Annotated in this window: 57 protein-coding genes (1 of these 57 cut by a window edge); 24 read left to right on the forward strand and 33 right to left on the reverse strand. The window is 61.6% G+C overall.

What is annotated here, in order from left to right; translation table 11 throughout:
• Positions 1-684: AlgP family protein (locus tag AC3WP7_RS11245; protein WP_492599326.1), on the reverse strand; the 684-nt coding region annotated here is incomplete at its 3' end.
• 192 nt (positions 685-876) lie between these two features.
• Here AC3WP7_RS11245 and AC3WP7_RS11250 point away from each other — a divergent pair.
• Positions 877-1554, forward strand: coding sequence for an FKBP-type peptidyl-prolyl cis-trans isomerase (locus AC3WP7_RS11250; RefSeq protein ID WP_092241732.1), 678 nt, complete (start codon positions 877-879; stop codon positions 1552-1554).
• A 56-nt stretch (positions 1555-1610) separates the two neighbouring features.
• Here the strand turns inward: AC3WP7_RS11250 and rsd are convergent, their stop codons facing one another.
• The 7 genes from rsd to AC3WP7_RS11285 form a co-directional block, all read right to left on the reverse strand.
• Positions 1611-2069 carry a sigma D regulator gene (gene rsd / locus AC3WP7_RS11255; RefSeq protein WP_092241730.1) on the reverse strand — a complete coding sequence of 153 codons (459 nt, stop codon included), beginning with the start codon at positions 2067-2069 and terminating at the stop codon, positions 1611-1613.
• Between the two features lie 210 nt (positions 2070-2279).
• Positions 2280-2801 (reverse strand): disulfide bond formation protein B, encoded by a 522-nt coding sequence (locus AC3WP7_RS11260; protein WP_071488036.1) that lies wholly within the window; start codon positions 2799-2801, stop codon positions 2280-2282.
• Between the two features lie 236 nt (positions 2802-3037).
• Positions 3038-4279 (reverse strand): heme biosynthesis protein HemY, encoded by a 1242-nt coding sequence (locus AC3WP7_RS11265; RefSeq protein ID WP_071488037.1) that lies wholly within the window; start codon positions 4277-4279, stop codon positions 3038-3040.
• Between the two features lie 5 nt (positions 4280-4284).
• Positions 4285-5397 carry a uroporphyrinogen-III C-methyltransferase gene (locus tag AC3WP7_RS11270; protein WP_093527184.1) on the reverse strand — a complete coding sequence of 371 codons (1113 nt, stop codon included), beginning with the start codon at positions 5395-5397 and terminating at the stop codon, positions 4285-4287.
• A gap of 18 nt (positions 5398-5415) precedes the next feature.
• Positions 5416-6174, reverse strand: coding sequence for a uroporphyrinogen-III synthase (locus tag AC3WP7_RS11275; RefSeq protein ID WP_102592398.1), 759 nt, complete (start codon positions 6172-6174; stop codon positions 5416-5418).
• Positions 6171-7112 carry a hydroxymethylbilane synthase gene (hemC, locus tag AC3WP7_RS11280; RefSeq protein ID WP_093120456.1) on the reverse strand — a complete coding sequence of 314 codons (942 nt, stop codon included), beginning with the start codon at positions 7110-7112 and terminating at the stop codon, positions 6171-6173. Before hemC ends, AC3WP7_RS11275 begins: the two co-directional genes overlap by 4 nt.
• Positions 7113-7250: 138 nt before the next feature.
• Positions 7251-7997, reverse strand: a complete 747-nt coding sequence (locus AC3WP7_RS11285) for a LytR/AlgR family response regulator transcription factor (RefSeq protein WP_071488041.1) — start codon at positions 7995-7997, stop codon at positions 7251-7253.
• Positions 7998-8501: 504 nt separating this feature from the next.
• Between AC3WP7_RS11285 and argH the strand changes: the two genes are divergently transcribed.
• On the forward strand, positions 8502-9896 hold the full coding sequence (argH, locus tag AC3WP7_RS11290) for an argininosuccinate lyase (protein WP_071488042.1): 1395 nt from the start codon (positions 8502-8504) through the stop codon (positions 9894-9896).
• A gap of 28 nt (positions 9897-9924) precedes the next feature.
• Here argH and AC3WP7_RS11295 read toward each other — a convergent pair whose 3' ends face one another.
• Positions 9925-10584: a glutathione S-transferase family protein gene (locus tag AC3WP7_RS11295; RefSeq protein WP_093514193.1), complete on the reverse strand. Its 660-nt coding sequence runs from the start codon at positions 10582-10584 to the stop codon at positions 9925-9927.
• A gap of 126 nt (positions 10585-10710) precedes the next feature.
• Between AC3WP7_RS11295 and AC3WP7_RS11300 the strand changes: the two genes are divergently transcribed.
• The 3 genes from AC3WP7_RS11300 (at position 10711) to AC3WP7_RS11310 (ending at position 14355) form a co-directional block, all read left to right on the forward strand.
• On the forward strand, positions 10711-10995 hold the full coding sequence (locus AC3WP7_RS11300; protein WP_102592397.1) for a hypothetical protein: 285 nt from the start codon (positions 10711-10713) through the stop codon (positions 10993-10995).
• Positions 10996-11091: 96 nt separating this feature from the next.
• A complete protein-coding gene (locus AC3WP7_RS11305; protein ID WP_010207442.1) occupies positions 11092-11346 on the forward strand; it encodes a TIGR02647 family protein in 255 nt (84 codons plus the stop codon).
• 168 nt (positions 11347-11514) lie between these two features.
• On the forward strand, positions 11515-14355 hold the full coding sequence (locus AC3WP7_RS11310; RefSeq protein WP_102592396.1) for a class I adenylate cyclase: 2841 nt from the start codon (positions 11515-11517) through the stop codon (positions 14353-14355).
• On the opposite strand, the gene rnk is transcribed toward AC3WP7_RS11310, so the two are convergent.
• The 3 genes from rnk to cyaY all read right to left on the reverse strand — a co-directional run bounded on the left by rnk (position 14352) and on the right by cyaY (position 15449).
• Positions 14352-14765: a nucleoside diphosphate kinase regulator gene (gene rnk / locus AC3WP7_RS11315; protein ID WP_058424215.1), complete on the reverse strand. Its 414-nt coding sequence runs from the start codon at positions 14763-14765 to the stop codon at positions 14352-14354. The genes AC3WP7_RS11310 and rnk overlap by 4 nt on opposite strands.
• Positions 14766-14895: 130 nt before the next feature.
• Positions 14896-15114 carry a DUF1289 domain-containing protein gene (locus tag AC3WP7_RS11320; RefSeq protein WP_092242377.1) on the reverse strand — a complete coding sequence of 73 codons (219 nt, stop codon included), beginning with the start codon at positions 15112-15114 and terminating at the stop codon, positions 14896-14898.
• A 2-nt stretch (positions 15115-15116) separates the two neighbouring features.
• Positions 15117-15449, reverse strand: coding sequence for an iron donor protein CyaY (cyaY, locus tag AC3WP7_RS11325; protein WP_092241718.1), 333 nt, complete (start codon positions 15447-15449; stop codon positions 15117-15119).
• Between the two features lie 238 nt (positions 15450-15687).
• Here cyaY and lptM point away from each other — a divergent pair, with 238 nt between their 5' ends.
• Genes lptM through AC3WP7_RS11355 form a run of 6 tightly spaced genes read left to right on the forward strand, consistent with a single transcriptional unit; the run spans position 15688 to position 20273 of the window.
• Positions 15688-15858, forward strand: a complete 171-nt coding sequence (lptM, locus tag AC3WP7_RS11330) for an LPS translocon maturation chaperone LptM (protein ID WP_010207449.1) — start codon at positions 15688-15690, stop codon at positions 15856-15858.
• 9 nt (positions 15859-15867) lie between these two features.
• Positions 15868-17115: a diaminopimelate decarboxylase gene (lysA, locus tag AC3WP7_RS11335; protein WP_092241716.1), complete on the forward strand. Its 1248-nt coding sequence runs from the start codon at positions 15868-15870 to the stop codon at positions 17113-17115.
• A gap of 3 nt (positions 17116-17118) precedes the next feature.
• The gene (dapF, locus tag AC3WP7_RS11340) at positions 17119-17949 is read left to right on the forward strand and encodes a diaminopimelate epimerase (protein ID WP_093120442.1); all 831 of its coding nucleotides are present in this window, start codon (positions 17119-17121) and stop codon (positions 17947-17949) included.
• 13 nt (positions 17950-17962) lie between these two features.
• On the forward strand, positions 17963-18679 hold the full coding sequence (locus tag AC3WP7_RS11345; protein ID WP_071488047.1) for a DUF484 family protein: 717 nt from the start codon (positions 17963-17965) through the stop codon (positions 18677-18679).
• A gap of 2 nt (positions 18680-18681) precedes the next feature.
• Positions 18682-19581, forward strand: a complete 900-nt coding sequence (gene xerC / locus AC3WP7_RS11350; protein WP_102592395.1) for a tyrosine recombinase XerC — start codon at positions 18682-18684, stop codon at positions 19579-19581.
• On the forward strand, positions 19578-20273 hold the full coding sequence (locus tag AC3WP7_RS11355) for an HAD family hydrolase (RefSeq protein WP_092241710.1): 696 nt from the start codon (positions 19578-19580) through the stop codon (positions 20271-20273). The genes xerC and AC3WP7_RS11355 overlap by 4 nt, the downstream gene beginning before the upstream one ends.
• 183 nt (positions 20274-20456) lie before the next feature.
• Here the strand turns inward: AC3WP7_RS11355 and sutA are convergent, their stop codons facing one another.
• From sutA to glnK, 4 genes are all read right to left on the reverse strand, one after another.
• A complete protein-coding gene (sutA, locus tag AC3WP7_RS11360; protein WP_092241708.1) occupies positions 20457-20780 on the reverse strand; it encodes a dormancy-specific transcriptional regulator SutA in 324 nt (107 codons plus the stop codon).
• 103 nt (positions 20781-20883) lie between these two features.
• Positions 20884-21309 carry a secondary thiamine-phosphate synthase enzyme YjbQ gene (locus AC3WP7_RS11365; RefSeq protein ID WP_010567185.1) on the reverse strand — a complete coding sequence of 142 codons (426 nt, stop codon included), beginning with the start codon at positions 21307-21309 and terminating at the stop codon, positions 20884-20886.
• Between the two features lie 211 nt (positions 21310-21520).
• Entirely contained in the window at positions 21521-22858 is a 1338-nt protein-coding gene (locus AC3WP7_RS11370) for an ammonium transporter (protein WP_071488051.1), read from the reverse strand.
• Between the two features lie 34 nt (positions 22859-22892).
• Positions 22893-23231 carry a P-II family nitrogen regulator gene (gene glnK / locus AC3WP7_RS11375; protein ID WP_002555808.1) on the reverse strand — a complete coding sequence of 113 codons (339 nt, stop codon included), beginning with the start codon at positions 23229-23231 and terminating at the stop codon, positions 22893-22895.
• Positions 23232-23653: 422 nt separating this feature from the next.
• Here glnK and AC3WP7_RS11380 point away from each other — a divergent pair, with 422 nt between their 5' ends.
• Positions 23654-23917, forward strand: coding sequence for an accessory factor UbiK family protein (locus AC3WP7_RS11380; RefSeq protein WP_058424222.1), 264 nt, complete (start codon positions 23654-23656; stop codon positions 23915-23917).
• Between the two features lie 213 nt (positions 23918-24130).
• Entirely contained in the window at positions 24131-25627 is a 1497-nt protein-coding gene (locus AC3WP7_RS11385; RefSeq protein ID WP_102592394.1) for a YifB family Mg chelatase-like AAA ATPase, read from the forward strand.
• Here AC3WP7_RS11385 and AC3WP7_RS11390 read toward each other — a convergent pair.
• Positions 25624-26208 (reverse strand): TetR/AcrR family transcriptional regulator, encoded by a 585-nt coding sequence (locus AC3WP7_RS11390; RefSeq protein ID WP_071488054.1) that lies wholly within the window; start codon positions 26206-26208, stop codon positions 25624-25626. The two genes, AC3WP7_RS11385 and AC3WP7_RS11390, sit on opposite strands and share 4 nt — an antisense overlap.
• A gap of 114 nt (positions 26209-26322) precedes the next feature.
• On the opposite strand from AC3WP7_RS11390, the gene AC3WP7_RS11395 reads away from it, so the two are divergent.
• The gene (locus tag AC3WP7_RS11395; protein WP_092241704.1) at positions 26323-27237 is read left to right on the forward strand and encodes an ABC transporter six-transmembrane domain-containing protein; all 915 of its coding nucleotides are present in this window, start codon (positions 26323-26325) and stop codon (positions 27235-27237) included.
• Positions 27238-27240: 3 nt separating this feature from the next.
• Here AC3WP7_RS11395 and AC3WP7_RS11400 read toward each other — a convergent pair whose 3' ends face one another.
• Together AC3WP7_RS11400 and AC3WP7_RS11405 are read right to left on the reverse strand one after the other, a co-directional pair.
• Entirely contained in the window at positions 27241-29217 is a 1977-nt protein-coding gene (locus AC3WP7_RS11400) for a methyl-accepting chemotaxis protein (protein ID WP_092241702.1), read from the reverse strand.
• 177 nt (positions 29218-29394) lie between these two features.
• Positions 29395-30315, reverse strand: coding sequence for a LysR substrate-binding domain-containing protein (locus tag AC3WP7_RS11405; protein ID WP_058424225.1), 921 nt, complete (start codon positions 30313-30315; stop codon positions 29395-29397).
• Positions 30316-30464: 149 nt separating this feature from the next.
• On the opposite strand from AC3WP7_RS11405, the gene AC3WP7_RS11410 reads away from it, so the two are divergent.
• Entirely contained in the window at positions 30465-31868 is a 1404-nt protein-coding gene (locus AC3WP7_RS11410) for a NorM family multidrug efflux MATE transporter (RefSeq protein WP_093120427.1), read from the forward strand.
• A 66-nt stretch (positions 31869-31934) separates the two neighbouring features.
• Here AC3WP7_RS11410 and AC3WP7_RS11415 read toward each other — a convergent pair whose 3' ends face one another.
• The gene (locus AC3WP7_RS11415; protein WP_071488058.1) at positions 31935-33599 is read right to left on the reverse strand and encodes a putative bifunctional diguanylate cyclase/phosphodiesterase; all 1665 of its coding nucleotides are present in this window, start codon (positions 33597-33599) and stop codon (positions 31935-31937) included.
• Positions 33600-33855: 256 nt separating this feature from the next.
• On the opposite strand from AC3WP7_RS11415, the gene rep reads away from it, so the two are divergent.
• Positions 33856-35865 (forward strand): DNA helicase Rep, encoded by a 2010-nt coding sequence (rep, locus tag AC3WP7_RS11420; protein ID WP_102592393.1) that lies wholly within the window; start codon positions 33856-33858, stop codon positions 35863-35865.
• 59 nt (positions 35866-35924) lie between these two features.
• Positions 35925-36497 carry a xanthine phosphoribosyltransferase gene (locus tag AC3WP7_RS11425; RefSeq protein WP_025856334.1) on the forward strand — a complete coding sequence of 191 codons (573 nt, stop codon included), beginning with the start codon at positions 35925-35927 and terminating at the stop codon, positions 36495-36497.
• Between the two features lie 70 nt (positions 36498-36567).
• Here AC3WP7_RS11425 and AC3WP7_RS11430 read toward each other — a convergent pair whose 3' ends face one another.
• The 6 genes from AC3WP7_RS11430 to dadA form a co-directional block, all read right to left on the reverse strand.
• On the reverse strand, positions 36568-38490 hold the full coding sequence (locus AC3WP7_RS11430) for an acetyl-CoA hydrolase/transferase C-terminal domain-containing protein (RefSeq protein WP_102592392.1): 1923 nt from the start codon (positions 38488-38490) through the stop codon (positions 36568-36570).
• 137 nt (positions 38491-38627) lie between these two features.
• Positions 38628-39038, reverse strand: a complete 411-nt coding sequence (locus tag AC3WP7_RS11435) for a c-type cytochrome (RefSeq protein WP_093120421.1) — start codon at positions 39036-39038, stop codon at positions 38628-38630.
• Between the two features lie 181 nt (positions 39039-39219).
• Positions 39220-39768: a cupin domain-containing protein gene (locus tag AC3WP7_RS11440; RefSeq protein ID WP_003176893.1), complete on the reverse strand. Its 549-nt coding sequence runs from the start codon at positions 39766-39768 to the stop codon at positions 39220-39222.
• Positions 39769-39884: 116 nt separating this feature from the next.
• Positions 39885-40958, reverse strand: coding sequence for an alanine racemase (gene alr / locus AC3WP7_RS11445; protein ID WP_093120418.1), 1074 nt, complete (start codon positions 40956-40958; stop codon positions 39885-39887).
• A gap of 79 nt (positions 40959-41037) precedes the next feature.
• Positions 41038-41391 carry a RidA family protein gene (locus AC3WP7_RS11450; RefSeq protein ID WP_092241694.1) on the reverse strand — a complete coding sequence of 118 codons (354 nt, stop codon included), beginning with the start codon at positions 41389-41391 and terminating at the stop codon, positions 41038-41040.
• Positions 41363-42664, reverse strand: coding sequence for a D-amino acid dehydrogenase (gene dadA / locus AC3WP7_RS11455; RefSeq protein WP_092241692.1), 1302 nt, complete (start codon positions 42662-42664; stop codon positions 41363-41365). Before dadA ends, AC3WP7_RS11450 begins: the two co-directional genes overlap by 29 nt.
• A 156-nt stretch (positions 42665-42820) precedes the next feature.
• Here dadA and AC3WP7_RS11460 point away from each other — a divergent pair, with 156 nt between their 5' ends.
• Positions 42821-43309 (forward strand): Lrp/AsnC ligand binding domain-containing protein, encoded by a 489-nt coding sequence (locus AC3WP7_RS11460; protein ID WP_003176896.1) that lies wholly within the window; start codon positions 42821-42823, stop codon positions 43307-43309.
• Between the two features lie 68 nt (positions 43310-43377).
• On the opposite strand, the gene AC3WP7_RS11465 is transcribed toward AC3WP7_RS11460, so the two are convergent.
• Positions 43378-43731, reverse strand: coding sequence for a YkgJ family cysteine cluster protein (locus tag AC3WP7_RS11465; RefSeq protein WP_092241690.1), 354 nt, complete (start codon positions 43729-43731; stop codon positions 43378-43380).
• A 115-nt stretch (positions 43732-43846) separates the two neighbouring features.
• On the opposite strand from AC3WP7_RS11465, the gene AC3WP7_RS11470 reads away from it, so the two are divergent.
• Positions 43847-45139, forward strand: coding sequence for an NAD(P)/FAD-dependent oxidoreductase (locus tag AC3WP7_RS11470; protein WP_092241688.1), 1293 nt, complete (start codon positions 43847-43849; stop codon positions 45137-45139).
• Here the strand turns inward: AC3WP7_RS11470 and AC3WP7_RS11475 are convergent, their stop codons facing one another.
• Entirely contained in the window at positions 45140-45364 is a 225-nt protein-coding gene (locus AC3WP7_RS11475; protein ID WP_102592413.1) for a DUF1127 domain-containing protein, read from the reverse strand. It lies immediately after the preceding gene.
• 166 nt (positions 45365-45530) lie between these two features.
• Here AC3WP7_RS11475 and AC3WP7_RS11480 point away from each other — a divergent pair, with 166 nt between their 5' ends.
• Both AC3WP7_RS11480 and AC3WP7_RS11485 read left to right on the forward strand, forming a co-directional pair.
• A complete protein-coding gene (locus tag AC3WP7_RS11480; protein WP_092241686.1) occupies positions 45531-46955 on the forward strand; it encodes an aminotransferase-like domain-containing protein in 1425 nt (474 codons plus the stop codon).
• A 62-nt stretch (positions 46956-47017) separates the two neighbouring features.
• On the forward strand, positions 47018-48583 hold the full coding sequence (locus AC3WP7_RS11485) for a phospholipase D family protein (protein ID WP_093120408.1): 1566 nt from the start codon (positions 47018-47020) through the stop codon (positions 48581-48583).
• Here AC3WP7_RS11485 and AC3WP7_RS11490 read toward each other — a convergent pair.
• Positions 48580-49722, reverse strand: coding sequence for an MFS transporter (locus AC3WP7_RS11490; RefSeq protein ID WP_092241682.1), 1143 nt, complete (start codon positions 49720-49722; stop codon positions 48580-48582). The two genes, AC3WP7_RS11485 and AC3WP7_RS11490, sit on opposite strands and share 4 nt — an antisense overlap.
• A gap of 150 nt (positions 49723-49872) precedes the next feature.
• Complete coding sequence (locus AC3WP7_RS11495; protein WP_102592391.1) at positions 49873-51366, reverse strand: aldehyde dehydrogenase; 1494 nt, start codon at positions 51364-51366, stop codon at positions 49873-49875.
• Positions 51367-51595: 229 nt separating this feature from the next.
• On the opposite strand from AC3WP7_RS11495, the gene AC3WP7_RS11500 reads away from it, so the two are divergent.
• Entirely contained in the window at positions 51596-51958 is a 363-nt protein-coding gene (locus tag AC3WP7_RS11500) for a cupin domain-containing protein (protein ID WP_092241680.1), read from the forward strand.
• Between the two features lie 72 nt (positions 51959-52030).
• Here AC3WP7_RS11500 and rpmG read toward each other — a convergent pair whose 3' ends face one another.
• Positions 52031-52186 carry a 50S ribosomal protein L33 gene (gene rpmG / locus AC3WP7_RS11505; protein ID WP_003176906.1) on the reverse strand — a complete coding sequence of 52 codons (156 nt, stop codon included), beginning with the start codon at positions 52184-52186 and terminating at the stop codon, positions 52031-52033.
• Between the two features lie 11 nt (positions 52187-52197).
• A complete protein-coding gene (gene rpmB / locus AC3WP7_RS11510) occupies positions 52198-52431 on the reverse strand; it encodes a 50S ribosomal protein L28 (protein ID WP_010207494.1) in 234 nt (77 codons plus the stop codon).
• A 458-nt stretch (positions 52432-52889) separates the two neighbouring features.
• Here rpmB and AC3WP7_RS11515 point away from each other — a divergent pair, with 458 nt between their 5' ends.
• The gene (locus AC3WP7_RS11515; RefSeq protein ID WP_093120404.1) at positions 52890-54482 is read left to right on the forward strand and encodes an ABC transporter substrate-binding protein; all 1593 of its coding nucleotides are present in this window, start codon (positions 52890-52892) and stop codon (positions 54480-54482) included.
• A gap of 44 nt (positions 54483-54526) precedes the next feature.
• Here AC3WP7_RS11515 and radC read toward each other — a convergent pair whose 3' ends face one another.
• The gene (gene radC, locus AC3WP7_RS11520) at positions 54527-55201 is read right to left on the reverse strand and encodes a RadC family protein (protein WP_092241676.1); all 675 of its coding nucleotides are present in this window, start codon (positions 55199-55201) and stop codon (positions 54527-54529) included.
• A gap of 152 nt (positions 55202-55353) precedes the next feature.
• Here radC and coaBC point away from each other — a divergent pair, with 152 nt between their 5' ends.
• A protein-coding gene (gene coaBC / locus AC3WP7_RS11525) for a bifunctional phosphopantothenoylcysteine decarboxylase/phosphopantothenate--cysteine ligase CoaBC (RefSeq protein WP_016970585.1) crosses the window boundary here: on the forward strand, positions 55354-55674 show its 5' portion. It continues 888 nt past the right edge of the window; only the first 321 of its 1209 coding nucleotides appear in the window; it begins with the start codon at positions 55354-55356; the stop codon falls past the right edge of the window.

Here is a 55674-nt window from a genome sequence, read left to right on the forward strand (position 1 = left end):
CTTGGCGGCTGGTTTCGCAGCAGCGGTTTTAGCGGCTGGCTTGGCGGCTGGTTTTGCAGCAGCGGTTTTAGCGGCTGGTTTTGCAGCAGCGGTTTTAGCGGCTGGCTTGGCGGCTGGTTTCGCAGCAGCGGTTTTAGCGGCTGGCTTGGCGGCTGGTTTTGCAGCAGCGGTTTTAGCGGCTGGCTTGGCAGCAGCAGGTTTTGCTACGGCTTTAGCGGGTGCCTTGGCAGCAACAGCTTTGCTCGCCGGCTTCTTCGCGCTCGCTGCAACAGCTTTAGCTGGGGTACGAGCGCCCAGCACCTTAGCCACGGCTTCCTTCACACGACCAACGCCCTGGGCCAGCTTCAGGCTTTCCTGAGCATCTTTTTTAAGTTGGGAAATGTAGGCGCGGGTTTCAGCTTGGCGATCCTTGAGGGCGTCCAGCAGATCCTCAAGTTCTTTGACAGCGTCTTTGGCTTTGGCTTGTGCCTTGGCCTTGCCGGCAGTAGCGGCGTCTTGCAGTTTGGTGCGGGATTTGTGCAGCTTCTCTTGCGCTTTACCGCGTTGTTTTTCCAGCTTGGCGAGCAGTTTTTCTGCATCGGCCAACGCTTGGGAACAAGCGCTTTCCAGATGTTCGAGCAAGCTGCCCGAGAGTTGTTGGAGTAAATGCAACGGGGTATTAACAGGCTTCTGTTTGGCCGACATGGTTTACCTCCTGGCTGACGTGGGTGCGGCTCATACTAGCCCTCTGCTCTTACCGCCGCTAGGGCATGTTGACAGTATCGTTTGCCTGGCGTTGCACCGTGAGAAAATTCTTATCGAGATAACGAAAATACGCGGCACTTTTTACGTCACCACACTGGCATAATCCGTCGCACTTTCGGCGGGAGGATGCCCATGTCGCGTTACTTTTTTCTTGTGCTTGGCCTGGCGATTTCGGTGGCCAATGCGAGCGAACAATCGCCGGTAAAAAACACCGACCAGAACCAGCACGACCTCGCCTACAGCCTGGGCGCCAGCCTCGGCGAACGCCTGCGCCAAGAGGTTCCCGACTTGCAGATCCAGGCGCTGGTCGAAGGCCTCAAACAAGCCTATCAAGGCAAACCCCTGGCGCTGGACAACGCACGCATCGAACAGATTCTTGCCCAGCACGAAGCACAAAGCGAAGCTGACGCGCAGGCACCTCAAAGCGAAAAAGCACTCGCGGCCGAACAACAATTCCTGAGCAAAGAAAAAGCCGCAAAGGGTGTGCGCGAGTTGGCGGATGGAATCCTGCTTACCGAGCTCACCCCAGGCACTGGCGACAAGCCGAAGGCCAGCGATCAGGTTCAAGTGAAGTACGTGGGACGGCTACCCGATGGGACAGTGTTCGACCAGAGCGCGCAACCTCAATGGTTTCGCCTGGACAGTGTGATCAGCGGTTGGAGCAACGCGTTGCAACAGATGCCGGTGGGCGCCAAATGGCGCCTGGTGATTCCATCGTCCCAGGCCTATGGCGCCGACGGTGCCGGCGAATTGATCCCGCCCTATACACCCCTGGTGTTCGAGATCGAATTGCTCGGTACCCGACACTGAGGCAACAAAAAACGGTGCGCCATGCGCACCGTTTTTTGTACCCCTATTATCGAGGATCAAGCCTGGGTAGCAGACTCTTCCTTGTGAGCGTTGTGCAGCACTTCGATCAAGCAGTCTTCCAGCTCGAATCGTTCGTGAAGCAACGCGCCCAATTCTTTGAATTTATCCGCCACACAGTTACCGGCATCGCACAGGTCGGTGAACTCGAGCAGCTTCTCAGTGATGACATCGATGCGCGGGTAGAGGGTCTCCGCCAAATCCAGGCCACGCTGATCGTCAAAGGCCTCCGCCTCCTTGGTCAGTTGCTCGTAGACACCGAAATGGCCGGCTGACACGTAGTCCACCAAGACACCACAAAAGTCCTGCAACGGTTCACGGTTCTCGGCCAGTGCTTCAGGCTTGGCGCCAAGAGCATCAAAGGCCCGAACCAGTTCGTGACGTGCCTTCAGCCAGCTGTCGATCAGCTTGTGCACCCCACCCCAGCGTTCCTGAGCATTCTGACAACTTTCCAGCATGATGATCTCTCTTCCCTAATAGGGGCGCTGCCGCCTGGTGCCCGCGCAACACTTCAAGGATAAAGCAGCAGCCGGACAAGGCCGCATCTGACAAACGGTTTGAACTACACGTGCGGGCCAGATTATGCCCGCATGACTATGGCTTCAAGGTACGCAGGAGAGAAAGTTCATACAAGTGTTTAATCCCGTCCTACAAACTGCGACCCGATATCAGCGCCTCGCCGGGCGCAAACGCTGGCTCAAAAACAGCTGTGAAAATTGCATGACGCCCAGTATCAACATCCCAATGAAGAACAGCAGGCTCCACTCCGGCAGGCTCAAGTCAAACAGCGTCCAGTTGATCTCAACGCAGTCGACGGTGCCTTTGACGGTCAATTGCAGAGCCTGCCAAAACGACAGGTTTTCGATCATGTAATGCAGGCTGGGCCAGCAATCAGCCGACTGTCCCGGTGCGGCGTTTTGCAGCAGTACCTGGCGTACGGCGGTAATGGCACCCAGCAGTGCGAAGCCCATGCTCGCCAGCCCATACAGGCAGATAACCGAGCGCTTGGGGTTATGAAGGGCGGCGACCAGATTGACTAATGTGAAACCGGCCAGGAAACCCCGCTGCATCTGGCACAGGAAGCAAGGACGCAACGAGACCCCGAACTCGAGGTAAAACGAGGCGCCCAATGTCAGCGCACCCGCCAGGAACGCAAGGACATACAAGGAGCGTGAAGGGGCCAAAGACATGCTTTATCCGCATCGCGAAAGATAGGTCGCTACGGTAGAGGAAAGGCCTGACCGCTTTCAATACATGCTGGAGCAGACGATTCCGCGAGAGGGTAAGGAGATCCCGCCAGAAGATGGAAGACTTTAGACAACAGAGGGTCGGACTTTACCTACAATCGCGCTGATAGCTGCTTTCCGAGGTCCTGAGGGATTGGCTGCCAGATATATCCGAGCCAACCCTCGCCTGTCTTCCTACCTCAAACCCGAGCCGGGACGGGTAACGGTGAGGCCAGCAAACGGTTATCCAGCAAACCCAGCCCTTCCTGGAACAATTGGTTACTGCGCTCGGTGTCACCCAGTTGGGCCAACAAGCGCGCCAGCTCGGCGCAGGCCTCAGGGTTACGCTGCACTTGCAGGCTGCTTTCCAGATAGTCTCGTGCCTTGCCCCACAAACTGTTTTGCAGGCACAGACGGCCCAACGTCAGCAGCAGGCTGGCATCGCCAGGATGATCCTTCAGCCAACCTTCGGCAAACTTCAGCTGCCGGGCCGGATCGCTGCCACGCAACAGACCATACAGCCGGATCAGGTGGCTGTCGTAACCACGCTTGATGGCGCCGCGCAATGCTTCCTCAGCCTTGGCGTCGGCGCCCAGTTGACGCAATTGCTCGGCATAGGCCAGGACCAATTGCGGCTCCTGACGCTGAGCGGATGTCAGTTGTTGCCAAGCCCGTTCAAGGGACTGCAAGCCGGCCTCGCCCTGTTCTTCACGTTGGGCTGCGAGGCTGAGGTTCTCGCCCCACGCACGACGCTCAAGCTCGGCCAGTTCACTGGCGGGCAGGACTTTGTCCTTGCGCAATTCCGGCAACAGGCGGATCACCGATGACCAGTCGCCCCGCTGCTGATGCAAGCGCTGCAATTGGCGCAGCACCTGCGCGTTATGGGGATGGCGTTCGTGCATCGCCTGCAAGGTGGTCAGCGCACCCTCCGTATCACCACGGTCCAGTTGCAGTTGGGCATGGCTCAAGGCAACCGCCAGCTCGGCCTGGGGCTGACGCTCCAGGGCACGCTCCAGCAAACCATCGGACTCTTCGTAGCGCCCCTGCTCATTGGCAGCACGGGCCGCGCCGAGGTAGTACAGCAGTGGCTGACGCTCGGCTTCGGCAGCGCGGTGCAGGTGGCGCTCGGCGCTGGCCCAGCGGCCTTCGGCGAGGTCCATCTGGCCTTGTTCGATGGCGATCTGCACGCGGCGGCTGCGGTTGCGCCGCGACCACGGGTTGACCACGCCACCGGAAGTGGTGACCAGGCTCAGGAGCACGCGGATCAGGTAAATCGCCAAACCGATGGCAAACACCGCCACCACGGTCGCCCACAGGCTTGACTCGTAATGCAGCACGTGCGGGTAGGTGACCAGCACGTAACCGGTGTGTTTCGAAATGCCCACCGCCAGCGCCAGCGCGATGGCAATCGCCAGCACCAGGACCACATAGAAACGTTTCATCAGCTCTACTCCTGCTTCGCCGGCGTCGCCGCCGCCTTGGCTTCGTCGGCAGACAGATGACGCCGCTCAAGGTACGCCTGCACAGCCGCCAGGCTCGCAGCCAGGTCCGGCGTCACCACCGACACCGCCTTGGGCTCAAGCTCTGCAATACGCGCCAGCATCGCCTTGCTCTGTGGGTTGTCCTGGTTGAAGTTGTCCTGCAAGACGCTGCGCGCCTCGCCCAGGGAGCGGCTATAGACTGCCGACTCGCCATTGAGAGCGGCCCATTGTGCTTGCTCCAGGGCCAGGCTCAGGGCCAGGCGCACCTGGTTCAAGCCTTGGCCGGCCAGCAGCGGGCGGATGTTGTCATCCGGGTTGAAGTCGATGCGGAAGTAGCGGGAAATCTGCTCCCACCATTGGCTCCAGCGGCTTTCGGTGTCGGTGGTCGGGCGGCCTTGGGAGGCCGGCTCGGTCAACTGATATTCGGGGGCGATGGCCGCCAATTGCACGACCTGGTCGCGCAAGGCCGCCAATTGCAGGTACAGCCCGGTGCGGTCCGGCTGCTCGGTGCTACGCAGCGCGGCAAGGCTCTTGGCCAATTGCTCGCGTGCCGCGTAGGAGCCGGGATCGCTTTGCTCGCGAAGAATCTCGTCGGCACCCTGCACCAGCGCCTGCGCACTGTTGATGTCCTGCAGGGCAGACAGACGCAGGCTCGCCAGGCGAATCAAGTGTTCGGCCTCGGCCAGACGCCAGTCCTTGCGGCTGGCGCCCAGCACGGTTTCCAGGCGCTGGCTCAGACGTTGCTGGTCGCCCTGCAACTGGGCCACCAGACGACGGCGCTCCTCAAGCTCATCCGCACCCGGCAACTGCGCCAGGCGCGCCGCCAGTTGCTGCTGGCTTTGCTTGAGGGACTGGGACTGGTCATCGAGGGTCTGCACCTGGCCCAACTGCTGTAGGCTGCTGGCCTGCAGGGCGCGGACCTGCCAGATCCCCCAACCGCCGGCGGCAACACCGGCGGCGCCGAGCAGCAGGGCGACGATTGCCAGGCCATTGCCACGGCGCGGCGCGGTGACCGGTGACTCAACCGGCGCATCAAGTGCGGGTTGGGTTTCATCTTTAGGCAAGGCTGTTTCGCTCACGTATCCGTCCTTTGCGTTTCAGAGAGTGGGAACGGTATAGCTCCGTATCGCCACTAACAAAGCCGCGGCACTCGCACCACGACAATCCACAACTTTTTCTGCACCGGCGGCCCGCGCCATCTCCTGGACTCGCGGGCTCGGCACGAACAACGGTAGCTGTGCCACTTGCGGCCAATCGGCTCCGGCCAGGGCTTGCAGGTGTAGAAAAACCTGCCCACTGCTGACCACCAGGCCGTTCAAGCGTTCCAACTGGATGCGTTGCATCAGTACCCCGGCGTCGTAGGCCGGCAGGAAACGGCGATACAACTCCAGGTAGTCGACACTAGCACCTTGCTCACGCAAACGCTCCGCCAGCAGCTCACGACCACCCTCGCCTCGCAGGATCAAGACCTGGGCATCAGGGCGTGCGATAGCCTCGCGCAACGCAGGCAATTGAAGCAAGGCCTCGCTGTCGTCGCCAGTGGGGGGATAGTGAACGGTGAGGCCGTGATCAGCCAATACCTGCGCGGTGGCGGCGCCAACACTGAACCATGGCAACTGCGGCCATGCGCGATCCAACTGCGCGACCGCAAGTCGCGCCGCCGGCTTGCTTACCACGATCACCGCGCAGTAGCGGCTCAGGTCATGGAAGACAGCCTGCTGTTCAGGAGTGACCGGCAGCGGCTCAATATCCAGCAACGGCAAGCTGCTGCTGAAAACCCCCGCATCGGACAACGTGGCCGCCAGGGCCATCGATTCCTCGGCAGGCCGCGTCAGCAGCACACGCCATTCGGTCACTGCGGGCCGGCCTCGCCGTAGACTTTTTGCAGAATGGCACCGGCGCCCTTCTCCAGCAGCGCTTCAGCCACCTGGATACCGAGGGCCGTGGCATCACGTTGCGGGCCACGGACCTCGGCAGTCAGCAGGGTGCCACCCTCCGGATCACCCACCAGGCCACGCAACCACAGGTTTTCACCTTCGAGCACGGCGTAGCAGGCGATCGGCACCTGGCAGCCACCGTTGAGGTGCTTGTTCAGGGCGCGCTCGGCCGTGACGCGCACTTCGGTGTCCTGGTGATCAAGAGGTTTGAGCAGGGCGTGGATTTCTCGGTCGGCGGTACGGCATTCGATGCCAACGGCGCCTTGCCCACCGGCGGGAAGGCTGTCCTCGACGCTGATGGCCGAGGTGATGCGGTCTTCAAAACCGAGACGGATCAGGCCGGCGGCGGCGAGGATGATCGCGTCATATTCACCGGCATCCAGCTTCGCCAGGCGGGTGTTGACGTTGCCACGCAGGAAGCGGATCTGCAGGTCCGGACGACGAGTCAGCAGCTGCGCCTGGCGACGCAGGCTCGACGTACCGACGATGCTGCCCAGAGGCAACTCATCCAACGATGCATAAGTATTGGAAACGAAGGCGTCACGCGGGTCTTCACGTTCACAGATGCAAAACAGGCCCAGGCCTTCTGGAAAGTCCATGGGTACGTCTTTCATCGAATGCACGGCGATATCGGCTTCATTTTGCAGCAGCGCGGTTTCCAGTTCCTTGACGAACAGGCCCTTGCCGCCGATCTTCGACAGTGGCGAGTCGAGCAGCTTGTCGCCACGACTGACCATGGGCACCAGGGACACCTTGAGGCCAGGGTGGGCCTGCTCAAGGCGTGCTTTGACGTATTCGGCCTGCCACAAGGCCAGGGCGCTTTTACGAGTGGCGATGCGGATTTCGCGAGAGGACATGGATCAATCCGTACTGAATAGATACGGCAGATAATAACAGCTCAGGCAAATACGCTTTGATTTGAATCAGCAAGTGCGGGGCCTCCCTGGCCACCTCGCACCGGGATATGGAATGCAGGCCTCGCTACAACCCCTGGGCTAAAGCTGCTGCATCATCTTGCGCACACCGGCCACATGCCGCCGGCTGACGATCAACGCATCGCCGTTAAGGCCTTTGAGGAAAAGCTGGAAATGCCCCAGGGGCGTGCGCTGCAAACGTTCGATGCGCTCACGGGCCACCAGCGCGTTGCGGTGGATACGCACGAAGCGGTCGCCGAACTCATCCTCAAGCGCCTTGAGCGGCTCATCGAGCAGCACTTCGCCGCCCTGGTGACGCAGCGTCACGTACTTGTGATCGGCAATAAAATAGACCACTTCACCCAGCGGGATAAGTTCGATGCCTTTACGGGTACGGGCGCTGATATGGCTGCGTGGCCCGTTACCACTCTGGGCGGCAGGCTGAGTCAGGGCGGCAAGCTGGACGCGGGTTGGGCGCTCAGCCTTTTTGAGGGCCTTGAGCAAGGCGTCGCCCACCACCGGTTTGATGAGGAAGCTGACACCGCTGGCTTCCAGCGTTTCCGTGGAAAACTCTTCACCGGTTGCGCAAAACACCACGGCAGGTGGCGACTCTCGCTCGCTCAATCGAGCCGCCACTTGCAAGCCATCGAGGCCCGGCATACGGATATCGAGCAACACCACATCCGGCTTGAGGCTGTCGATCAGCGTCAACGCCTCTTCGCCCGTGGTGGCGCTCGGCTCTAATACTGCGTAACCCTCGAGTTCACTGACCAGACGGCTCAGTCGCTCGCGGGCTTGGGGTTCGTCATCAACGATCAGGACATTCATATTGCGCTGGATTCCTGCGTGAGTCTCGCACAAGGATAGCGTAGACAGGTGCGGTGACTTGCGTCACAGCGATCCACGCTAAGACTAGCGCGAGCGGCAAAAAGTGCCCTGAGAGTGGCACCCATATTTACCCGGACCTGTTCAATAGCGCCCAAGACCTGCTGCCTTCGGGCATCGTCGTAGGGTTTGCTGATACACAATCCGAATACCCCCCTTTTTAATGGATAGTCTGGGCTCTGACCGCATTACCCGACTTTGGTGCATTCACACACTATCAGTCCAACTGTAGACGCTCGCCGAGACGACATTGCTCAATCGTCAAATATCGTTTCAATAAGCCCCTTTCCTCAGTCTCGTCCTGGACGCGGTCGACGGCAAGGCACTTAGCCATCCTTTGCACAAATAAAAATGCCGACGACCCGCAGCACCGCGTCCACGGGCAACCCTGTTATTATCGCCGGCACACTTCCATGCCTCTTTATTAAGCAGATCACGAGCGAATCCATGAGCACCGACAAGACCAACCAGTCCTGGGGCGGCCGCTTCAGTGAACCCGTCGACGCCTTCGTCGCCCGCTTCACCGCCTCCGTCACCTTCGACCAGCGCCTGTACCGCCACGACATCATGGGCTCCATCGCCCACGCGACGATGCTGGCCAAGGTCGGCGTGCTGACCGATGCCGAGCGCGATAGCATCATCGACGGCCTGACCACCATCCGTGGCGAGATCGAAGCCGGCACGTTCGACTGGCGCGTCGACCTGGAAGACGTGCACATGAACATCGAGGCCCGCCTCACCGACCGCATCGGTGTGACTGGCAAGAAGCTGCACACCGGCCGTAGCCGCAACGACCAGGTGGCCACCGATATCCGCCTGTGGCTGCGTGACGAGATCGACCTGATCCTGTCCGAAATCACCCGCCTGCAGAAAGGTTTGCTGGAGCAGGCCGAGCGTGAATCGGACACCATCATGCCGGGCTTCACTCACCTGCAGACCGCGCAACCGGTGACCTTCGGCCACCACTTGCTGGCCTGGTTCGAAATGCTCAGCCGCGACTACGAGCGCCTGGTGGACTGCCGCAAGCGTGCCAACCGCATGCCTCTGGGCAGCGCCGCCCTGGCCGGCACCACTTACCCGATCGACCGCGAGTACACCGCACAATTGCTGGGCTTCGACGCTGTTGGCGGCAACTCGCTGGACGGCGTGTCGGACCGTGACTTCGCCATCGAATTCTGTGCCGCCGCCAGTATTGCGATGATGCACCTGTCGCGCTTCTCCGAAGAGCTGGTGCTGTGGACCAGCGCGCAATTCCAGTTCATCGACCTGCCGGACCGCTTCTGCACCGGCAGCTCGATCATGCCGCAAAAGAAAAACCCCGACGTGCCCGAGCTGGTGCGTGGCAAGAGCGGCCGCGTGTTCGGCGCCTTGATGGGCCTGCTGACCCTGATGAAAGGCCAACCCCTGGCCTACAACAAGGACAACCAGGAAGACAAGGAGCCGCTGTTCGACGCCGCCGACACCCTGCGCGACTCGCTGCGTGCGTTTGCCGACATGATCCCGGCGATCAAGCCCAAGCACGCGATCATGCGTGAAGCGGCGCTGCGCGGGTTCTCCACGGCGACCGACCTGGCCGACTACCTGGTGCGCCGTGGCCTGCCGTTCCGCGATTGCCACGAAATCGTCGGCCATGCGGTGAAGTACGGCGTGGACACCGGCAAGGACCTGGCGGAAATGAGTCTGGAAGAACTGCGCCAGTTCAGCGACCAGATCGAACAGGACGTGTTTGCCGTGCTGACCCTGGAAGGTTCGGTGAACGCCCGCAACCACGTGGGCGGGACCGCCCCGGCGCAGGTAAAAGCCGCAGTGGTACGCGGCCAGGCCCTGCTCGCAAGCCGCTAAACAGGTGGGAGGTGCGGTGCAGCCTGGGTTATTTCTTGGCCGCAATCATGGCCCTGAACGCAGGCATCGCCGCCTCCCTGTCCTCCGCCACTTTCTGAGCGTTGGGCATCGCATGCAACATGTCCAGCAACGCCTTGGCCGCCGGCATTTCAGCCAGCAAATCCAGGCCGAACAGTTTTTCGCCCACCGCACAGGCGAGGTTCACGCTGTACATGAAGTACAAATCCGCAATCGTGAAGCTTTCCCCCGCCACATACGGCGCGAACTTGCCGTGCCTGCCCAGCGCACCGACCCCCAGCAGCAACTCGGACCTGGACTTCTCCTTGATCGCCTCCGGCACCGGCATGCCCATAAACGCTTCGGCGTAACACGCACGGGCCGGCAGCTCGATGTACAACTCGATCTCCCTGCACAGCGCCAGCACCTGGGCTCGCTGGAACGGCTCGGCGGGCAACAGCGAAGGTCCTTCCTGGGTCTGTTCGATGTATTCGAGGATCACACTGGTTTCGTTGATAAACCCCTGCTTGACGCCGAGGGCCGGCACCTTGCCACGTGGGCTCACCGCAAAGACATCGGGGGTCTGCCCAGAGAAAAAGGGCACCTCTTCGAACGGCAGTCCCTTCTCCAGCAGCGCCAGCTTGACCATGTTGTAGTAGTTGCTGACCGAGAATCCGTAGAGCTTGAGCATTGCAGGTGCCTCCAGGCCGGGAATGGGGTTGGCTGCAAGGGTTATAGCCCCCAGGGCCCGGCCTTGCCAGCAGCATCACCCGCCTGAATGGGGGTAGACTGACGCCCTTTCCTTGAGGAGCCAGCCATGAGCGAGCCGACCGATATCGACAACGACGAAGAAGAATTCGCCGAAAACACCCTGATCGAAGCGATCGAGAACCAGATTGAAAGCGAAAACCCGCCGGCGGCCAAAGCCACGTTCAACAAGCTGACACTGGTGGGTTACGGGCGTGAAGAGATCCTGCAACTGATGGCCCACGTGCTGGCTGTCGAGATTGATGCGCTATTGGAAGAGGACCGTGCGTTCAATACCGAATGGTATGAAACTGCACTGCGCGCCCTGCCGGAACTGCCCCCGGAAAAGCAATAATCCAGGGGCGCAGCAACACGCTGGACAGTTCGGCAAAGTGCGTTCACCTTATGGCCTGCTAGCCTCTAATAAATTCTTAGAAAGTCTGGAGTCCTTATGTCGTATACCCCTGAGTTGGTTGCCGAACTGGAAATCCTTGTACTCTTCCCATTGGACAGCACCAAGGAAGGTCTGAAAGTTCACCAGACCGCCGCGCCCACTGCCATCGCTGCTGCCAAGCGCCTGCACGCGAAAGGACTTATCGACCAACCGGACGGGGGCTACCTGACCAGCCTTGGCCGGGACGCTGCCGAACAAGCCCAGACCCTGCTGACCATCCTGACCACTGCCACTACCAAAGAAGCTGCCTGATTCCCTACACCGCCCATGGAGTCCGCTACTGGCGGATTCCGGGGGCATTGCTTTGGAGGTGCGAAAATTCTGACGTCAAAATCCATTTCCCTCTAAACCTCCTACGCTACTGGCTGTAAACTCCTACATGGCCGCCCACGTCGGGCTCTGCGAGCCACCGACTTCGACATGACCCGCACCCATGAGATCCGCCCCGACCTGGACGAAGGCATCGACCGTAAGGTGCTGGCCCAATTGCGCGCGCGTTTCATGGCCCTCAACGAAGGGCGCATGGCCCGGGCTGTCGAAGGGCTGACTCCGCGTCAGCAAAGCGTGCTGACCTTGTTGCCGCTGTTCTTCCACGTCAATCACCCGTTGCTGCCCGGCTATGTATCGGGCAGTACACCGGCCGGCCTGTCGAATTTCGAACCCGACGCCCAGGCACTGACCGAAGCCCAGCGCCTGACCCGCTCGTTCTCCTACAAGCCACGCCACGGCAACCCACCGCGACCGATTCACGGCCTGTTTCTGATGGGCAGCCTTGGGACGCTGGCCCAGGCCGACCAGAGCGATATGGATGTGTGGGTGTGTCACGCCGCCGACCTGAGCGAGGTGGAACTGGCCGAACTGCGCAAGAAATGCCAACTGCTGGAAGCCTGGGCCCTGACCATGGGTGCCGAGGCGCACTTCTTCCTGATCGAGCCGACACGCTTTGTGCTCGGTGAGCGCGACACACAACTGAGTTCCGACGATTGCGGCACCACCCAGCATTACCTGTTGCTGGACGAGTTCTACCGCACCGCCATCTGGCTCGCCGGGCGTACACCGATCTGGTGGCTGGTGCCGGTGTATGAAGAGACTCGTTATGCCGAGTTCACCCACACGCTGATTTCCAAGCGCTTTATCCGTGCCGACGAAACCCTGGACCTTGGCCACCTGGCGCGCATCCCTCCGGGCGAATTCATCGGCGCCGGGTTGTGGCAGCTGTTCAAGGGCATCGAGTCGCCCTACAAGTCGGTGCTCAAGCTGCTGCTGACCGAGGTCTATGCCAGCGAACACCCGAACGTGCACTGCCTGAGCCTGCGCTTCAAGCGCGCGGTATTCGCCAACCAGATGGACCTGGACGAGCTGGACCCCTACATCGTGGTCTACCGCCGTATCGAGGAATACCTCAAGGCCCGCAACGAGCCAGAACGCCTGGAGCTGGTGCGGCGTGCGCTGTACCTCAAGGTCAACCGCAAGCTCAGCGCCGGCCAGCGCAGCACCAGCTGGCAACGCCTGCTGCTGGAGCGCCTGGCCCATGAATGGGGCTGGGACCAGCGCCAACTGACACTGCTGGACAGTCGCAGCCAATGGAAAGTACGCCAGGTCGCCTCCGAGCGCCGCGCATTGGTCAACGAGCTCAATTACAGCTATCGCTTCCTGACCCAGTTCGCTCGCACCGAACAGACCGTCAGCCTGATCAACAAGCGCGACCTCAACGTATTGGGCCGGCGCCTGTATGCCGCCTTTGAACGCAAGGCCGGCAAAGTCGAGTTCATCAACCCCGGCATCGCCCCGGACCTGGCCGAAGACACCCTGACCCTGGTGCAATCGCCCAATCGCAAGGAGCCGGGCCAACACCACTGGGGCCTGTACAACGGCAACCTCACGGCCCTGGAATGGGAGCACTTCGCGCCGATCAAGCGCAGCCGCGACCTGCTGGAGATGCTCACCTGGTGCCATCGCAACGGTGTGATCGACAGCAGCACCCGCCTGGCCCTGCACCCCGGCACCAGCGACATGACTGAGTTCGAGCTGTTCAACCTGCTGGGCAGCCTGCAACAGAGCGTCGCCCTGCCCCTGGCCAGCGTCGATGAAGAGCACCTGCTGCGCTCGGCGGTGCCTGAGGAAGTCCTGCTGCTGATCAACGTCGGCGTCGACCCGCTCAAGCACCACCGCGACCTGAACATCCTGATGACCACCGAACGCACCGACTCCCTGAGTTATGCCGGTGTGCGCGACAACCTGGTGCTGACCCTGGACCAGGTCACGCTCAACAGCTGGAACGAGGTGATGGTCAGCCGCTACGACGGCCCTCACGCCCTGCTCGACTGCCTGCGCGACTACCTCAATCAATTGCCGGCGGACCATCTGCCACGGCTGCGGGTGCGCTGCTTCTGTCACAACCGCGCACAGTTCATTGCCCAGCGCGTGGAAGAAATCTTCGACACCGCCCAGAACCTGCTGCTCGGTCAGGGCAATCACCGTTACCTGCTCCAGGTACAGCAGCACTATCACGTGATGGAGCTGATACCGGGCCAGGCGACCCACGTGTCACTGCCCACCCAGGACGCGCTGATCGCCTACCTCAGCGAAGAACTGGCCTGCTACAGCCCGCTGCATCTGGACGCCATGGCCCTGGAAGACCATGACCTGGCGCTGCTGCTGCCGATGGGGCTAGCCGATTGCGTGCAGGTGTTCTACCGAGTCAACGAAGGCTTCGCCGAGTTGTATGTGCTGGATGAGTTCAACGCGTTGTGGCAGCAGCGCTTGCCGTTCCATGACGAACAGAGCCTGCTGGCGCCGTTGCAGCGCTTTTTGCAGTCGATCATTTATCGCCGCGACGCGCTGTCACCGCTGGACACGCATGAGCCACTGGGCGCAGTGCAAACCTTGTATTACCAACTGTTGCCGTCGGGCAGCGGTCGCGCGCGCGGCATCGAGCCTCGCCCTGCGCCGTCGAACCCGGCGAATAAACCGTTCTATGACGTGCAGGCGATTATCGGCAAGGCAGCGCCGGGCCAAGTGGGGATCACCCTGTACTGCAATCAGCGGGAGTTTTCCGAGCTGGAATTTGGCGACCAGCTGTTTGCAGTGGTCGCCCAGGAAATCGTCGGGCAACGCCGGGAGCCCGAACGTTACCGCTGCTACATCACCGACTTAGACCTGTCCGGCCTGCTCGGTGATGTGCAAAGCCCCAGCAACCTGTACCTGCGCTACAAGGCCGAGCTGGAACTGTCGCTCAACGAGGCGCTGAGCCGGATTTAAAGAGGGAAGGCACCGCCGTCCTTGGGCTGGCCTTCAACACTGAGCAATTCCAGCTTGAGCGTCTTGCCGCCAGGGGCCGGCCAGTCGATATGCTGGCCAACCTGCAGGCCAAGCAAAGCACTGCCTACCGGTGCCAGGATCGAGATCTTGCCTTCATCGGCATTGGCATCTTTCGGGTAGACCAGGGTCAGGTGGTAGTCCTTGCCGCTGCCTTGCTCACGGCAATGCACGCTGGAGTTCATGGTCACGACACCCGCAGGCACTTCATCGTGGCCAACCACTTCTTCGGCGCGGTCGAGTTCGGCTTGCAAAGCTTCGACGCCGGGAGATTCGTCGCCCAGGCGGTCGATCAGTTGCTCCAGACGCTGCACGTCAAGACGGGTGAGGATGATGGACGGTGCGGTGGTCATGATTCAGGCAGACTCCTTTTTTCTGCACAAAAAAGCAAAACCCCGCCAGGAAAGGCGGGGTTCTCACGGGCCTCGATGAGTTGAGGCGTATCCGGACACTACCACAGCGTCACAAATAAACAAGACGGCCTCAGGCGCGGGCCCGGCGCTGCTCGGCCTCGGCGCAGATGATCCGGCGCCGTGCATCGTCGGCAGAGCGCCATTCACGGATGTCTTCCACATGGCGGAAACAGCCGAGGCAGACTTTCTGCTCGTCCAGGCGACACAAACTGATACAAGGTGACGGCACCGCCGGGCTGACATTACTGAACAGCGGCTTGGGCGGACGGACGGGAGCAGGCTGGGTCACCATCAAATCTCGTCGAAATCCAGGTCGGCGCCGGCTTGTTCCTTGACCAGGCGCGCGAGCATTTCACTGAGCAGTTCATCGCTGGTGTCACACTGCCAATTGTTGTCTTCTTCGTTGAAATCAAAGTGAAAACCACCGGAACGCGCAGCCAGCCACAACTGACGCAGCGGTTCCTGGCGGCTGAAGATCAATTGAGTGCCGTTTTCAAACTTGACGGTCAGTACACCGGCCGAGTTTTCCAGGTCCACGTCCAGGCCGCTGTCGTCGAAAATATCTTCCAGCGCCTGCTGGGTCGAATCCACCAGGTCGTGAAAACGGGCTTCGGTCAAACTCATTGTGGCAACCTCAAAAGTGTCTGGTTTTGCTCGAGCGCCGCACGATACGGGCGAGCCCCGCCGATTGCAAAGGATACCGATTCCATCACGATTGGCGGTACGAAATATCCACGGCCAGCGTAGTCCACTTCATCTCCGTGTCGGCAAACCCCCGCCGGACGGGTATTCCAGCGCATAGGCAAGCTGGCGGGTGGTCGGTATACTCGGGCGCAATTAATGCATATTCAAGGATTTCGCCATGAAGCGCCTGATCTCTTCCCTTGCTGCGCTCGTCGCGGTCGCTTGCCTCGTTAGTGCCTGTGGTCAAAAAGGCCCGCTGTACCTGCCCGATGACAGCAAAGACCCGAATGAACAGGCGCAATCGTCGCAAAAACCATCCAAAGCGCATAAGCACGACACCTACGAATAAGGGTATTCCATGGACGCTTTTAACTACCGGGACGGCGAGCTGTTCGCGGAAGGCGTGGCGTTGTCCGCGATTGCCGAGCGCTTTGGCACCCCGACCTATGTGTATTCCCGTGCGCATATCGAAGCCCAGTACCGCTCGTTCACCGATGCGCTCGACGGCGTGCCGCACCTGGTGTGCTACGCGGTCAAGGCCAACTCCAACCTGGGTGTACTGAATGTCCTGGCGCGCCTTGGCGCTGGTTTTGACATCGTCTCCCGTGGCGAGCTGGAACGTGTGCTGGCTGCCGGCGGCAAAGCCGACAAGATCGTGTTCTCCGGCGTCGGCAAGACCCGCGAAGACATGCGCCGCGCCCTGGAAGTCGGCGTGCATTGCTTCAACATCGAATCCACCGATGAACTCGAGCGCCTGCAGGTCGTGGCCGCCGAGATGGGCGTTCGCGCGCCGATCTCCCTGCGCGTCAACCCGGACGTCGACGCCGGCACCCACCCGTACATTTCCACCGGTCTCAAAGAGAACAAGTTCGGCATTGCCATTGCCGACGCCGAAGATGTGTACATCCGCGCCGCCCAACTGCCGAACCTGGAAGTGCTGGGCGTCGACTGCCATATCGGCTCGCAACTGACCAGCCTGCCTCCGTTCCTGGATGCCCTCGACCGCCTGCTGGCGCTGATCGACCGTCTCGGCGAATGCGGCATCTACCTGCACCACATCGACCTCGGTGGTGGCGTGGGCGTGCGTTACCGCGATGAAGAGCCACCGCTGATCGCTGACTATATCCAGGCCGTGCGCGAGCGCATCGAAGGCCGCGACCTGACGCTGATGTTCGAGCCGGGCCGCTATATCGTCGCCAACGCGGGCGTGCTGCTGACCCAGGTCGAGTACCTCAAGCACACCGAGCATAAGGACTTCGCAATCGTCGATGCGGCGATGAACGACCTGATCCGCCCGGCGCTGTACCAGGCCTGGATGAATGTCACCGCCGTGACGCCTCGCGCCAGTGAAGCCCGCGCCTACGACATCGTCGGCCCGATCTGCGAGACCGGCGACTTCCTGGCCAAGGATCGTCAGCTGGCCCTGGAAGAAGGCGATCTGCTGGCCGTGCATTCGGCCGGTGCCTATGGGTTTGTCATGAGTTCCAACTACAACACCCGCGGGCGTACCGCCGAGGTGCTGGTGGACGGTGATCAAGCGTTTGAAGTGCGTCGCCGCGAGACGGTAGCCGAGTTGTATGCTGGCGAAAGCCTGCTGCCGGAGTAAGCCATGCTGCTGCGTTTTACCAAGATGCACGGGCTGGGCAATGATTTCATGGTCCTCGACCTGGTCAGCCAGCACGCGCATATCCTGCCCAAGCACGCTAAACAGTGGGGCGATCGTCACACCGGCATTGGTTTCGACCAGTTGCTGATCGTCGAGGCGCCGAGCAACCCGGAGGTGGATTTCCGTTACCGGATCTTCAACTCCGACGGCTCCGAAGTGGAACAGTGCGGCAACGGTGCACGCTGCTTCGCGCGCTTTGTGCTGGACAAGCGCCTGACCGCCAAGCGGCAGATCCGCGTCGAGACCAAGAGCGGCGTGATCGAGCTGGATATCCGCAGCGATGGCCAGATCAGCGTCAACATGGGCGCGCCACGCCTGGTGCCGGCGGATATTCCGTTCCAGGCCACCGAGCAGGCTGTCAGCTATGCGTTGGACGTGGACGGCAAGACCATCGATATTGCCGCCGTATCCATGGGCAACCCCCATGCCGTGCTGCGGGTCGACGACATCAACAATGCGCCCGTGCATGAATGGGGGCCGAAGATCGAACACCACCCGCGCTTTCCGGCACGGGTCAACGTGGGCTTCCTGCAGGTGATCGACCGTTCCCGCGCGAAATTGCGCGTGTGGGAACGCGGCGCCGGAGAAACCCAGGCCTGCGGCACCGGTGCGTGCGCCGCTGCCGTGGCCGCGATCAGCCAGGGGTGGATGGATTCGCCACTGCTGATCGACCTGCCCGGCGGACGCTTGTCCATCGAGTGGGCTGGCCCTGGCCACCCGGTGATGATGACCGGGCCGGCCTCGCGCGTATACGAAGGACAGGTCCGTCTATGAGTGAGCCAAGCCAATGACCGATAAGCCTCAAGTACCCGCACAAGCATCCCCGAGCAACAGCCTGGAGGCCGCTGCTGTCGCGGCGTACCTTGAGGCTAATCCGGACTTCTTCGTCGAACACGAAGAGCTGTTGCCGGCCCTGCGCATCCCTCACCAGCGCGGCGATACCGTATCGCTGGTAGAGCGGCAGATGAAGATACTGCGCGAGCGCAACATTGAAATGCGCCACAAGCTCTCGCACCTGATGGACGTCGCCCGCGACAACGATCGCCTGTTCGAGAAAACCCGCCGCCTGATCCTGACCCTGATGGATGCCACCAGCCTTGAAGAAACGGTGATCGCGGTGGAAGACAGCCTGCGCCAGGACTTCCAGGTGCCGTTCGTGAGCCTGATCCTGTTCAGCGACAACCCGATGCCGGTGGGTCGTTGGGTCAGCGGCAGCGACGCACAAACCACCATCGGTGGCCTGCTGTCCGAAGGCAAGACCATCAGCGGCACCTTGCGTGAGCATGAGCTGGACTTCCTGTTTGGGGCCGAACAGCGCAAGCAGATCGGCTCCACTGCCGTCGTCGCCCTCAGTCATCAAGGCCTGCATGGCGTGCTGGCCATCGCCAGCCGCGATCCTCAGCACTACAAAAGCTCCGTGGGTACCTTGTTCCTGACCTACATCGCCGAAGTACTGGGCCGCGTCTTGCCGCGTTTCACCACCGCCCTGCGCGCGGTGCGCTAGCCATGGATCGGCAACTGGACGCTTACTGCGCTCACCTGCGCAACGAGCGCCAGGTGTCGCCCCATACCCTGGAAGCCTATCGACGGGACTTGAACAAGGTCCTGACGTACTGCGAAAAACAACAGATCAGCAGCTGGCAGGCCCTGGATATCCAGGGCCTGCGCAGCCTGATCGCGCGACTGCATCAGGCCGGCCAATCCTCGCGCAGCCTGTCGCGCCTGCTCTCGGCGGTGCGTGGGCTCTATCACTACCTGAACCGTGAAGGCCTGTGCGACCACGACCCGGCCAACGGCCTGTCGCCACCCAAGGGCGAGCGGCGCCTGCCCAAGACCCTGGACACTGACCGTGCCCTGCAACTGTTGGACGGTGCGGTCGAGGATGATTTCCTGGCCCACCGCGACCAGGCGATTCTGGAACTGTTCTATTCCTCGGGCCTGCGCCTTTCTGAGCTGACCGGCCTGAACCTGGATCAACTGGACCTGACCGACGGCCTGGTGCAAGTGCTCGGCAAGGGCAGCAAGACCCGCGTCCTACCGGTAGGCCGCAAGGCACGGGAAGCATTGCAGCTGTGGTTGCCGCTGCGCCTGCTGACCAACCCGGCGGACGATGCGGTGTTCGTCAGCCAGCAAGGCCGGCGTCTTGGACCAAGGGCGATTCAGGTGCGGGTGAAGGCCGCCGGGGAGCGAGAGCTGGGGCAGAACCTGCACCCACATATGCTGCGACACTCTTTCGCCAGCCATCTGCTGGAATCGTCCCAGGACCTGCGCGCCGTGCAAGAGCTACTGGGCCACTCCGATATCAAGACCACACAGATCTATACCCATCTGGATTTCCAACACCTGGCAACGGTATACGACAGCGCCCACCCAAGGGCCAAACGCATCAAGGACGGCGACTCATGAGTATCAAGCTGATCACCTTCGACCTGGACGACACGCTCTGGGACAACGTACCTGTCATCATCAGCGCCGAGGCGTCGATGCGCGAATGGCTGGCGCTTAACGCCGCCAAGGTCGGCGATTTGCCGCTGGAACACTTCGCCAGTCTTCGCCAACAGGTGCTGGAGCGCCATCCCGAGCTGAAACACCGCATCAGCATCCTGCGTCACCGGGTGTTGATGCATGCATTTGAAGAGGCTGGTTATCCGCAGCCTGAGGCCACGGAAATGGCCGATGTGTGCTTCGAAGCATTCATTCATGCGCGCCACCAGCTCACTCCGTTTCCCGAAGCCGAGCCTATGCTCCAGGCGCTACGCCAGCACTTCCTGCTGGGTGTGATCACCAACGGCAATGCCGATGTGCAGCGTGTTGGCCTGGCGGACTACTTCCATTTTGCACTGCGGGCCGAAGATATCGGCATCGCCAAGCCAGATGCGCGGTTGTTTCAGGAGGCCTTGCAGCGTGGTGGCGTGGACGCAAGTGCGGCGGTGCATGTTGGCGATCATCCGGGGGATGACATTGCCGGGGCGCAGCAGGCGGGGTTACGGGCAGTGTGGTTTAACCCGACGGGTAAGGCATGGGAGGGGGACAAGCGACCGGATGCGCAGATTCGTAGCCTGACAGAGTTGCCGGAACTGCTGCGCAGCTGGAAGTAACACCGTAGGTCAACATGTGGGAGGGGGCTTGCCCCCGATTACAGTGGGTCAGCCAATATATTCGTTGGCTGATACACCGCTATCGGGGGCAAGCCCCCTCCCACATTTTTATCGCCGGTAACGTCCAGGCATGAAAAAACCCGCAGCGACGGCGGGCTTTTTCTAACAAGCAGGTGACTGACCTCAAATAGGTCGGCTGCCGTACTTGTTATCCGGCTTCTTCGGTGGGTCTGCCACCACGTTGGCCTCGACTTCCTGCACTTTGCCGCCTTTAGCGAGGAACTCTTCCATCGCACGGGCCAGGGCATCACGCTCTTTGTTCTTGGCTTCAACGCTTGGCAATTCATCTACCGACACAGCTGCCTTGGCTTTGCCTTTGGCGGCCGGGACAGGCGCATCATCGCCACTGTCGTCGTCGGCAACGTCTTCCGCCGCCTCAAGGCCTTCTTCGGTGTCGTCTTCGTCACCTACTTCGAGTTCGTCGTTTTCCAGATCATCGTCGCTCATGTTCTACCTCATGACTTGCGAAAAGCAGATTAGTTATAGCCCAGCTTCACCCTCTGTCGACGGCTGCCGGAAAAAAATCAACATCCACTGGTTAACCAGTGGCTTATGCCCCATCACCGTGCAAGGTGGCGAGGACTTTACGAGCACCGCCATGATCACGGTGCTCGCCCAGATAAACACCTTGCCAGGTCCCCATCGCCAAGCGGCCGGCCTTCACCGGCAAACTCAGCTGGCAGCCCAGGAGACTGGCCTTGAAGTGCGCCGGCAGGTCGTCCGGACCTTCGTCGTTGTGTTCGAACCCTGCGAGGCCTTGCGGCACCAGCGAATTGAAATAACGTTCGAAGTCACGGCGTACCGCCGGGTCGGCATTCTCGTTGACGGTCAACGAGGCCGAGGTGTGCTGCAGCCACAGATGCAACAAGCCCACGCGACAGGCCTTCAATTCAGGCAAGCCGGCCAGCAACTCATCGGTTACCAGGTGAAAGCCCCGGGGCTTGGCCCGCAGGGTAATCAGGGTCTGTTGCCACATACAGTTCTCCGCCCATCGGCGCGCATTCTAGCGCGCTCAGGGAAAAAACAAAGTGCCGAATACGCCTACATGCCTGTAAGACATTGGCATGCGGAAAAGTGCCGTGTGCATCCCATCACAAACACTGGATAAAAACCGGTACAGCTCGTTATGACTGACAAACAACAGACAAAAAAATGCCCGGCAAGCCGGGCATCTTTTTTTCGCGTACTTACAGGTTGTAGCCGCGCTCGTTGTGTTGCGCCAGGTCGAGGCCGACCGCCTCTTCCTCTTCGGTCACCCGCAGGCCCATGACCATGTCCAGCACCTTGAGGATGATGAAGGTCACGATAGCGGTGTAGATCACCGTGAAGCCGACCCCTTTGGCCTGGATCCAGACCTGTGCAGCCACGTCAGTCACCGTGCCGAAGCCGCCCAGCGCAGGGGCTGCGAATACACCGGTGAGGATCGCGCCGACGATACCGCCGATACCGTGCACGCCGAATGCGTCCAGGGAGTCGTCGTAGCCAAGCTTGCGCTTGAGGCTGGTGGCGCAGAAGAAGCAGATCACACCGGCGACCAGGCCGATCACCAGGGCGCCCATCGGCCCGACGGTGCCAGCGGCTGGGGTGATGGCTACCAGGCCAGCCACCACACCCGAGGCGATGCCCAGTGCGCTTGGCTTACCGTGGGTGATCCACTCGGCGAACATCCAGCCCAGCGCCGCAGCAGCAGTAGCGATCTGGGTGACCAGCATCGCCATGCCGGCAGTGCCGTTGGCCGCAGCGGCCGAGCCGGCGTTGAAGCCGAACCAGCCGATCCACAGCATGGCCGCGCCGATCAGGGTGTAACCGAGGTTGTGCGGTGCCATCGGGGTGGTCGGGAAGCCTTTACGCTTGCCGAGCACGATGCACGCCACCAGGCCAGCCACACCGGCGTTGATGTGCACCACTGTGCCACCGGCGAAGTCCAGCACGCCCCAGTCCCACAGCAAGCCACCATTACCGCTCCAGACCATGTGTGCGATTGGCGCATAGACGAGGGTGAACCAGATGGCCATGAAGATCAGCATCGCGGAGAACTTCATACGCTCGGCGAACGCACCGACGATCAGCGCCGGGGTAATGATGGCGAAGGTCATCTGGAAGGTGATGAACACCGCTTCCGGGAACAACGCCGCAGGCCCGGTGATGCTGGCCGGGGTCACGCCCGCCAGGAACGCCTTGCCCATGCCGCCGAAGAAGGAGTTGAAGTTGACGACGCCCTGCTCCATACCGGTCGTGTCGAACGCGATGCTGTAGCCGTAGATGACCCACAACACGCTGATCAGGCCAGTGATGGCGAAGCATTGCATCATCACGGAAAGAATGTTTTTGGAGCGCACCATGCCGCCGTAGAACAGCGCCAGGCCTGGAATGGTCATGAACAGCACCAGCGCGGTGGATGTGAGCATCCACGCTGTGTCACCGGAATTGAGGACTGGAGCCGCCACTTCGTCTGCCGCCATGGCCAGGCTTGGCATTACGATGGACAACAGGGCTCCGAGCCCTGCGAATTTACGCAGAGTCATATTGTTTTCTCCTGGGGCGTTGGGGTTTGGCGGCTTAGATTGCGTCGGTATCGGTTTCGCCGGTACGGATACGAATAGCCTGTTCCAGATTGACCACGAAGATCTTGCCGTCACCGATCTTGCCAGTGTTGGCGGCCTTGGTTATCGCCTCGATAACCCGGTCAAGATCCTTGTCGTCAATCGCGACATCAATCTTCACCTTCGGCAGGAAATCGACTACGTATTCCGCGCCGCGATACAGCTCGGTGTGACCCTTCTGCCGACCGAAGCCTTTGACCTCAGTAACGGTAATGCCCTGCACGCCGATCTCGGACAACGACTCGCGTACATCGTCCAACTTGAACGGCTTGATGATGGCAGTGACTAGCTTCATGAAAACTCTCTCCCGAATTGGTGGACTTGCCCCAGGAAAACAAACCCGTCTCAAGTCTAAGCGCAGTGCCTGGCTTTGTAACGCGTCGTCGCCTCGGCATTTGCCGTTGCGACGCCAGCGAACCACTGGTGACGAAACCTGTACCCCTGATCCGTCGGCGCACTGCATTCGTCACAGCGACTGCATCAGTGCATGGGTCATGATCGTCTAAGCAGAAACCTTGCCAGCTCCGTAAAAATCACTGAAATCAGTCCTTTGCTCACTTTTGCCCAACTGCGGGGCTTTTTGATGGCGGCAATGCGCACAAAAACAGTGCGACACCGCCCGACCCGCTGCGCGAAAAGCGTGCGCTCGCCGCCACGGAAAAGACTATAGACGCTGCGTGGTACACTGCCGGCCAACAGTATTCCGGAATATTTCCCATGCTCGCGCCCAAAGACCTCCTCGACGCCCTGAGCGGCCACGCCTCTCGCCTGTTCAGCGGCGACACCCCGCTGCCCCGCAATGAAATCGAAAGCCAGTTCAAGGCGCTGCTGCAAAGCGGCTTCAGCAAACTCGACCTGGTGAGCCGGGAAGAGTTTGATAGCCAGATGGTGGTGCTGGCCCGCACACGTGCGCGGCTGGAGAGCCTGGAGGCCAAAGTCGCTGAGCTGGAAGCCAAGATGACACCGCCCTCTGCTGAATAAACGCGGTCAGTGTGGGAGCTGGCTTGCCTGCGATGCAGACGCCTCGGTGTATCAGTTGCACGCAGGCGATGCTATCGCAGGCAAGCCAGCTCCCACATAAAGCGCTGCGAACGACGCTGGATACGTTCTGTAAAACCTCCCTCGCCTCGCATTTCTCCACCTCGTCTACCCTTGAAAAACCGCAGGAAGCGGCCCTCTTTTCAAGGAACGAGCATGTCCCTCGCCATCGTCCACAGCCGCGCCCAGATCGGCGTCGAAGCCCCTGCCGTCACCGTCGAAGTGCACATGGCCAACGGTTTGCCATCCCTCACCCTGGTGGGTTTGCCGGAAACCGCCGTCAAGGAAAGCAAGGACCGGGTGCGCAGCGCCATTCTCAACTCCGCCCTGCAATACCCTGCCCGGCGCATCACCCTCAACCTGGCACCCGCCGACCTGCCCAAGGACGGCGGACGCTTTGACCTGGCGATAGCGCTGGGCATCCTGGCGGCCAGCGTTCAAGTGCCGGCGCTGATGCTCGATGAGGTGGAATGCCTCGGCGAGTTGGCGCTGTCCGGCGAAGTGCGAGCAGTGAAAGGCGTGCTGCCGGCCGCGTTGGCGGCACGCAAGGCCGGGCGCACCGTGATAGTGCCGCGGGCGAATGCCGAGGAGGCGTGCCTGGCCTCGGGGTTGAAGGTGATTGCGGTAGATCATTTGCTGCAGGTCGTGGCGCACCTGAATGGGCATCAGCCCATAGAGCCCTACAAGTCCGACGGTTTGCTGTACCTGAACAAGCCATACCCGGACCTGAGCGAAGTACAGGGCCAGCTCGCCGCCAAGCGCGCACTGCTGATCGCGGCGGCGGGCGCACATAACCTGCTGTTCAGCGGCCCGCCCGGCACCGGCAAGACACTGCTTGCCAGTCGCCTGCCGGGTTTGTTGCCACCGTTGAGCGAGCAGGAAGCCTTGGAAGTGGCGGCTATCCAGTCGGTCGTCAGCCTGGCACCGCTGAGTCACTGGCCACACCGACCGTTTCGCCAGCCGCACCACTCTGCATCAGGTCCGGCATTGGTGGGCGGCGGGTCGAAACCGCAGCCTGGGGAGATTACCCTGGCCCATCACGGCGTACTGTTCCTCGATGAATTGCCGGAGTTCGACCGCAAGGTGCTGGAGGTGCTGCGCGAGCCTCTGGAATCGGGCCACATCGTCATTTCCCGCGCCCGCGATCGCGTCAGCTTCCCGGCCCGCTTCCAACTGGTAGCCGCCATGAACCCCTGCCCTTGCGGGTACATGGGCGAACCCAACGGGCGTTGTCGCTGCACGCCGGAGCAGGTTCAGCGCTATCGCAACAAGCTCTCCGGCCCTTTGCTGGACCGCATCGACTTGCACCTCACTGTGGCGCGGGAAACCACCGCGTTGAATCCAACCCAGCAGGTGGGCGATAACACGGCCGAGGCATCGGCACGGGTCGCCCAGGCCCGCGATCGCCAACAGCAACGCCAGGGCTGTGCGAATGCGTTCCTTGACCTGCCAGGGCTGCGCAAGCACTGCAAGCTGACCAAGACCGATGAAGGCTGGCTGGAAACCGCCTGTGAACGGTTGACGCTATCCCTGCGCGCGGCCCATCGTCTGCTCAAAGTGGCGCGTACCCTGGCCGACCTTGAGCACGCCGATAACATCACTCGACCGCACCTGGCGGAAGCGCTGCAATATCGGCCCGCGGCCGTCGGCTAGGGCGCCTCTGGGAAGTCCAGCAGCAGCCGCGCCACTTCCATCACTTCATCCAGGGCCGCTTCGGCCGACTCCATGGATGGTTTGAGCATCAGGTCGTCGGCATAGCCCATCGCCACGGCAAAGATCTGGCGGGCAGCGCGTTGTGGCGAGTCACAACGCAAGACGTTGGCAGCCACACCCCGCTCGATCACCTCGGCGAGCATGCCTTGCCATTGGGCGTTGATCGCCAGGTAAGCCTGGGCCATTTCCGGGTCCTGCATGGCTTCGTCCCAGGCATCCAGCCACAGCGCCCACCCCGCATCGGCGGTGCTTGGCAGGCAGTCGCGCAAGAAACCCACAAAGGCTTCCAGGGGCGCTGCTTCTGCCAGGGGCGCGCGTACTTCGTCCAGTTGTTCGTTGGCAAATCGCACGAAGGCTTCGCGGCGCAGTTCCTTCCAGTCGCTGAAGTAGTGATAGACGTGGCTGCGGGACAGGCCTGCATGTTCGGCCAGGTCGCGGGTGGACACATCGGCAAAACCCTTGCTGCGAAACAGTTCCAGGGCGGCGGCGATGATCTGGTCTTTACGGTCGATACGCGACATGGGCAATTCCTTCCAGGCACCGGCAGATAAGCGGCGCTTGCTTTTTGAGCGATCGCTCAAGGATACTTGAGCAGTCGCTCAATAATAGCGCCTACCACTCCTTTGGTGCACCCCATGTCATCCGTCACACCGCAAATCCTGATCGAAGAAAGTCAGAAAATCGGCCAGCAATCCGCCGGCCAGACGCTCAAGGCCATTGCCAAAGCCTATCCGGGCAAGCTGTCCGCCACGCTGTCGCTGGTCGCGCTGGAGAACGCGCTGCTGCTGGCCTACCCGTTGTTTGCCGGGTTTGCGGTGGACTCGATCATCCGCGGCGACACGGGTAACGCGCTGCTCTACGCCGCCGTGGTCCTGGCGTTCTGGGTGGTCGGCGCGGCGCGCCGGGCGTTGGATACGCGGACTTTCACGCGGATCTACGCCGATCTGGCGGTGCCGGTGATCCTCAACCAACGCCTGCAGAACCACAGCACGTCGAAATCGGCGGCGCGGGTGGTGCTTGCTCGGGAGTTCGTCGACTTCTTTGAAAAGCATGTACCGATCATCGCCACGGCGCTGGTGTCGATTATCGGCGCGGCAGTGATGTTGATCGTGATCGAGCCCTGGGTAGGCCTGGCGTGCCTGGGCGCGCTGGTGCTGTGCATCACGTTGTTGCCACGCTTTGCCCGGCGCAACCAAGCGCTGCATGAACGGCTGAACAACCGGCTGGAAAAAGAAATCGGCCTGGTGGAAAAGGTCGGCGCACCGACCCTGCGGCGCCACTACCAGGTGCTTTCGCGCCTGCGCATCTGGCTGTCAGACCGCGAGGCGGCTGCGTACCTGTTTCTTGGCACGCTGGCCGCCTTGCTGTTTGTGGTCGCCATCAGCCAGTTGGCGCAGTCACCCGCGGTCAAGGCCGGCCATATCTATGCAGTCATGACTTACCTGTGGACCTTCGTCACCAGCATGGACGAAGCCCCCGGCATGGTCGACCAACTGGCGCGCCTGAAGGACATCGGCAAGCGCGTGGACCCCGGCCTGGGCGACCGCTAGGCCTCAACGAAACCGATCTACCTCATGCCGCAAGCCTGCCGCCAGGGTCTCCAGTTCCTTGGCGGTAATCGCCAGGTTCGACACCACTTCCCGCTGCTCGCTATTGGCCAGCGCGATGCTCTGCAAGTTGCTGCTGAGCAAGGTCGCGGTGCTGCTCTGTTCCTGAGTGGCGGTGGTGATCGCGGCAAACTGCTGACCGGCCGAGCGGCTTTGCTCGTCGATACGCGCCAGGGCCGACGCCACGTCGGCGTTACGCGACAGGCCTTCCTGCATCAACACATTGCCGCGCTCCATAGTGCTGATGGCGTTGCCGGTTTCCTGCTGGATGCTCTGGATCATTCCGGAGATTTCGTCAGTGGCCTCTCGAGTACGCGACGCCAGGTTGCGCACCTCATCGGCGACCACCGCAAACCCACGGCCTTGTTCACCAGCGCGGGCAGCCTCGATGGCGGCGTTGAGCGCCAGCAGGTTGGTCTGTTCGGCAATCGAGGTGATCACACCGACGATTCCGCCGATCTCTTGGGAGCGTTGTCCCAGGGTGTTGATCACCGTGGCTGTGCTGTTGAGCGCGGCAGCGATGTGTTCCAGGGATGACGACGCCTCTTGCATCGAGTTGCGCCCGATGCGGGTTTGTTGGGCGTTTTCCTGGGCCAGGCGTTCGGTGCTGCCCATGTTGTCGGCGATGTTCAGCGAGGTGGCGCTGAACTCTTCCACCGCGCCGGCCATGCTGGTGATCTCGCCGGACTGCTGCTCCATGCCTTCATAGGCGCCACCGGACAAGCCGGACAGCGCCTGCGCACGGCTGTTGACCTCTTCAGCCGCCTTGCGGATATGCGAGACCATGGTCGACAGCGCTTCACCCATCTGGTTGAAACTGCGCGCCAGTTGGCCGATTTCGTCATGACTGGACACATTCAAGCGCGCGCTCAAGTCGCCCGCGCCCAGGGCTTCGGCCTGGCGCACCAGGTCGCCCAACGGCGCCAGCTTGCTGCGCAGCAGCCACACCGTTGCACCAACCGCCAGCAGCATGGCCAGCACGCTGCCTATGACCAGGCGGATACCGACGTCCCACGTCACCGAGCGGATCTCAGCCTTGGGCATGCTCGCGACAACGGCCCATGGCCCGCCCTCGAAGGGTACCGACACGCTGTAGAAATCTTCGTTTTTGTCTGCCCAGAAGCGCCCGGTGCCCGGCGTCTTGGCCAGGTCCAGCATCACGGGTACGGCTTGATCCAGCGCCTGCACGCCCGCCGGCGGTACAAGCCAGCGCTTCTGCTCATCCAGCAAGGCGAGGGAGCCGGTCTGGCCGATGCGGAAACGCTTGAGGTTCTCGAACTGGGCATTCTGCGCATCGGTGTAGTCGAACCCGATGAACAACACCGCGATCACCTGCCCACTGCTGTCGCGCACCGGGCTGTACTGGGTCATGTAGGAGCGGTCGAACAGCACCGCGCGGCCGATATAGGTCTGCCCGCCGAGCACCCGCTGGTAAGCCGGGCCCTGGCGATCCAGCACCGTGCCGATGGCCCGGTTGCCATCCTGCTTGGTCAACGAGGTGCTGATGCGGATAAAGTCTTCGCCGCTGCGCACGAATACCGTGGCCACGCCGCCGGACATCTGCTTGAACTCATCCACTTCATTGAAGTTGTTGTTCAACACCTGATTGCCCAGGTACAGGCTAGGCGTCTGCACACCGGCCACGGTCACAGGCTGGTCCGCATGCACGCTCAAGCCGGCGCCGAAGCGCTTTTCAAACAGCCCGCTCAAACGCTGGGTACTTTCGCGCAAGGTGCTGTGGAAGGTGTTGAGTTGGTCGGCGAGCAAACGTGCCTCGCTGGCCAGGTGCTCCTCGCGGGTAGCGAGGTTGGCGGAGTCGAGGGAACGCAAGGCAAACACGGTGCTGCCGCTGATGACGACAGCCAGAATCACGGCTAATGCCAGGCCTAACTGGGAGGCTATCCGGGCGCGAGGTTGAGACATGACGGCTCCTGGCCGAGGCCAGGATCATCCTGATCTCATAGCGTTGCTCGGCAAATTATCCAGTGGGAAACGTTGGTGTACGATGGTTCCAACACACCTACTTCGGCGAGCCGAGGCAATACTTGAGCGATCCGCAGGGGTATCACGCAAACGATTGCACAAACAGTCTGTCGCCCCTCACTCGAGGCGTTCGACCTGAGGCAATTCCATCGCCTTGACTTCCGCCTGCAGAAACTCCGCCAAGCGCCGCAAACGCTCACCGCCGGGGCGGGTTTTCGGCCATACCAGGTAGTAGTTTTCGCCACTGGCCACCGCCGTTGGCCAGGGCAGGCTCAATCGACCCTGGGCCACGTCTTCGGCCACCATCAGCAAATCGCCCATGGACACACCGTAGCCCCGCGCAGCGGCGATCATGCCCAGTTCGAGGGTATCGAATACCTGCCCGCCCTTGAGCGACACCTGGGATGACAACCCCATGCGCTCCAACCAATTGCGCCAATCGCGACGGTCGGGCGTGGGGTGCAGCAATTCCGCGGTGGCCAGGCGTGCAGCATCCCAGGGCCCGTCCTCCAGCAGGTTCGGCGCACCTACCGGGATCAGCAGCTCCGGAAACAGGTAGCTGGCCTCCCAGTCCGCCGGGAAGTGCCCGTAGCTCAGCAGCACCGCGCAGTCGAAGGGCTCCTGGTTGAAATCCACCTCGTCCACGCTCATCCACGCGCTGGTCAGTTGCACCTCATTGCCTGGCTGCAACGCGCGGAAGCGGCTGAGCCGCGCCAGCAGCCAGCGCATGGTCAGGGTCGACGGTGCCTTCATGCGCAGGATGTCGTCTTCGGCGTTCAAGGTATGGCAGGCCCGCTCCAACGCTGCAAAACCTTCGCGCACGCCGGGCAAGAGCAGGCGCGCCGCCTCGGTGAGCTGCAAGGTGCGGCCACTGCGCTGGAACAGGCGACAGGCGAAATGCTCTTCCAGCGTGCGGATATGTCGGCTCACCGCACTTTGCGTGATGGAGAGCTCCTCCGCTGCCCGAGTGAAGGAATTGTGCCGAGAGGCGGCCTCGAATGCGCGCAAGGCATACAGCGGAGCAAGGCGACGAGACATCGGTAAATTCCTGCATAGCGATCCACCAACACTATCAGATCAATACACATGAGTTTAAGTCATGTACACCATCGCTTTAATCCTTTTGTGTAATTAACCCAGAGCGCCGAGAATCAAGCCTTCCCCAACCCTCTGACTTGTCGAGCGTGATGATCATGCAACATCCGGCACGTACCGAACTCTGGGCCATTCTGCGGCTGTCAGGGCCGTTGATTGCCTCACAGTTGGCACACATGCTGATGGTGCTGACCGACACCCTGATGATGGCGCGCCTGAGCCCCGAAGCCCTGGCCGGTGGCGGCCTGGGCGCGGCGACCTACTCGTTCGTGGCGATTTTCTGCATCGGCGTGATTGCCGCCGTGGGCACGCTGGTGGCCATCCGTCACGGCGCGGGCGATATCGACGGCGCCACCCGCCTGACCCAGGCCGGGCTATGGCTGGCGTGGCTGATGGCCCTGGCGGCCGGTTTGCTGCTGTGGAATCTCAAGCCAGTGCTGCTGATGTTTGGCCAGACCGAGACCAACGTGCACTCGGCCGGGCAATTCCTGACGATCTTGCCGTTCGCCCTGCCCGGCTACCTGAGTTTCATGGCCCTGCGCGGCTTCACCAGTGCAATCGGCAAGGCGACGCCAGTGATGGTGATCAGCCTTGGCGGCACGGTAGCCAACTACCTGCTCAACCACGCGCTGATCGAAGGCATGTTCGGCCTGCCCAAGCTCGGCCTGATGGGTATCGGCCTGGTCACGGCCATCGTTGCCAATGGCATGGCGCTGACGCTGATGTGGTACATCCGCAGCAACCGCACCTATGCGGCCTACCCGCTGAGCACAGGCCTGTTTCGCCTCAACACCCAGTACCTGCGCGAATTGTGGCGCCTGGGCCTGCCGATCGGCGGCACCTATGCGGTGGAGGTCGGGTTGTTTGCGTTTGCGGCGCTGTGCATGGGCACCATGGGCAGTACGCAGTTGGCGGCGCATCAGATCGCATTGCAGATCGTCTCGGTGGCGTTCATGGTGCCTGCGGGAATGTCCTACGCGGTGACCATGCGCATCGGCCAGCACTACGGCGCCGGGCAGTTGCTGCAGGCGCGCCTGGCCGGTCGTGTCGGCATCGGCTTTGGCGCGGCGATCATGCTGGGATTTGCTGCCGTGCTGTGGCTCTATTCCGACCCGCTGATCGGACTGCTCATCGACCACAACGACCCGGCGTTCCACGACGTGATCGTCCTGGCCGTCAGCCTGCTGGCCGTCGCCGCCTGGTTCGAGCTGTTCGATGGCGTGCAGACCATCGCCATGGGCTGCATTCGCGGGCTCAAGGACGCCAAGACCACCTTCCTGATCGGCGCGGGCTGCTATTGGTTGATTGGCGCACCATCGGCCTGGCTGATGGCCTTCACCCTGGGCTGGGGACCGACCGGTGTGTGGTGGGGCCTGGCGCTGGGCCTGGCATGCGCGGCAGTGAGCCTGACCTGGGCGTTTGAGGCGAAGATGAAGCGGATGATTCGCCAGGAGCCGCCGCGGCAGGAAATGTGGGAGGGGGCTTGCCCCCGATAGCGTTGGGTCAGTTGCAGATGAACTGGCTGACACTCCGCCATCGGGGGCAAGCCCCCTCCCACATTCCTAACCGAGCAAAGCTTGCTGGCTTTTGCCGAAGGTCAGGTACTCCACCAACTCCGGCAACGGCAGCGGCTTGCTGATCAGGTAACCCTGGGCCTGGTCGCAGCCAAACAAACGCAACAGCGCCAGTTGCTCAGGCGTTTCCACCCCTTCGGCCACCACCTCCAGGTTGAGGTTGTGCGCCAGGTTGATCATGGCATGCACCAGCTTGCGGTTTTCTTCGCGCTCCTCCATGCCACCGACAAAGCTCTTGTCGATCTTCAACAAGGCAATCGGCAGGCTGTTGAGGTGCACGAACGATGAGAAACCCGTACCGAAGTCATCCAGGGAAAACCGCACACCCAGGCGGCCGAGGGCATCCATGGTCTGCTTGACCAGGTCACTGCGGCGCATCACGGCGGTTTCGGTCAGTTCGAACTCCAGCCATTGCGCCTCCACGCCCCGCTCGGCAATCAGCCGGCTGAGTGTGGAGAGCAACTGGCTGTCCTGGAACTGGCGGAACGACAGGTTGACCGCCATGTGCAACGCCGGCAGGCCGCGTTCGCGTAGGTCCTGCATGTCGCGCAGGGCCCGGGAGATCACCCAGTAGCCCAGCGGCACGATCAGGCCGCTTTGCTCGGCCAACGGCACGAATTCACTTGGCGGCAACAGGCCGCGCTCGCCATGACGCCAGCGCACCAGGGCCTCCAGGCCGACGATATGGCCGTCGTCCAGGTCCAGGCGTGGCTGGTAATGCAGCTCCAGTTCGTCACGGCGCAAGGCGCGGCGCAGCTCGCTTTCCAGGTCGGCCAGGCTGCGCGCGTTGCGGTTGATACGTTCGTTGAAGATATGAAAGGTGCAGCCTTGGGTGCTCTTGGCCTGCTGCATGGCGATATGAGCGTGCCACATCAAAGGGTCGGCACCGGCGCGAGCGCGGGCATGGGCCACGCCCAGGCTGCAACCGATCAGCAGGCTTTCGCCATCCACCCAATAGGGTTCGGCCATGACCTCGGTAATGCGCTCGGCCATCCACTCGGCACGCTGGGGTGCACGGCGGGTATCGATCAGCAGGGCGAATTCATCGCTGCCCAGGCGCGCCAGTTGGTCGCCGACCTCCAGCTGGCTCTTGAGCCGTGACACCACTTGCAGGATCAACCGGTCGCCGGCCTGGTGGCCGAGGGCATCGTTGGCGTGGCGGAAGTTGTCGAGGTCCAAGTGACCGAGGGCCAGGCCACGCCCTTCATTCTCGGCCAGACGCGCGGTCAACAGGGTCTGGAAGCCCTGGCGGTTGGCGATGCCGGTGAGCGGGTCCTGCTCGGCCAGGCGTTGCAGGGTGTTTTCCAGCACGCCGCGCTCGCGGACGTGGCGCAGGCAGCGGCGCACTGTATCGGCATCCAATACATCACGCACCAGCCAATCGCTGACGCCAAGCGGTGAAACCAGCGGTTCCTGTTCCAGCAACAACACGCACGGCAGGCTGCAACGGCCAGGCCCGGGTTGCAGGCTGGGCGTGGTCAATAGCACGGCGCTGTGGTCGTCATCGAACAGACGGCTCACGGATTCCCAGTTTGGTGCGCTGATCAGCACAGCCCCATCGCCCATCGGCGCCAGGCACTCGCGCAATAACGCTGCCCACGCGGGCTCATCGGCCAGCAGCAGCAAACGCAAGGGTTCGACAGGCGTAGACAAGCTAGCTCCCTAGACTCTGCAAAAATTCGTGGCGACGGGCATTATGACGTGCGGCCTGAGAATCACCAATGATAGGGGTTTTCAAACACGCGAACTGTGAACATTAGCCTCAAAACAACCCTCACATCCTGCGGCAAAGTATCAAAACCGGCAAATTTAGATCGAGTGGTACGTCACACTGTCGTTCTGACAGAGCAGAATCCTGCCAGCCTGTTAAAATGCCCGCCCTTTTGAACAACGACTCCCTGAATTCTGTATGTCCCGACTCAATCCCCGGCAGCAAGAAGCCGTGAACTACGTCGGCGGCCCTCTATTGGTGCTCGCCGGCGCAGGCTCCGGCAAGACCAGCGTGATCACCCGCAAGATCGCGCACCTGATCCAGCACTGCGGCATCCGCGCCCAGTACATCGTCGCCATGACCTTCACCAACAAGGCCGCGCGGGAGATGAAAGAGCGCGTCGGCACCTTGCTCAAGGGTAGCGAAGGCCGTGGCCTCACCGTGTGTACCTTCCACAACCTGGGCCTGAACATCATCCGCAAGGAGCATGCGCGTCTGGGCTACAAGCCGGGCTTCTCGATCTTCGACGAGACCGACGTGAAGTCGCTGATGACCGACATCATGCAAAAGGAATACGCAGGCGACGACGGCGTGGATGAGATCAAGAACATGATCGGCGCCTGGAAAAACGACCTGATCCTGCCGCCCCAGGCCCTGGAAAACGCACGCAACCCCAAGGAACAGACTGCCGCCATCGTCTACACCCACTACCAGCGCACGCTCAAGGCGTTCAACGCAGTGGACTTCGACGACCTGATCCTGCTGCCGGTAAAGCTGTTCGAAGAACACGCCGACATCCTCGAAAAATGGCAGAACAAGGTGCGCTACCTGCTGGTGGACGAATACCAGGACACCAACGCCAGCCAGTACCTGCTGGTAAAAATGCTGATCGGCAAGCGCAACCAGTTCACCGTGGTCGGTGACGATGACCAGTCGATCTACGCCTGGCGCGGCGCGCGCCCGGAAAACCTGATGCTGCTCAAGGACGACTACCCGTCCCTGAAAGTGGTGATGCTGGAGCAGAACTACCGCTCCACCAGCCGCATCCTGCGCTGCGCCAACGTGTTGATCTCGAACAACCCCCATGAGTTTGAAAAACAACTGTGGAGCGAGATGGGCCACGGCGACGAGATCCGCGTGATCCGCTGCCGCAACGAAGACGCCGAAGCCGAACGCGTGGCCGTCGAGATCCTCAGCCTGCACCTGCGCACCGACCGGCCTTACAGCGATTTCGCGATCCTCTATCGCGGCAACTACCAGGCCAAGCTGATCGAGCTGAAATTGCAGCACCACCAGGTGCCGTATCGCCTGTCGGGCGGCAACAGCTTTTTCGGACGCCAGGAAGTAAAAGATCTGATGGCCTACTTCCGCCTGATCGTGAACCCGGACGACGACAACGCCTTCCTGCGCGTGATCAACGTGCCGCGTCGCGAGATCGGCTCCACCACCCTGGAAAAGCTCGGCAACTACGCCACTGAGCGCAAGATCTCGATGTACGCCGCCACCGACGAGATCGGCCTGGGCGAACACCTGGACTCGCGCTTCACCGATCGCCTGTCGCGCTTCAAGCGCTTCATGGACAAGGTGCGCGAGCAGTGCGCCGGCGAAGACCCGATCAGCGCGCTGCGCAGCATGGTCATGGACATCGACTACGAGAACTGGCTGCGCACCAACAGTTCCAGCGACAAGGCCGCGGATTACCGCATGAGCAACGTCTGGTTCCTGATCGAAGCGCTGAAGAACACCCTGGAAAAAGACGAAGACGGCGAGATGACCGTCGAAGACGCCATCGGCAAGCTGGTGCTGCGCGACATGCTCGAACGCCAGCAGGAAGAGGAAGACGGCGCCGAAGGTGTACAGATGATGACCTTGCATGCCTCCAAGGGCCTGGAATTCCCCTACGTGTTCATCATGGGCATGGAAGAGGAAATCCTCCCGCACCGTTCCAGCATCGAAGCCGACACCATCGAAGAGGAACGCCGCCTGGCCTACGTGGGCATTACCCGCGCGCGTCAGACCCTGGCCTTCACCTTTGCCGCCAAGCGCAAGCAGTACGGCGAAATCATCGATTGTGCCCCCAGCCGGTTCCTGGATGAACTGCCGCCGGACGACCTGGCCTGGGAAGGCAATGACGACACCCCGACCGAGGTGAAGGCCGTTCGCGGCAACACAGCCCTGGCGGACATACGCGCGATGTTAAAGCGCTAGAATCGACTACTTTTTCAATCTACTTTCGGCGCACAACGCGCCATTAGAGGAAGCTTTCCGTGGAAGCACTGCACAAGAAAATTCGCGAAGAAGGCATCGTGCTTTCCGATCAGGTACTCAAGGTCGACGCCTTTCTGAACCACCAGATCGACCCGGCACTGATGAAGTTGATCGGCGACGAATTCGCCGCGCTGTTCAAGGACTCGGGCATCACCAAGATCGTCACCATCGAAGCGTCGGGCATAGCGCCAGCGATCATGACCGGCCTGAACCTGGGTGTACCGGTGATCTTCGCGCGTAAGCAACAGTCCCTGACCCTGACCGAAAACCTGCTGTCGGCAACGGTGTATTCCTTCACCAAGAAAGTCGAAAGCACCGTGGCGATCTCGCCGCGCCACCTGACCAGCAGCGACCGCGTGCTGGTGATTGATGACTTCCTGGCCAACGGCAAGGCGTCCCAGGCGCTGATCTCGATCATCAAGCAGGCCGGCGCGACCGTGGCAGGCTTGGGGATCGTGATCGAGAAGTCGTTCCAGGGCGGACGTGCGGAATTGGATGCGCAGGGTTATCGGGTTGAATCGCTGGCGCGGGTCAAGTCGCTGGAAGGTGGCGTCGTCACCTTCATCGAATAACTCCTGCCTCAAAGTGGTGGTAAAAGTGGGAGGGGGCTTGCCCCCTCCCACATCGAACCTGTGTTGTCGGTTAGTGCGCGGTGGCCTGCAGGCCGGCGAGCAGGAGCCGCTGGTACAGATCCTCTTTCAAGCCTTCCGGCTTGGTCAACTGCATGCGTTCCAGATGCTTGGGAAACACCTGCGCCTGCGGCGCATCCAACGCCGCCTTGCCCAGCTCCAGAATCTCCGTCAGCTTGAATTTGCTCTTGAGCCAGTTCAGCGCCCGCAACAAATCCCGCTCTTCATCGGTGAAATCGCTTCCCAACGGATACTCCGGAAACAACCGACGATGGCGTGCCTGAATCCCCTGCAACCGCTCCGGCGTGTTCTCGGCAAAGCGCGGATCCAGCTGGAAATCCTTGGGCAACTTGCCAGCCTTTTGCGCCTGCTTGATCAAATCGTCCTGGAAGCGTGAGTCGGTGATATTGAGCAACGCCTCGATCACCTTGGCATCCGTCTGCCCGCGCAAGTCTGCAATGCCGTATTCCGTGATGACAATATCCCGCAGATGCCGGGGAATGGTGCAGTGGCCGTAGTCCCAGACGATATTGGAACTGACCTCCCCCGCCGACTCGCGCCAACTGCGCAGAATCAGGATCGACCGCGCACCTTCCAGCGCATGGCCCTGGGCCACAAAGTTGTACTGCCCGCCCACACCACTGAGCACACGACCGTCTTCCAACTGGTCGGCCACACCCGCGCCGAGCAGCGTCACCATGATCGCGCTGTTGATAAACCGCGCATCCAGGCGTTGCAGGCGCTTGAGTTCTTCCTGGCCGTACAGCTCGTTGATGTAGCTGATGCGCGTCATGTTGAATTCGAGGCGCTTGGCGTGGGTCATTTCCTGCAGGCGCTGGTAGAAACTGCGCGGGCCAAGAAAAAATCCGCCGTGGATCGAAATGCCGTCGGGCTGCGCCGCATCGTCGAGCGTGCCGGCGTTGGCCTGCTGTTGCGTCGCTACGTCCGGGTAGACCTTGCGACGGATAATCCCCGCGTCCGCCAACACCAGCAGGCCGTTGACGAACATTTCGCTGCACCCGTAAAGGCCCCGGACGAAGGGATCGACGCCGCCTTCACGGCTGATCAGCGGCGCCCACTGGTACACGTCCAGGTCCGTCAGCAGCGACCGATAGGACTCGTTGTCGGCCTGGCGCGCCAGCAGCGCGGCAGTCAGCGCATCGCCCATGGAGCCGATGCCGATCTGCAAGGTGCCGCCGTCGCGTACCAGGGTGCTGGCATGCAGGCCGATGAAGTGGTCCTGGAAACCCACCGGCATGTTCGGCGTGGAGAACAGCGTGGTGCTGTCTTTTTCATCGATCAGGTAATCGAAGGTATCCATGCCCAGCTCAGCGTCGCCGGGCATGTAGGGCAAATCGGTGTGGACTTGCCCGACGATCAGCACGGTCTCGCCGGCGTCGCGGCGCTTGGCAATCATCGGCAGCAGGTCGAGGGTGATATCCGGGTTGCAGCTCAAGCTCAGGCGATCAGGATGTTCGGCACTGCTGGCGACCAACTGCGCCACCAGGTTCAGGCCGGCGGCGTTTATGTCGCGAGCGGCGTGGCTGTAGTTGCTGCTGACGTAATCCTGCTGCGCCGACTCGCTGTGCAGCAGGCTGCCGGGCTGCATGAAAAACTGTTGGACGTGGATATTGTTCGGAAGGCTGTCGTTGTGCAGGTCGGCGAGGAAATCCAGTTCGGGGTAATCGCCGAACACCCGCTCGATAAAGGGTTCGAGAAAGCGTTTCTGCAAACCATCACCCATCGTCGGGCGGCCCAGGCTTAACGCGGTATAGATCGTCAGCGCCCGCTCCGGCAACTTGGCGATGCGCCGGTACAAGGCATTGGCAAACCGGTTCGGCTTGCCCAGCCCGAGGGGCATGCCCATGTGGATATGCGCCGGCAACCGCGCCAGTACGTCGTCAACTGCTTGCTCGATTGAACACAACTGCACCATCCGACCCTCCTGAACATTCCATGATTAGGGGTTGGACCGAGCTTGCCGGGTCTTTGCTGCAATGAACAGCGCTGAAACACGAACCCCAGGCACAAAAAAGCCGCTCGTAAGCGGCATTTTTGACGAAGATCGGCGGATCAGAGGCCGGACATCTTCTTGATTGCACCCTTGAGGTCATCATCCGAGCAATCGGCGCAGGTGCCTTTTGGCGGCATGGCGTTGATCCCGGTGATCGCCTTGGCCAGGATGCCATCGAGGCCGCCCTGGTGATCGGCGCGTTCTTTCCAGGCTGCGGTATCGCCGATTTTCGGCGCGCCCAACAGGCCGGTGCCGTGGCAAGCATTACAGTGCTTGGCGATGATGTCATCCGGCGTCTTCGCAGCGCCACCGCTTGCGGCGACCGCCACTTCCATGCCCTTGCATTCCTGGCCCTGGACGCAGACCTGGCCAACAGGCTCCAGGCGCTTGGCAATATCATCATTGGTCGCAGCTTGAGCGCTGACAGCCCATAGGGCCAGTACGGTTGCTGGTGCAGCCAGCATTTTCATAATTAGGTTCACGCGTTCACCCTCAATGGTGGCTATTCACGCCTGCGGCCACGGTTTCGCAGGCGGCGAAAGTATAACGGTTAGCCCGCCTGGCCGAAACAACCCTATTAACTAAAGGGAGATTCGACCCCACGGAATACAGCTCGGGTGCCTCTGCAACGCTGGCAGGACGCCTCTTTTCTTAAAAGTTCGCAGGCGTGGCTGCGCTGATTAGTCGCGCCGGCACGTCGAACGGATTGCGAAAACGATGGGGCTTGGTGCTTTCAAAGTAGTAGCTATCGCCAGCTTCGAGCACAAAAGTTTCAAGACCGACCACCAACTCCAGGCGACCCTCCACCAGAATCCCGGTTTCTTCACCTTCGTGGGTAAGCATTTCTTCGCCTGTGTCGGCGCCCGGCGGGTAGATCTCGTTGAGAAACGCGATGGCCCGGCTGGGGTGCGCCCGGCCTACCAGCTTCATGGTGACGGCGCCGTCGGAGATGTCGATCAGCTCATTGGCTTTATAGACGATCTGCGTCGGTATTTCCTGGAGGATCTCCTCGGAAAAGAACTCGACCATCGACATGGGGATGCCGCCCAGCACCTTGCGCAAGGAGCTGATCGAGGGGCTGACGCTGTTTTTTTCGATCATCGAAATGGTGCTGTTGGTGACACCCGCGCGCTTGGCGAGCTCGCGCTGGGACAGACCCTTCAGTTTACGGATGGATTGCAGTCGTTCGCCGACGTCCAATGCAGGAGCCTCCTAGGATTCAGGCTTTGTTGTAATTGAGCGTTATCATGGCGACAGCGTTCAGTATTTACAACACTTGGGCCTAAATCCCGGGCGGTTGCGTTCGTACCCGGCGGTCAAGCGCCGGAATAGAGCCTCGGCACGCGGCGCAGGTTGCAAAAGAGCTGATACGGAATGGTCTCGGCGGCGACCGCGACGTCACTGGCGAGGATATTTTTGCCCCATAGCTCCACGGTGGAACCGAGGACAGCCTGAGGCACGTCCGTGAGGTCGATGCACAGCATGTCCATGGATACACGGCCCAGCAATTGGCTGCGCTGCCCGGCCACCAGTACCGGCGTACCCGTCGGCGCGTGACGCGGATAGCCATCGGCATAGCCCATGGCAACCACACCGATACGCATGGGTTTGGGCGTGATGAACTTGGCGCCGTAACCCACCGGCTCACCGGCCGGCAGTTCACGGACGCAGATCACCTTGGATTCCAGGGTCATCACCGGCTGCAAACGCGCGGCCACGGCCTGGTCCTCGGCAAACGGCGTCGCGCCGTAGAGCATGATGCCAGGGCGCACCCAATCGCTGGACACAGCCGGCCAGCCCATCACCGATGGCGAATTGCGCAGGCTGACCTCGGCCGACAAACCCTGGCGCGCCGCGTCAAACACAGCCACCTGTTCATCACTGCGCACACAGTCGAGCTCATCGGCGCGGGCGAAATGGCTCATCAACACGATCTTGGCCACCTTGCCGCTGGCCAGCAGGCGCTGGTAAGCCTCGTGATAATCCTTGGGGTGCAGGCCGACACGGTGCATGCCGGAATCGAGCTTGAGCCAGATGGTCAGCGGCTTGCTCAGTCTGGCCTGCTCGATGGCCTCCAATTGCCACAGCGAGTGCACCACGCACCAGAAATCATGTTCGATGATCAGCGGCAGCTCATCCGCCTCGAAGAAACCTTCCAGCAGCAGCACCGGCGCACGAATCCCGGCGGCGCGCAGCTCCAATGCTTCCTCGATGCAAGCCACGGCAAACCCGTCCGCCTCGGCTTCCAGCGCCTGGGCAACGTGCACGGCACCATGGCCGTAGGCATCGGCCTTGATCACGGCAAGGGCCTTGGCACCCGTGACTTCACGGGCCAATTGGTAGTTGTGACGCAGGGCTTGGAGGTCGATCAGGGCACGGGCAGGACGCATGGCGGCAGGCTTCTAGGCGGCAAAGTGAAGAAAAACCGGCACCGACCAACGGCTTCGGCACCGGGAGAGGGATCGTTGTTTAAGGCAGCGCGGCCACGACGGACAGCTCCACCAGGATTTGCGGTTCGCACAGCTTGGCTTCAACCGTGGCACGGGCCGGGGCAACGCCTTTTGGCAGCCACTTGTCCCACACCGCATTCATGCCGGCGAAATCTGCGTCGATGTCCTTCAGGTAGATCGTCACCGACAGCAACCGGGTCTTGTCAGTACCGGCCAGGTCGAGCAAACGCTCGATATTGGTCAGGGTTTCACGGGTCTGCTGTTCAATCCCGGCGTTCATGTCGTCGCCGACTTGCCCGGCCAGATACACGGTACCGCTGTGGACAACGATCTGGCTCATGCGCTCATTGGTGAGCTGGCGCTGGATTGACATGTTTTGCAGACTCCTGGTGGTTGCCATAACGGGAAATATCGAGGCCTTCGGCACTGATCTGCGGCGTTTTCTTGGCCATCAGGTCGGCCAGCAAACGACCGGAGCCACAGGCCATGGTCCAACCGAGGGTGCCGTGGCCGGTATTCAGGAACAGGTTCTTGAACGGGGTGGCACCGACAATCGGCGTGCCGTCGGGGGTAGTCGGGCGCAGGCCGGTCCAGAAGGTAGCTTCGGTCAAATCGCCGCCCTGAGGATAAAGGTCGTTGACGATCATCTCCAGGGTTTCCCGCCGGCGCGGGTTCAGCGACAGGTCAAAACCGGCTATTTCAGCCATGCCACCGACGCGGATGCGGTTGTCGAAACGAGTGATCGCGACCTTGTAGGTCTCGTCGAGAATGGTCGAGGTCGGCGCCATCGCCGGGTTGGTGATCGGCACGGTCAGCGAGTAGCCCTTGAGCGGATACACCGGCGCCTTGATTCCCAACGGCTTGAGCAACTGCGGCGAGTAGCTGCCGAGGGCCAGCACGTAGCGGTCGGCGGTTTCCAGCTTGCCGTCGATCCACACGCCGTTGATGCGATCACCGGCGTAGTCGAGGCGCTGGATGTCCTGCTCAAAACGGAATTCCACACCCAACTGTTTGCACATCTCGGCCAGGCGGGTGGTGAACATCTGGCAGTCGCCGGTCTGGTCATTCGGCAGGCGCAGTGCGCCGGCGAGGATATCCGTGACGCTGGCCAGGGCCGGCTCGACCCGGGCGATACCGGCGCGGTCGAGCAGCTCGAACGGCACGCCGGACTCCTTCAACACGGCGATGTCCTTGGCGGCGCCATCGAGTTGTGCCTGGGTGCGGAACAGTTGGGTAGTCCCAAGGCTACGGCCTTCGTAGGCGATGCCGGTCTCGGCGCGCAGTTCGTCGAGGCAGTCGCGGCTGTACTCGGACAGGCGCACCATGCGCTCCTTGTTCACCGCATAACGGCTGGCGGTGCAGTTGCGCAGCATCTGCGCCATCCACAGGTATTGGTCGATGTCGGCGGTGGCCTTGATCGCCAGCGGCGCATGGCGTTGCAGCAACCACTTGATGGCCTTGAGCGGCACACCCGGTGCGGCCCATGGCGAGGCATAGCCTGGAGACACCTGCCCGGCGTTGGCGAAACTGGTTTCCATGGCAGCGGCAGGCTGACGGTCGACGACAACCACTTCAAAGCCGGACCGCGCCAAATAGTAGGCACTGGTCACACCAATGACGCCGCTACCCAAGACCAGAACGCGCATTTTTATATCCTCATCGCGGGCATGGCCGCTGACGTGTGTTGTTCGAGCAATGATGAGCGCAGTGTAAAAAACAATGACCAGTGCATTTCACTATATAACTGCCTATATTTGGCGACAATTCTCGGCAAAAACCCTTTTCACAGAGGCGTATCCCCTATGCGTACCAACACCCAGACCAAGCGGGAGCTGGACAAGATCGACCGCAACATCCTGCGCATCCTGCAAACCGACGGGCGCATTTCGTTTACGGAGCTGGGGGAAAAGGTCGGGCTGTCGACCACGCCCTGTACCGAGCGTGTGCGGCGGCTGGAGCGTGAAGGGATCATCATGGGCTACAACGCGCGGCTCAACCCCCAGCATTTGAAGGGCAGTTTGCTGGTATTTGTCGAGATCAGCCTGGATTACAAGTCCGGCGACACCTTCGAGGAATTCCGCCGCGCGGTGCTGAAACTGCCCCATGTGCTCGAGTGCCACCTGGTTTCTGGCGACTTCGACTACCTGGTGAAAGCGCGGATATCCGAGATGGCGTCGTACCGCAAATTGCTCGGCGACATCCTGCTCAAGCTGCCCCATGTGCGGGAGTCCAAGAGCTATATCGTGATGGAAGAGGTGAAAGAGAGCCTGAACCTGCCGATCCCGGACTGACCTGACACACTCGGGTCAACATGTGGGAGGGGGCTTGCCCCCTCCCACATTTGGACGGTGTAAAACCGCTAAACCAGCACCTGCCGGGTGCTCGCCATGTACTCGTGGATCTGCTTCTCCACCCGTGGATGAATCAGCTCCACCGGGCGCCGCCCATTCGGACACGGCAAGGTCTTGGTGGTGCCGAACAGCCGGCAGATCAACGGGCGCTCGTCGTACACCGTGCAGCCGTTCGGCCCCAGGTGCACGCAGTTCAGCTCCTCCATGGCCGCGTCCTGCTCGGCGGCGGTCTTGCGCGGCAGGCGCGACATTTCCTCGGGCGAGGTGGTCACCGGCCCACAGCAGTCATGGCAACCGGGGACGCACTCGAACGAAGGAATCTGCCGGCGCAGCGCACTGATTTTCTGACTGTTGCAACTCATCGAAACACGTACCGAACGGCGAATAGGCGTGGATTCTGCCGCAAAACGCCCCGCGCAGACAGCTTCGTCCGACCGCTGTATCCTGCGTCAAATTTTCCAAACAGGGATGCTCCCCATGACTGCCAGCGCCCGGCATACCGCTTCCTACTACGCCGCCAGCAGCGTGCCGCAAACTGATTACCCGGTATTGACCGGCGAACTGACGGCGGATGTGTGCGTGGTCGGCGGCGGTTTTTCCGGGCTGAACACCGCGCTGGAGTTGGCCGAACGCGGTTTCAGCGTAGTGTTGCTGGAAGCGCGCAAGATCGCCTGGGGCGCCAGCGGGCGTAACGGCGGCCAACTGATTCGCGGTGTCGGCCATGGCCTGGACCAGTTCGCCAGCGTGATCGGCACCGAGGGCGTACGCCAGATGAAGTTGATGGGCCTGGAAGCGGTGGAGATTGTGCGTGAGCGCGTCGCGCGCTACCAAATCCCCTGCGACCTGACCTGGGGCTACTGCGACCTCGCCAACAAACCCCGCGACCTGCACGGCCTGGCCGAAGATGCCGAAGAACTGCGCAGCCTCGGCTATCGTCACGACATACGCCTGCTGCAAGCCAACGAAATGGGCAGCGTCATCGGCTCCGAGCGCTACGTGGGCGGCATGATCGACATGGGCTCCGGCCACCTGCACCCGCTGAACCTGGCCCTCGGCGAAGCCGCCGCCGCGCAGCAATCGGGCGTGAAGCTGTTCGAGCAGTCCGAAGTCACCCGCATCGACTACGGCCCCGAAGTCAACGTACACACCGCCCAAGGCAACGTGCGCGCCAAGACCCTGGTGCTGGCCTGCAATGCCTACCTCAACGGCCTCAACCCGCACCTCAGCGGCAAAGTGTTGCCTGCCGGCAGCTACATCATCGCCACCGAACCGTTGGGCGAAGCCCAGGCCGCCAACCTGCTGCCGCAGAACATGGCGGTGTGCGACCAGCGTGTCACGGTGGACTACTTCCGACTGTCCGCCGATCGTCGCCTGCTGTTCGGCGGTGCCTGTCATTATTCCGGTAGAGACCCGAAGGACATCGGCGCCTATATGCGCCCGAAGATGCTGCAGGTGTTCCCACAACTGGCCGATGTAAACATCGACTTCCAATGGGGCGGCATGATCGGCATCGGCGCCAACCGTCTGCCGCAGATAGGCCGCCTGGCCGACCAGCCCAACGTGTATTACGCCCAGGCCTACGCCGGCCATGGCCTCAACGCCACCCACCTGGCGGGCAAGTTGCTGGCCGAAGCCATCAGCGGCCAGCAACACGGGCGCTTCGACCTGTTCGCCCAGGTGCCGCACATCACCTTCCCCGGCGGCAGGCACCTGCGCTCGCCGCTGTTGGCGCTGGGAATGCTCTGGCACCGCCTCAAAGAGCTGGTCTGATCAAGCGCGCCAGAACGGTTTCAGGCCTTCGTGGCGCGCCTGCTCGGCGGTCAGCCCGACATCGCGCAATTGCTCGCGGGTCAGGTGCAGTAAAGCTTTGCGGGTGTGGCGACGGCGCCAGAACAGACCCCAGCGACTGATATCGCGCCGCGCCGTCGCCCGCTCCTGCCCAGCCACCAGTTCCTGACTGTGTAACGCCAGCCGCACATCGCCCATGCCGTTCATTTTGCTGCCCCTCAGTTGCTTGTTGCCTTGAGTGACCAGCATGAGCGCGCAGCTAAAACCATTACAGATTCAACCCACCTTTATTAAATCCATACAGATACTGCCTATATACCACTGAATCCTGTATTTTCTGCCTATCTGTAATGGTCCCTCTGGAGCGACCGCCATGACCCTGTACATGAACCTCGCCGAATTGCTGGGCACCCGCATCGAACAAGGCTTCTATCGCCCCGGTGATCGACTGCCTTCCGTACGGGCGTTGAGCGTGGAACACGGGGTCAGTTTGAGCACCGTGCAGCAGGCCTATCGCTTGCTGGAGGACAACGGCCTGGCGATGCCCAAGCCGAAATCCGGCTACTTTGTTCCGGTGGGCCGCGAGTTGCCGGCCCTGCCGGAAGTCGGTCGTCCGGCTCAGCGCCCCGTAGAAATTTCCCAATGGGACCAGGTGCTGGAATTGATACGCGCAACGCCGCGCAAGGATGTCATACAGATGGGCCGCGGCATGCCGGATGTATTGTCGCCCACCCTCAAGCCCCTGCTGCGCAGCCTGGCCCGCGTGAGTCGCCGCCAGGATTTGCCGGGGCTGTATTACGACAACATCCTGGGCTGTATGGAACTGCGCGAACAGATTGCGCGCCTGTCCCTGGATTCCGGCTGCCAGCTGACGGCCGAGGACATCGTGATCACCACCGGCTGCCATGAGGCGCTGTCCGCCAGCATCCATGCCATCTGTGAGCCGGGCGATATCGTTGCGGTGGACTCGCCGAGCTTTCACGGCGCCATGCAGACCCTCAAGGGCCTGGGCATGAAAGCCCTGGAAATCCCCACCGACCCGATCACCGGCATCAGCCTCGAAGCCTTGGAGCTGGCGCTGGAACAGTGGCCGATCAAAGTCATCCAACTGACCCCCAACTGCAACAACCCCCTGGGCTACATCATGCCGGAGGCGCGCAAGCGGGCATTGCTCACCTTGGCGCAGCGCTTTGACGTGGCGATCATTGAAGACGATGTCTACGGCGAACTGGCCTTCAGCTACCCGCGCCCGCGCACCATCAAGTCTTTCGACGAAGACGGACGCGTCCTGCTGTGCAGCTCGTTCTCGAAGACCCTGGCGCCCGGCCTGCGCATCGGCTGGGTAGCGCCCGGACGTTACCTGGAGCGAGTGCTGCACATGAAATACATCAGCACTGGCAGCACCGCCACGCAGCCGCAAATCGCGATTGCGGAATTCCTCAAAGGTGGTCACTTCGAACCGCATTTGCGGAGGATGCGTACCCAATACCAGCGCAATCGCGACTTGATGCTCGATTGGGTCAGCCGCTACTTCCCCACAGGCACTCGCGCCAGCCGCCCTCAAGGCAGCTTCATGCTGTGGATCGAACTGCCGGAAGGCTTTGATACGCTGAAGCTCAACCGTGTCCTGGTAGAACAAGGTGTCCAGGTGGCCGTAGGCAGCATCTTCTCGGCGTCGGGCAAGTACAGGAACTGCCTGCGCATGAACTACGCTGCCAAGCCAACCGCGCAGATTGAAGAAGCCGTGCGCAAGGTCGGGGCTGCGGCGATCAAGATGCTGGCAGACACGGCCGACTGACCTTTCACGGGAAATTGCCGTCATATATCGACAACCGCCCTGATCTGGAAGCCGCTCCCTTGATGATTCAACGGCTATTACCGTTTTGCCTGCTGGGAGCCCTGATCCTGGGCGGCTGCGCCAGCGTGAGCACGCCACGCGTCCCCAGTGACGCCCTGCCCGCCGCACAGTCATCGTTCGGCCGCTCGATCCAGGCCCAGGCCGCGCCCTATCAAGGGCGCTCGGGCTTTCGCCTGCTGCCCAACAGCAGCGAGGCATTCATGGCCCGTGCCGAGTTGATCCGCAACGCCCAGACCAGCCTCGACCTGCAGTACTACATCGTGCACGACGGCATCAGCACCCGCATGCTGGTGGACGAACTGCTCAAGGCCGCCGACCGTGGCGTACGTGTGCGCATCTTGCTGGATGACACAACCAGCGACGGCCTGGACCAGATCATCGCCACCCTCGCCGCCCATCCCAAAATCGAGATCCGCCTGTTCAACCCGCTGCACCTTGGGCGCAGCACCGGCGTAACGCGGGCCATGGGCCGCTTGTTCAACCTGTCGCTGCAACATCGACGCATGCACAACAAGCTGTGGCTGGCGGACAATAGCGTGGCCATCGTTGGCGGGCGTAACCTGGGGGATGAGTATTTCGATGCCGAGCCCAACCTGAACTTCACCGATATCGACATGCTCAGCGTCGGCCCGGTGGCCGAGCAACTGGGCCACAGTTTCGACCAGTACTGGAACAGCGCACTGAGCAAGCCCATCGATGATTTCGTCTCCAACGCACCGTCCAAGGGTGACCTGGCCGCCGCGCGCGTACGCCTGGAAGCGTCCCTGGCCGAGTCACGCCAGCAGAACCACGCACTGTACAACCGCCTGCGCACCTACCAGACCCAACCCCGCATGGACACCTGGCGCCGCGAGCTGATCTGGGCCTGGAACCAGGCGCTGTGGGATGCGCCGAGCAAGGTGCTGGCCAAGGAGGACCCTGACCCCAGGTTGCTGCTCACCACGCAACTGGCGCCGGAACTGGAAGGGGTCAATCACGAACTGATGATGATTTCGGCGTACTTCGTGCCGGGACAGCCAGGCCTGGTGTACCTGACGGGGCGTGCCGATGCGGGCGTGTCGGTGAGCCTGCTGACCAACTCCCTGGAAGCCACCGACGTGCCCGCGGTGCACGGGGGTTATGCGCCGTACCGCAAGGCGCTGCTGGAGCATGGGGTCAAGCTCTATGAGTTGCGCCGCCAGCCCGGGGATGGCGGCGGCAGTGGCCCGCACCTGTTTCGCCGAGGCGCCTTCCGGGGCTCGGATTCCAGCCTGCACAGCAAGGCGATGATCTTTGATCGGGAGAAATCCTTTATCGGCTCGTTCAACTTCGACCCACGCTCGGTACTGTGGAACACCGAAGTCGGTGTGCTGGTCGACAGCCCCGAGCTGGCGGAACACGTGCGCAACCTTGCACTGCAAGGCATGGCGCCGCCCCTGAGCTATGAAGCGAAATTGCAGGACGGCCAAGTGGTGTGGGTGACCGAAGACAACGGCCAGTTGCACACCCTGACCCGCGAGCCGGGGAGCTGGTGGCGACGGTTCAATGCGTGGTTTGCCACCAGCGTCGGCCTTGAGCGCATGCTCTAGGCCGGCTGCGCCGCGCCGAATGCACCCTGGCGCAGCAGCAACATCACCAGGCCCAGCGCACCCGCTGCCATCAGCAGCGGCAACGCATGCCCGCTGATCCACTGGCTACCCGCCCCCGCCACCAGCGGGCCGATCAGGCAGCCAATACCCCACAACTGCGCCACGTGGGCATTGGCGCGCACCAGCGCGTCGTCGCGGTAACGCTCGCCGATCAGGATCAACGACAGGGTGAACAAGCCGCCGGCACTCGCGCCGAACACGACCCAGATCGGCCAGATCATTGGTGTGTGCATCAATAGGGGAATCGCCAGGCTCGACACCAGCAACAGCAGCGCACACCCCAGGAACAACGTGCGCCGAGGCAAGTAGTCGGCCAGTGCACCGATGGGCAATTGCAGTAACGCGTCGCCAACCACCACCGTGCTGACCATGGCCAAGGCGATCTCGGCGGTGAACCCTTGTTGCAGGCAGTACACCGGCAACAATGTCAGGATCATCGCCTCGAACGCAGCAAACAGCGCAACCGCCCAGGCAATCGCCGGCAGGCTCCGGCAGAAGCGCCACAGTTGCGCGAAGGTCACGCTGAAGGACTCGGCGCTCGGTGCACCGGAGCGCCCCAGCAGCAACAGCGGCGCGACCATCAACAGGCCGACGCCCACCCAGAAACCGTAGTCATGCTCGGTGCCGATCAGGCCCAACAGCAGCGGCCCCGACAGCTGGCTCAAGGCATAGCTGCAGCCGTACAACGCCACCAGCCGACCACGCCACTGCTCCACCACCAACTGGTTGATCCAACTCTCGCCGAGGATAAACACAATGGTCAGGATCACCCCGATCATCAGGCGCAGCACCAGCCACACCGGGTAGCTGGGCAGGATCGCCAGCAGGCCGATGGACACCGCGCCCGCCCACAGGCACAGGCGCATGAGGTTGGCGGTGCCAAGCCATGAGGCCAGGCGACTGGAGACCTTCGCGCCGAGCAACACGCCAAAGGCCGGCATCGCTGCCATCACGCCGATAGCGAAACTGCCGTAGCCCCAGCTTTCGAGGCGCAGGGACACCAGCGGCATGCTGACGCCCAGGGCCAGGCCGACGCTGAGCACCGAGGCCAGGACGGCGAAATAAGTCGCCCAACGCATTTCCACGCTCCTGTGGATAATTCTTGAAAACACACAAAACAGTGTGGGAGGGGGCTTGCCCCCGATTGCGGTGGATCAGTGAGCACCGCTGGCGCCTGACACACTGCTATCGGGGGCAAGCCCCCTCCCACATTTAGCCTGCGGTGTTGCTTAGAGCTTGATCCAGGTGGCCTTCAGCTCGGTGTATTTGTCGAACGCATGCAGCGACTTGTCGCGACCGTTGCCCGACTGCTTGAAGCCACCAAACGGTGCAGTCATGTCGCCGCCATCGTACTGGTTGACCCACACGCTACCGGCACGCAGCGCCTTGGCAGTCAGGTGGGCCTTGGAGATGTCAGCCGTCCACACCGCTGCAGCCAGGCCGTATTGGGTGTCGTTGGCGATGGCAATTGCTTCCTCGGCGCTGTCGAAGGTGATCACCGACAAGACCGGGCCGAAGATTTCTTCCTGGGCAATCTTCATGGCATTGGTCACACCGTCGAAAATCGTCGGTTCAACATAGGTGCCACCGGTTTCTTCCAGGGTCCGCTTGCCGCCGGCGACCAACTTGGCGCCATCTGCGTGACCCGCTTCGATGTACGACAGCACAGTGTTCATCTGCTGGGTGTCCACCAGTGCGCCCACATTGGTTGCCGGGTCCAGCGGGTTGCCTGGCTTCCAGCCCTTGAGGGCATCGATCACCAGCGGCAGGAATTTGTCCTTGATGGAACGCTCCACCAGCAGGCGCGAACCGGCGGTGCAGACCTCCCCCTGGTTGAAGGCGATGGCGCCGGCGGCGGATTCTGCGGCGGCTTGCAGGTCCGGGGCATCGGCGAACACGATGTTCGGGCTCTTGCCGCCGGCTTCCAGCCAGACGCGCTTCATGTTCGACTCGCCAGAGCGGATCAACAGCTGCTTGGCGATCTTGGTGGAACCGGTGAACACCAGGGTGTCGACATCCATGTGCAACGCCAGCGCATTACCCACGGTATGACCATAGCCCGGCAGTACGTTGAACACGCCTTTTGGAATACCGGCTTCCACGGCCAGGGCCGCGATGCGGATGGCGGTCAGCGGGGATTTTTCGGACGGCTTGAGGATCACCGAGTTGCCGGTGGACAGCGCAGGGCCCAGTTTCCAGCAGGCCATCATCAGCGGGAAGTTCCACGGCACGATAGCGCCAACCACGCCAACCGGCTCGCGCGTCACCAGGCCCAATTGGTCATGCGGGGTCGCGGCGACTTCGTCGTAGATCTTGTCGATCGCTTCGCCGCTCCAGCTCAGGGCATTCGCCGCGCCGGGCACGTCGATGTTCTGGGAGTCGCTGATCGGCTTGCCCATGTCCAGGGTTTCGAGCAGCGCCAGCTCTTCGGCATTGGCCTTGAGCAACGCGGCGAAACGGATCATGGCGGATTTGCGCTTGGCCGGCGCCAGGCGTGACCACACGCCGGAGTTGAAGGTGGCGCGGGCGTTTTCGACGGCGCGCTGGGCGTCGGCGGCGTCACAGCTGGCAACGGTGGCCAGCAGGCGACCATCGACCGGGCTGATGCATTCGAAGGTGTCACCGGAAACAGCGGCGGTGTACTCGCCATTGATGTAGGCGCGGCCTTCGATCTTCAGATCCTTGGCACGTTGTTCCCAGTCGGCACGGGTCAGGGTGGTCATGCGAGTGTCCTCCTCTTATTGAATACAAGGGCCATGGGATGTCCCACGGCAGCCTTAAAGAATTCTTGCCCGCCAGCCAATGGTTCGGCGCAAGGCAGCTGCCACCCTAAACCAGCGGCTGGGGGTGTTTCAATATATTTGACATAACGCCGGCAAACGCCCTTGCGATGTTCATTTTAATAAACATAGACTTTGGGCTCTCCAACCGCAGGCCAGACGGGACACGCACATGAGCATCCAGGACATCGTCGACTTCAGCCAAGCCAAGACCGCCGCCGAGCGCTACCGCCCTGCCGCCGAGAAAATCCTCAAGGGCGATCCCGAGCAAACGATCTACAACCACTACAACAGCCCCTGCGGCCAGATGAGCGCGGGCGTGTGGGAAGGTGAAGTCGGACAGTGGACGGTCAATTACACCGAACATGAGTACTGCGAGATTGTGCAAGGTGTATCCGTGCTGCGTGACGCCGACGGCAATGCCAAGACCTTGCGCGCTGGCGACCGATTCGTGATTCCCGCCGGCTTCAGCGGCACCTGGGAAGTGCTGGAGGCGTGCCGCAAGATCTACGTGGTGTTCGAACAGAAAGCCTGATCAGCCAAATCACAGGCAAAAAAAAGCCCGGATCGTGAGATACGGGCTTTTTTTCACAAGGAGGAAAATCAATTACTTGATTTTGCCTTCTTTGTAGATCACGTGCTTGCGAACGCGCGGGTCGAACATTTTCTTTTCGAGCTTGTCCGGGGTAGTACGCTTGTTCTTGTCGGTAGTGTAGAAGTGACCAGTACCGGCGCTAGAGATCATTCGAATCAATTCACGCATGATATAGCTCCTTAGATTGTGCCAGCGCGGCGCAATTCAGCCAGCACGACAGTGATGCCACGCTTGTCGATGATGCGCATGCCTTTGGCAGATACGCGCAGACGGACGAAACGTTTCTCTTCTTCAACCCAGAAGCGGTGATGCTGCAGGTTCGGCAGGAAACGACGACGGGTTTTGTTATTTGCGTGGGAAATGTTATTCCCAGTCACCGGACCCTTACCGGTAACTTGACAGACTCTCGACATGCCTCAGCCCTCTAAAACCACATGCCCAACCCGGCATGGGTTGGCCGCTTAATCTCTCAGTCATTTGGCGCCAGGCGCCGCGTTTCTTTAGGGTCTTACCGGCTACACCTACAAGCGAAGGAACCGGGCCCCTAGAAAAGAGCGCTGCTTTATACCAGAAAGACCCCAGTGCAACAACAGCCCGCGTGTTTTTACTGGCGTAAATCTTGGCGGTAGACGCCTGAACCGTTGCCAGGAGGGGCCGCTGTCACAGCCGACCGCTCGTCGCACAGAATGATTTACAGCGCGCGCGGGCACAGTGAAGTGCACGACGAAACGCGCCGAGACGCCATCAAAACAGCATTTGGCGCAAAAGCACAGGCAAAAATGGGCTAGTCATTTACCTATCAGACCACTACGGTAGGACTTTTCCAGACTGCACTCGCAGATGGGCCTTCGATCTGCAAAGGAAACCGAACATGCGCCTCGCTGCCCTACCGCTATTGCTAGCCCCTCTATTTATCGCCCCGCTGGCCTCGGCCGCCAGCAACTTGAGCGTCTGCACCGAGGCCAGCCCCGAAGGGTTCGATGTGGTGCAATACAACTCGCTGACCACCACCAACGCCTCGGCCGATGTGCTGATGAACCGCCTGGTGGACTATGACGCGACCAGAGGCCAACTGGTGCCCAGCCTGGCGGACAGCTGGAACGTCTCGCCGGATGGCCTGACCTATACCTTCAAGCTGCACCCGGATGTGAAGTTCCACCGCACCGAGTACTTCACCCCAAGCCGCACCCTGAGCGCCGAAGACGTGCGCTTCAGCTTCGAGCGCATGCTCGACCCGGCCAACCCCTGGCACAAGATCGCCCAGAGCGGCTTCCCTCACGCTCAGTCGCTGCAACTGCCGACGCTGGTAAAAAAGATCGACGCTCTCGACCCACTGACCGTGCGTTTCACCCTGGATCACGCCGACTCCACCTTCCTCGCCGCGTTGAGCATGGGGTTCGCGTCGATCTACCCGGCGGAATATGCCGACAAACTGCTCAAGGCCGGCACGCCGGAGAAGCTCAACAGCCAGCCGATCGGCACTGGACCGTTCATCTTCAGCCGTTTCCAGAAAGATGCCGTGGTGCGCTACAAGGCCAACCCGGACTACTTCGCCGGCAAACCGGCTGTGGATAACTTGATCTTCGCCATCACTCCCGACGCCAACGTACGCCTGCAGAAGCTGCACCGCGATGAGTGCCAGATTGCGCTGTCACCCAAGCCGCTGGACGTAGGCGAGGCCGAAAAGGACCCGGCGCTCAAGGTGGAGAAGACCGCGGCCTTCATGACCGCCTTTGTGGCCATCAACAGCCAGCACCCGCCCCTGGACAAGCCAGAAGTCCGCCAGGCAATCAACCTGGCGTTCGACAAGGGCAGCTACCTCAAAGCCGTGTTTGAAGGCACCGCCGAGGCCGCCAACGGCCCTTATCCGCCGAACACCTGGAGCTACGCAAAGGACCTGCCGGGTTATCCACAGGATCTCGCCAAGGCCAAGGTGCTGCTCGACCGCGCCGGACTCAAGGACGGCTTCAAGACCACCCTCTGGACCCGCCCCACCGGCAGCCTGCTGAACCCCAACCCGAACCTTGGTGCACAACTGCTGCAGGCTGACCTGGCCAAGGTCGGCATCCAGGCCGAGATCCGCGTGATCGAATGGGGCGAGTTGATCCGCCGCGCCAAAGCCGGCGAACACGACCTGCTATTCATGGGCTGGGCCGGTGACAACGGCGACCCGGATAACTTCCTGACCCCGCAGTTTTCCTGCGCGGCGGTAAAGTCGGGTACCAACTTCGCCCGCTACTGCGACCCTGCGTTGGACAAGCTGATCAGCGCAGGCAAGACCACCAGCGAGCAAGGTGTGCGCAGCAAGCTGTACCAGCAGGCCCAGGCGCAGATCCAGCAGCAGGCCTTGTGGTTGCCGCTGGCGCACCCGACGGCGTTCGCCCTGGCCCGCAAGACTGTCGAGGGCTACCAGGTGAGCCCGTTCGGCCGCCAGGATTTCTCGAAAGTCAGCGTCAAGCCCTGAGCTGAGAGCTGCAAGCCCGCTTGAGGCTTGCAGCTGCTTCACCCCTACATCCACCCATACTCCGCCATCGACAACGGATCTCCATCCCCCACAATGATGTGATCCAGTACCCGCACATCCACCACCTCCAAGGCCTTCTGCAGCAACTTGGTCAATTTTCGATCAGCGGCGCTCGGCTCCAGGCTCCCGGAAGGATGGTTGTGGCACAGGATCAACGCCGCCGCGTTGTAGGCCAATGCGCGTTTGACCACTTGCCGGGGATACACCATCGCCGCGTCGATGGTGCCTTGGGACAACGCCTCAAAACCCAGCACCCTGTGCCTTGAATCAAGGAACAGACAGCCGAATATCTCGTGGGGCTCATGGCGCAACATGGCCTTGAGGTAATCGCGCACCGCCACCGGGCTTTCCAGCACCGAGTCGTGTCGCAGGCGCTCGGCCATATGACGCTTGGCCATTTCCAACACCGCCTGCAACTGGGCAAACTTCGCCGGCCCCAGGCCCAATTGCTGGCTGAACAGCGTCTGGCTGGCCTCCAGCAACGGGCGCAAGCCGCCGAATTGCGCCAGCAGATGGCGCGCCAGGTCCACCGCGCTCCTGCCGGAAACCCCGGTACGCAGGAAGATCGCCAGCAACTCGGCATCCGACAGACTCGCCGCCCCCCACTCCAAAAGCTTCTCTCGCGGCCGCTCTGCCGCCGGCCAATCACGAATACTCATCCCTCCTCCCTCTCCCTGTATGCCATGCGTGCCGCTGTTGCCTTGCGGACGCTGTGTTATCGTAGGCCCTCTTTTTTGCAGGCGATTTCCCCTGGGGAGGGGGCATCGCAGGCGTCATTGAACTGGCAACACTGAACTGGAAAGGCAAACCAATGCAGCGTCTGTATCGGAAACGCATCGTTCTCGGCGTTGGCGGCGGCATTGCCGCCTACAAGAGCGCAGAGCTGGTCCGCAGGCTCCTGGACCAGGGCGCCGAAGTGCGCGTGGTCATGACGCGCGGTGGTAGTGAGTTCATTACCCCGCTGACCATGCAGGCCTTGTCCGGGCACCCGGTTCACCTGGATCTCCTGGACCCTGCGGCCGAAGCCGCCATGGGGCACATCGAACTGGCCAAATGGGCCGACCTGGTGCTGATCGCTCCGGCCACCGCCGACCTGATCGCGCGCCTGGCCCAAGGCATCGCCGATGACCTG

This window comes from Pseudomonas sp. FW305-3-2-15-C-LB1 (assembly GCF_058787615.1).

Coding starts and splice junctions, on each gene's coding strand:
- AC3WP7_RS11250 (WP_092241732.1), top strand. CDS start 877: ATGTCGCGTTACTTTTTTCTTGTGCTTGGCCTGGCGATTTCGGTGGCC.
- rsd (WP_092241730.1), bottom strand. CDS start 2,069: ATGCTGGAAAGTTGTCAGAATGCTCAGGAACGCTGGGGTGGGGTGCAC.
- AC3WP7_RS11260 (WP_071488036.1), bottom strand. CDS start 2,801: ATGTCTTTGGCCCCTTCACGCTCCTTGTATGTCCTTGCGTTCCTGGCG.
- AC3WP7_RS11265 (WP_071488037.1), bottom strand. CDS start 4,279: ATGAAACGTTTCTATGTGGTCCTGGTGCTGGCGATTGCCATCGCGCTG.
- hemC (WP_093120456.1), bottom strand. CDS start 7,112: ATGTCCTCTCGCGAAATCCGCATCGCCACTCGTAAAAGCGCCCTGGCC.
- AC3WP7_RS11285 (WP_071488041.1), bottom strand. CDS start 7,997: ATGAATGTCCTGATCGTTGATGACGAACCCCAAGCCCGCGAGCGACTG.
- argH (WP_071488042.1), top strand. CDS start 8,502: ATGAGCACCGACAAGACCAACCAGTCCTGGGGCGGCCGCTTCAGTGAA.
- AC3WP7_RS11295 (WP_093514193.1), bottom strand. CDS start 10,584: ATGCTCAAGCTCTACGGATTCTCGGTCAGCAACTACTACAACATGGTC.
- AC3WP7_RS11300 (WP_102592397.1), top strand. CDS start 10,711: ATGAGCGAGCCGACCGATATCGACAACGACGAAGAAGAATTCGCCGAA.
- AC3WP7_RS11305 (WP_010207442.1), top strand. CDS start 11,092: ATGTCGTATACCCCTGAGTTGGTTGCCGAACTGGAAATCCTTGTACTC.
- AC3WP7_RS11310 (WP_102592396.1), top strand. CDS start 11,515: ATGACCCGCACCCATGAGATCCGCCCCGACCTGGACGAAGGCATCGAC.
- rnk (WP_058424215.1), bottom strand. CDS start 14,765: ATGACCACCGCACCGTCCATCATCCTCACCCGTCTTGACGTGCAGCGT.
- cyaY (WP_092241718.1), bottom strand. CDS start 15,449: ATGAGTTTGACCGAAGCCCGTTTTCACGACCTGGTGGATTCGACCCAG.
- lptM (WP_010207449.1), top strand. CDS start 15,688: ATGAAGCGCCTGATCTCTTCCCTTGCTGCGCTCGTCGCGGTCGCTTGC.
- lysA (WP_092241716.1), top strand. CDS start 15,868: ATGGACGCTTTTAACTACCGGGACGGCGAGCTGTTCGCGGAAGGCGTG.
- dapF (WP_093120442.1), top strand. CDS start 17,119: ATGCTGCTGCGTTTTACCAAGATGCACGGGCTGGGCAATGATTTCATG.
- AC3WP7_RS11345 (WP_071488047.1), top strand. CDS start 17,963: ATGACCGATAAGCCTCAAGTACCCGCACAAGCATCCCCGAGCAACAGC.
- xerC (WP_102592395.1), top strand. CDS start 18,682: ATGGATCGGCAACTGGACGCTTACTGCGCTCACCTGCGCAACGAGCGC.
- AC3WP7_RS11355 (WP_092241710.1), top strand. CDS start 19,578: ATGAGTATCAAGCTGATCACCTTCGACCTGGACGACACGCTCTGGGAC.
- sutA (WP_092241708.1), bottom strand. CDS start 20,780: ATGAGCGACGATGATCTGGAAAACGACGAACTCGAAGTAGGTGACGAA.
- AC3WP7_RS11365 (WP_010567185.1), bottom strand. CDS start 21,309: ATGTGGCAACAGACCCTGATTACCCTGCGGGCCAAGCCCCGGGGCTTT.
- AC3WP7_RS11370 (WP_071488051.1), bottom strand. CDS start 22,858: ATGACTCTGCGTAAATTCGCAGGGCTCGGAGCCCTGTTGTCCATCGTA.
- glnK (WP_002555808.1), bottom strand. CDS start 23,231: ATGAAGCTAGTCACTGCCATCATCAAGCCGTTCAAGTTGGACGATGTA.
- AC3WP7_RS11380 (WP_058424222.1), top strand. CDS start 23,654: ATGCTCGCGCCCAAAGACCTCCTCGACGCCCTGAGCGGCCACGCCTCT.
- AC3WP7_RS11385 (WP_102592394.1), top strand. CDS start 24,131: ATGTCCCTCGCCATCGTCCACAGCCGCGCCCAGATCGGCGTCGAAGCC.
- AC3WP7_RS11390 (WP_071488054.1), bottom strand. CDS start 26,208: ATGTCGCGTATCGACCGTAAAGACCAGATCATCGCCGCCGCCCTGGAA.
- AC3WP7_RS11395 (WP_092241704.1), top strand. CDS start 26,323: ATGTCATCCGTCACACCGCAAATCCTGATCGAAGAAAGTCAGAAAATC.
- AC3WP7_RS11400 (WP_092241702.1), bottom strand. CDS start 29,217: ATGTCTCAACCTCGCGCCCGGATAGCCTCCCAGTTAGGCCTGGCATTA.
- AC3WP7_RS11405 (WP_058424225.1), bottom strand. CDS start 30,315: ATGTCTCGTCGCCTTGCTCCGCTGTATGCCTTGCGCGCATTCGAGGCC.
- AC3WP7_RS11410 (WP_093120427.1), top strand. CDS start 30,465: ATGATCATGCAACATCCGGCACGTACCGAACTCTGGGCCATTCTGCGG.
- rep (WP_102592393.1), top strand. CDS start 33,856: ATGTCCCGACTCAATCCCCGGCAGCAAGAAGCCGTGAACTACGTCGGC.
- AC3WP7_RS11430 (WP_102592392.1), bottom strand. CDS start 38,490: ATGGTGCAGTTGTGTTCAATCGAGCAAGCAGTTGACGACGTACTGGCG.
- AC3WP7_RS11435 (WP_093120421.1), bottom strand. CDS start 39,038: ATGAAAATGCTGGCTGCACCAGCAACCGTACTGGCCCTATGGGCTGTC.
- alr (WP_093120418.1), bottom strand. CDS start 40,958: ATGCGTCCTGCCCGTGCCCTGATCGACCTCCAAGCCCTGCGTCACAAC.
- AC3WP7_RS11450 (WP_092241694.1), bottom strand. CDS start 41,391: ATGTCAATCCAGCGCCAGCTCACCAATGAGCGCATGAGCCAGATCGTT.
- dadA (WP_092241692.1), bottom strand. CDS start 42,664: ATGCGCGTTCTGGTCTTGGGTAGCGGCGTCATTGGTGTGACCAGTGCC.
- AC3WP7_RS11460 (WP_003176896.1), top strand. CDS start 42,821: ATGCGTACCAACACCCAGACCAAGCGGGAGCTGGACAAGATCGACCGC.
- AC3WP7_RS11465 (WP_092241690.1), bottom strand. CDS start 43,731: ATGAGTTGCAACAGTCAGAAAATCAGTGCGCTGCGCCGGCAGATTCCT.
- AC3WP7_RS11470 (WP_092241688.1), top strand. CDS start 43,847: ATGACTGCCAGCGCCCGGCATACCGCTTCCTACTACGCCGCCAGCAGC.
- AC3WP7_RS11475 (WP_102592413.1), bottom strand. CDS start 45,364: ATGAACGGCATGGGCGATGTGCGGCTGGCGTTACACAGTCAGGAACTG.
- AC3WP7_RS11480 (WP_092241686.1), top strand. CDS start 45,531: ATGACCCTGTACATGAACCTCGCCGAATTGCTGGGCACCCGCATCGAA.
- AC3WP7_RS11485 (WP_093120408.1), top strand. CDS start 47,018: ATGATTCAACGGCTATTACCGTTTTGCCTGCTGGGAGCCCTGATCCTG.
- AC3WP7_RS11490 (WP_092241682.1), bottom strand. CDS start 49,722: ATGCGTTGGGCGACTTATTTCGCCGTCCTGGCCTCGGTGCTCAGCGTC.
- AC3WP7_RS11495 (WP_102592391.1), bottom strand. CDS start 51,366: ATGACCACCCTGACCCGTGCCGACTGGGAACAACGTGCCAAGGATCTG.
- AC3WP7_RS11500 (WP_092241680.1), top strand. CDS start 51,596: ATGAGCATCCAGGACATCGTCGACTTCAGCCAAGCCAAGACCGCCGCC.
- rpmG (WP_003176906.1), bottom strand. CDS start 52,186: ATGCGTGAATTGATTCGAATGATCTCTAGCGCCGGTACTGGTCACTTC.
- rpmB (WP_010207494.1), bottom strand. CDS start 52,431: ATGTCGAGAGTCTGTCAAGTTACCGGTAAGGGTCCGGTGACTGGGAAT.
- AC3WP7_RS11515 (WP_093120404.1), top strand. CDS start 52,890: ATGCGCCTCGCTGCCCTACCGCTATTGCTAGCCCCTCTATTTATCGCC.
- radC (WP_092241676.1), bottom strand. CDS start 55,201: ATGAGTATTCGTGATTGGCCGGCGGCAGAGCGGCCGCGAGAGAAGCTT.